The sequence below is a fragment of the Glycomyces xiaoerkulensis genome, assembly GCF_002798405.1.
In the GTDB taxonomy this organism is placed as follows: domain Bacteria; phylum Actinomycetota; class Actinomycetes; order Mycobacteriales; family Micromonosporaceae; genus Glycomyces; species Glycomyces xiaoerkulensis.
In genome coordinates this window covers 6,464-53,912 of sequence record NZ_PGGV01000024.1, presented here as the reverse complement: position 1 = coordinate 53,912, position 47,449 = coordinate 6,464, and the positions used below count along the sequence as shown (strand labels likewise).

Sequence of the window (47,449 nt, the reverse complement as noted above, 5' to 3'; positions counted from 1 at the left end):
GGACTCCTTAGAAAGGAGGTGATCCAGCCGCACCTTCCGGTACGGCTACCTTGTTACGACTTCGTCCTAATCGCCAGCCCCACCTTCGACCACTCCCCCCGCACAAAGCGGTTGGGCCGCAGGCTTCGGGTGTTGCCAACTTTCATGACGTGACGGGCGGTGTGTACAAGGCCCGGGAACGCATTCACCGCAGCGTTGCTGATCTGCGATTACTAGCGACTCCACCTTCATCGAGCCGAGTTGCAGACTCGAATCCGAACCACGACCGGCTTTACAGAGATTCGCTCCACCTCACGGTATCGCCACCCGCTGTACCGGCCAATGTAGCATGCGTGAAGCCCTGGACATAAGGGGCATGATGACTTGACCTCATCCCCACCTTCCTCCGAGTTAACCCCGGCAGTCCCCCACGAGTCCCCACCACTACGTGCTGGCAACATGGGGCAAGGGTTGCGCTCGTTGCGGGACTTAACCCAACATCTCACGACACGAGCTGACGACAGCCATGCACCACCTGTCACCCCGCCCGAAGGACACTGCGTCTCCACAGCCATCGGGGTGATGTCAAACCCAGGTAAGGTTCTTCGCGTTGCATCGAATTAATCCGCATGCTCCGCCGCTTGTGCGGGCCCCCGTCAATTCCTTTGAGTTTTAGCCTTGCGGCCGTACTCCCCAGGCGGGGCGCTTAATGCGTTAGCTACGGCACAGAGACCACAAACGTGCCCCCACACCTAGCGCCCACCGTTTACAGCATGGACTACCAGGGTATCTAATCCTGTTCGCTCCCCACGCTTTCGCTCCTCAGCGTCAGCACAAGCCCAGAGACCCGCCTTCGCCACCGGTGTTCCTCCACATATCTGCGCATTTCACCGCTACACGTAGAATTCCAGTCTCCCCTACTTGCCTCAAGCCCGCCCGTATCCACCGCACGACCACAGTTAAGCCATGGCTTTTCACGACAGACGCGACGAGCCGCCTACGAGCCCTTTACGCCCAATAAATCCGGACAACGCTCGCGCCCTACGTCTTACCGCGGCTGCTGGCACGTAGTTAGCCGGCGCTTATTCGAACACTACCGTCACCGACCGAACACGACCGGCTTCGTCGCGAACAAAAGAGGTTTACAACCCGAAAGCCGTCATCCCTCACGCGGCGTCGCTGCATCAGGCTTCCGCCCATTGTGCAAAATTCCCCACTGCTGCCTCCCGTAGGAGTCTGGGCCGTATCTCAGTCCCAATGTGACCGACCGCCCTCTCAGGCCGGCTACCCGTCACCGCCTTGGTAGGCCATCACCCCACCAACCAGCTGATAGGCCGCGAGCCCCACCCCAGCCGCCAAAGCTTTCCACCACTGAACATGCATCCAGCAGTCACATCCGGTATTAGCCGCCGTTTCCAACGGTTATCCCAGAGCCAGGGACAGGTCACCCACGTGTTACTCACCCGTTCGCCACTCGAGTACCCACCCAAAGGCAGGCCTTTCCGTTCGACTTGCATGTGTGAAGCACGCCGCCAGCGTTCGTCCTGAGCCAGGATCAAACTCTCCAACCAAAACCAAACAACACCAACCACCACCACAACCGCAGCAGCAGCCAGCATCAAAGCATGCATCGAAGCAGACCTGACCGATTCCAAAAGGAAAAGACAGTCAAACAAACCAACCAAACCACCCCCAGCACAACACCAGGAACAGCCCAGCCAGCCCGCACGCTGACCATCCAAACACCCTGTTGAGTTCTCAAACAACACGCCACAATCAGGCTGTAAACATCACGGATGTTCCAGCTCCGACCGGAGCGGCTCCAGTAACTTACCAGACCGTTTTCGGGCCGCTATCGGGCCCCGATCTGTTCGTCCGGAGTTTTGCCCTTTGGGATTTCGAACCAGAACCTTTCGGTTCGCCTGTCCGTTTCCCTTGCGGGCAAGAACTAATTTACGCCAGCCGGAACCGGGCTCTGCAAGGGGGGTGCGTGTCCGGCGCCACACCCACTCATTCCGCCCGTATTGCCAGGTCAACGCCATCTTCGCCTAGCCGCGGCGGCGTTTGCCGCTGGCTTCTTCATCCTTGGCGACCTGATCGAGCAGCTCCGCACGACGGGACTTGCGTTCGGCAAGCCGCTCGTCGGCGCCCCTCCGGTCGCTGCGGTCGAACCTCGCGTCGGTTCCTCGCGGACCTACCGTGGCGATCACCGACGGGTCAGTCGGTTCCCACTCGAACTCGTGGCCGGCGATCCGAACGACCGAACCCGGTACCGCGCCCTGCTTGGCGAGCTCGTCCTCGATGCCGAGATTGGCGAGGCGGTCGGCCAGGTAGCCGACGGCCTCCTCGTTGTCGAAGCTGGTCTGGCCCACCCAGCGCTCCGGCTTCCTGCCGGAGACGATGAACTCCACATCCCCTTCGAACGCCGGCTTGACTTTGCGGACCTCGAAGCCCGAGTCGTCGACGGCTTTCGGGCGGAGGACTGCGCGGGTCGCCTCGGGCGGTGGCTGCTCGGCGCGGTGCCGGTCGACCGCCGCGGCGAAAGCGAACGACAGCTCGCGCAGGCCCTCGCGGCTGACGGCGCTGACTTCGAAGACGGGCCAGCCGTACTTGTCCAGGTCCGGCCGGACGTACTCGGCCAGTTCCCGGCCGTCGGGGATGTCGACCTTGTTGAGCACGACGATGCGGGGCTTCTCGGCCAGGCCCCCGTACTCGGTGAGCTCGTGCTCGAGCGCGTCGATGTCGGATGCCGGGTCGCGATCGGTCTCGAGGCTGGCGCAATCGATCACGTGCGCGAGCACCGCGCACCGCTCGATGTGGCGGAGGAACTCCAGTCCCAGGCCCTTCCCCTGTGCCGCTCCCGGAATCAGGCCCGGAACGTCTGCGATCGTGTAAGTGGTCTCACCAGCCGACACCACGCCGAGATTCGGGGTCAGCGTCGTGAACGGGTAGTCGGCGATCTTGGGCCTGGCGGCCGACATCGCCGCGATCAGCGAGGACTTCCCGGCCGACGGGAAGCCGACGAGGCCGACGTCCGCGACGCTCTTGAGTTCGAGGGTGATCTCCATTTCGTCCCCCGGTTCGCCGAGCTCGGCGAAGCCGGGCACGCGGCGCTTGGAGCTCACCAGCGCGGCGTTGCCGCGCCCGCCCCGGCCGCCGCGCGCGATGGTGATCTCGGTGCCGACACCGGTCAGGTCGGTGATCTGATCGCCTTGGGCGTCATAGACGGCGGTGCCGTTCGGAACCGGGACCCGGATGGTCCCGCCAGCGGCGCCGTCGCGGTTGGAGCCTTGCCCCTGCTTGCCGTTGCCGGCTTGCAAGCGACGCTGGAAGTGGAAGTCGAGCAGCGTGTGGGCGTTCGGGTCGACTACGAGCACGACGTCGCCGCCGTGCCCTCCGTTGCCTCCGTCCGGCCCACCGAGTGGCTTGAACTTCTCCCGGTGGACCGACGCGCAGCCGTTTCCACCTTTACCGGCAATGACCTGCAGGTTCACCCGGTCAACGAAACTTGTCACCGATCAAGCGTAACGACCGTCGCGCCCCCGGAGACGTGAGCCCGCAGGACGTGCTAAAGTTTCTCCTCGTGTGAGCCACACGGGTCCATTCGACCCAGATCAGTTCAATCTTCAAGCGCCGCTAGCTCAAGTGGCAGAGCAGCTGACTCTTAATCAGCGGGTTCGGGGTTCGAGTCCCTGGCGGCGCACTTTACAGGTCCGGGAAACCGGGCCTTTTTTCATGCTCAGGGAATGAGGAGATCTTGCGCACTCGGATACTCTCGGGCGCCCGGGTCGCGATCCGGGCGCCCGGGATCGTTCACGCGTAGCCGGAGAAGAGGTCGACGACCTCTTCGGCGTAGTCGTACACCACCTCGTCGGCGGCGTCGGCATCGTGTTCTTCCGTGTAGATCCAGATGTCGACCTTGATGATGAGGACGCCCACGACGAACTCGACACCCCGCTTCTGAGAGCCCTCGGAGCCGTACACCACGTGGAATCCGGCGTCGCCGAGCTCCTCGTAGTCGCTCACCTCGTAGCTGTCGTCGTCGTCCCAGTACTCGTAGTCGCCTTCGTACCAGTCCATCGCGTAGTCGGCATCGGAGTAGCTGGTGACCTCGAGGTCCAGCTCATTGTAGCCCTCTTCGGTGTAGTAGGTGCAGCTCAGCGAGCCGGTGTCGCCGCTGGAGGAGGAGTAGCGGTAATCCTGACCGGCGTCGTGGGCGGAGCCGAAGTACTCCTCGAACGCCGAGAGGTCGAACTGGTCGCAGGTCTGCTCGTTGAAGCCGACCTCCTCGTTGCCACCACCCTCGCCGGTGGGCTCATCCTCGGTCGGCTCGGGCTCGGGTTCCTCGGAGGGTTCCTCCGCGGAGGGCTCTTCCTCTTCGGTCTGCTCGGCCTCGGAGGTCGTCTCGTCGCCGGCCTGGTCGGAACCGCCCCCGCCGGTGCGCTGGATGATCAGGAGCGTCACGGCCATGATGATGGCGAGGACGACGATCACCGCTCCCCCGACCATCCACAAGTTGGTCTGCCGCGGCGGCTGAGGCTGTCCATACGGTGGCGTAAAGGACGGCTGAGAGGGGTAGGACATGCGCTTAACTCCCAGGGATCGATCACGGTTCATCCTCACTCTAACCTCGCCTTGCCACCGGTGCGCGGCAGGCGCAACGCGACGCTGACGCCCCACGACGGACACCGGCACTACACTGGGCGGGTACCGCAACCGGTCCCCACCTCCTGATTGGTCCCCTATGGCGAACGTCTTCCACCGGCATCTCGACGAGCTCAACGGCCTCCTGGTCGACATGGCCGAGCGGGTGGGAGAGGCCATGCGGCAGGCCAGCACGGCGCTGCTGGAGGCCGACACCGTGGCCGCCGAGGCCGTCGTGGCGGCCGACCAGGACATCAACGCGCTCCAGTTCCGGATCGACGACCGGATCGTGGAGCTGATGACCCAGTACGAGCCGGTCGCAACAGATCTGCGGTTCATCCTCGGCGCGGTCCGGATCTCTGTGGACCTGGAGCGGATGGGCGACCTGGCCAAGCACGTGGCCAAGACGGTGATCATGCGCTCCCCGGTCTCGCCGATCCCCGACTCGCTGCACGAGGACTTCGCCGCGATGGGCGAGGCGGCCGACCGGATCTCGGAGAAGCTGGTGGGCATCCTCGCCGAGCACGACCGATTGCGGGCCGCGCAGATGGGGCTCGACGACGACGAGCTCGACGCGGTCCAGGACCGCATCCACCGGCAACTGCCCGAGCTGCCCTACAACCCCCAGGTGGCGGTCGACGCGGCGCTGCTGGCGCGATTCTTCGAGCGCTTCGGCGACCACGCGGTACGCATCTCGTACCAGGTGGTCTACCAGGTGACCGGCGACGTCCACCTCAACCGCCCCTGAACACGCCGAGGGCGGGGCGGTGTGGGCCGCCCCGCCCGATCGGGCGCTCCAGGCGTCTCTCAGCCGACCCGCTTCTTGTCGAAGTGGTTGCGCAGCCAGATGGCGAATCCGTTCATGGTGAGCAGCACGATGAGCATGATGACCACGCCGGCCGCGGCGAGGTCGTGGAACTCCGGCTGGGCACGGGTGGCGTACTGGTAGATCTGCACCGGCAGGACCGTGTAGCCCGAGTTGAACAGTTCGGGGTCGAATACGACGAAGGTCGTCGCGCCGACCAGCAGCAGCGGCGCGGCCTCGCCGATGGCCCGGGAGACGGCCAGGATCACGCCGGTGGTGATCCCGGGGATCGACACGGGCAGGACCTGGCGGCTGATCGTCTGCCACTTCGTGGCGCCCAGCGCCAGTGAGCCCTGGCGGATGGAGTCGGGCACCGCCCGGATGGCCTCTCTGGTGGCGAGGATGACCGTCGGCAGCACCAGCAGCGCCAATGTCAGCGAGGCGGTGAGCGGGATGAATCCGAGCCCGAACGGTCCGCGGGCGATGAACGCCAGGCCCAGGATGCCGAAGACCACGGCCGGGACCCCGGCGAGGTTCTGGATGTTGAGTTCTATGAAGCGGTTGTACCAGCGGTTCCGGTCGGCGTATTCCTCGAGGTAAATCGCGGCCCCAACGCCCAGCGGGACGATCACGACGAACACGAAGGCCATCACCATCAGGGTGCCGAGGATCGCGGGCCGGAATCCGGCGCTTTCGATGTCGAGGGTCGAGGGCGGGTTGGTGAACAGGTCCCAGCTCAGGCGCCCCTGCGCGCGGAGGAACGACCAGACCAGGAGCCAGGCGAGCCCGAGCATGGCGACGCTCAGCCCGAAGAACAGCAGGGATGCGAACAGCGTGCCGACGGTCTTGCCGCGTCCGTTGCTGAGGAGTCCGCGCTCGGTGGCCGCTGCCGCGCCGCTCGCGGCCAGGTTGGGCGATTTCATACGGTTCTGTTCCTTGGTAGGCATCTACTCGTACACCTCGCGGAATCGGCGCACCATCCGGATCGCGAGCATGTTCAGGATCAGCGTGATCGTGAACAGCAGCAGGCCGACGGCGAAGATGGTGTCGTAGGTCGTGGTGCCGGCGGCGATGTCGCCGGTGGCGGTCTGTCCGATGAAGCTGGTCATCGCGAGGACCGGTTCGGTCGGGTCGAAGGTGAACTGCGGCCTGCCGCCGCCGGCCATGAGCACGATCATGGTCTCCCCGACCGCGCGCGAGGCCGCGAGGATGATCGAGGCGACGATGCCGGAGAACGCCGCGGGCACCGCGATCTTGATCGAGACCTCGCGTTTGGTCGAGCCGAGGGCGAAGGCGCCCTGGCGGAGGCTGTCCGGGACGGCCCGCAGGGCGTCCTGCGAGACCGAGGAGACGATCGGCACCGACATCAGGCCGACGGCGAGGCCGGCTACACCGATCGAGTAGGTCCCCCACTCCAGGAAGGGCAGGAGATCGGCGACGATCGGGGTGAGCGCGTACAGCGCCCACAGGCCGATGGCGACGGTGGGGACGCCCGCGAGGATCTCGAGCACGGGCGTGACCGCCCGCCGGACCCAGTCGGGGGCGTACTCGTTGAGGTAGATGGCGACGCCGAGGCCGACCGGGATCGAGACCAGCAGCGAGTAGAAGACCACCTGGATGGTGCCGGACAGCAGCGCGAGGACGCCGTACTGGGCGTCCTGGAATCCGGCGGACCATTCGGTGCCGGTAAGGAACTCGACGATCGAGACATCCCGGAAGAAGTCCAGGGAGGGCATGATCAGCGACAGGACGATCGCGACCGTCGTGGCCACCGAGATCACTGCGCTCCCCGCGAGGATGCCGAAGATGATCTTCTCGCCGTAGCGCGGACTCGACGGCCTCAGGTTCGGCAGGCCGCCGGAGTCGGGCGGGGCCGCGAGGTCCGGGCTCGTGGTCATGGTGCTCCTTAGGTGTTCTCGATGCGGGTCCGGGCCCGGCCCACGAGCGGACCGGGCCCGGGCTGGTTCAGCCGATGGAGTCGAGCGACTCCAGGGCTTCGGCCTCCTGGTCCTCGGTCAGACCGATGAAGCCGGCGGCCTCGGCGACTTCGCCGGAGTTGCTGACGAAGTACTCGACGAAGGCCCTGACCTGCTCCTTCTCCAGGCCCTGGTCGGACGGGAAGATGTAGAGCTGGCGGCCGAGCGGGGCGTAGCTGCCGTCCTGCACGGTCTCCTCGGCCGGGGCGACGCAGCCGTCGCCGTTGTCGATCTCGATGGCCTTCACGCGGTCCTGGTTCTCCAGGTAGTAGGAGTAGCCGGAGTAGAACAGGCCGCCGGCCGATCCCTCGACGCCGAGGATGCCGGAGTTGTCGTCCTCGCCGATGTTGTTGTAGTCGGTGCGCTGGACGCCGCCTTCACCGTTGATCGCCTCGGTGAAGAAGTCGAAGGTGCCCGAGTCGGTGCCGGGGCCGTACAGGTCCAGCTCCTCGTCGAAGTCGGCGTCGAGTCCTTCGATCTCGCTCCAGTTGCTGAGCGTCGAGTCCGGGCCCCAGATCTGCTGGAGCTGCTCCACGGTGAGGCAGTCGACGGGGTTGTCCTGGTTGGCCATGACGGTCAGGGCGTCGTTGGCGACGCCGAGCTGGACGAATTCGATGCCGGCGTCGGCACAGGCCTGGGCCTCTTCGTCCTTGATGTCCCGGGAGGCCTCGGAGATGTCGGTCTCGCCGGCGCAGAACTTCTCGAAACCGCCTCCGGTGCCGGAGGTGCCGACGGTCACCTGAACGCCGGGGTTCTCGGTCATGAACAGTTCGGCCGCGGCCTCTCCGAGGGGCGCGACGGTGCTGGAGCCGTCGGCGACGACGCTGCCGGACAGCTCGCCGCCGCCGTTGCTGCCGCCGCCGTTCTCGTCGTCGTCGCTGTTGCCGCAGGCCGCCAGGCTCGCGGCCAGGAGGCCGGTGACCGCCACGGGCAGAATTCTCTTGCTTTGAACCTTGAGGTCCATTGCCGTTCTTCTCCGATCTTCGATGTTCCGGTTACAAGTTCATGGAAGCTGAGCCGAGTATTCGGTCGGCGACGCAAAGTTGAACTGGCGGTGAACGGTCGAGCGCGATTCGCAATCGGCCTGCGGCAAGCCGGATCCGGCGGCCGGCTCGGCGGACGGCCTCGCAGCTCGGCGCGGCCGGTGCGCGAGCCGGGACCGAACCGTGCGGCGGCGTTAACCGAAACGTCCGGTGACGTAGTTCTCGGTGCGCTCGTCGCTGGGGTTGCTGAAGATCCGTTGCGTGTCGTCGAACTCCACGAGCACGCCGGTGCGGATGTCACTGGTCTCGTTGACCTCGGTGGAGAAGAACGCGGTCCGGTCGGAGACGCGGGCGGCCTGCTGCATGTTGTGCGTCACGATCACGATCGTGAACTGCTTGGCGAGGTCGACCATGAGCTCTTCGATGCGGGCGGTGGCGATCGGGTCGAGCGCCGAGCACGGCTCGTCCATGAGCACCACGTCCGGCTGCATCGCGATGGTGCGTGCGATGCACAACCGCTGCTGCTGCCCGCCCGAGAGCGTCAGGGCGCTCTTGCGCAGGTCGTCCTTGACCTCCTCCCACAGGGCGGCCTTCTTCAGGGAGTCCTCGACGATGCTCTCGCGCTCGGTGCGCGAGGCGCCGTGGACCTTGGGGCCGAAGGCGACGTTGTCGAAGATCGACTTGGGGAACGGGTTGGGCTTCTGGAACACCATGCCGATGCGCCGCCGCACCTCCACCGGGTCGACGTCGGCGTCGTAGATGTTCTTACCGTGGTAGGAGACCAACCCGCCCACGCGGGCGCCGGGGATGAGGTCGTTCATGCGGTTCAGCGAGCGCAGCAGCGTCGACTTGCCGCAGCCGGAGGGGCCGATGAGGGCGGTGATCTCGTTCTTGACGACGGTGAAGCCGACGTCCTTGACCGCCCGGAAGCTCCCGTAGTGGACGTCGACGTCGCGGAGGTCGAAGACGGTCTCGCCTTCGACGGGTGACACGCGCTGCGAGTCGGCCTGAGGGACCGTGTCGAGGCGCGGCGGAACCACGGCTGGACCGGCGGCACGCCTGGTCGGGTCGCTCACGGGCTTCTCCTTTGCGAAGAGGATTCTCGGAATTCTCCGCGAATGTAAGCCCTGCGGGTAGCGAGCAGTTGGGCCTTGGGTGAACCAACGGTGAACGGAAGATGTCCGGCTCTTGATCACAGGTGGATCCGGAGTTCGGTTCCGGAGGCGCCGGACACCTGGAGGTTACCCGGAGCCGCATCGAGGGACCGGGCTCGACGCGCCGACCCCGAGGACAGCGGCCGCCGGGCGACCTCGCGGTCGCCGGGCGGCCCTTCTGTCCTCAGTAGAAGTAGACCCCGGTGCCGGGGCCGGTGGGGATATCGCGCTCGTTCTCGTCGCGGCCGGGCACCCCGGAGACGCCCGAGACCAGATTGAACGGCACGGGGCCCTGCGGGCCGGGCGCCTTGCCGAGACGGCGGCGCATGATATTCAGGTTGTGCAGTCCGGCGAGCGCGTAGGTCCGGACTTGATCGTAGTGTTTGGTCTTCTTGGCGGAATCGAGGACTTGGTGGGCACTTTCGTGGAGCTTCCGCGCCCGCTGGAGCGCCGCGGCGGCCTCCGTGTCGGTGAGTTGCGCGGGTGCGATGGCCAACTGGTTGTCGCAGAGCTGGATCCATGCTTCGGCGTCGGCCTTGGCGCGGATCTTGCGCCGCCTGTGATTCTCGATCCACGACCGCAGTCCGAGTACCGCGGCGAAGATCAGAACGATCCCGACGACTGCTCCGAACGAGGTGATGGCTACTTCGAAGGCGTCTTGCATCGTCACCCCCCGTGATCAGTGATGGAATATCTCTTATGAATATTATTCCATTCCCGCCTGACATTTATGAAACTCCCCCTGGTTTACCACCGGGGGCTGTAACCAGCATTACCGTCATTTGTCCCATTGTTCGCATTCCATACCGGTTTTTCATGCACAGATGCGCATGTTAGCATTCTTTGGGCACCGGGAACGCCACCGCGCCACGCTCGAACCGACGCCGCTGAGGAGGAGGCCGGCATGGGCCACGACCACGCACACGTCGCCGCCAGTCTCGGTGCCCGCCACCGCGGCCGACTCTGGGTCGCCCTGGCCTTGGCCGCGACCGTGATGCTCGTCGAGGCGATCGCCTCCTGGTTCACCGGCTCCCTGGCGCTGTTGTCCGACGCCGCCCACCTCGCCGGCGACACCCTCGGCATCGCGATGGCGCTGGCCGCGATCGTAGCGGTGCGCAGGAGCAACGGGAAGCCCCGGCGCACGTTCGGGCTGTACCGGCTCGAGGTCCTCGCCGCATTGGCGAACACGGTGCTGCTGTTCGGGGTCGCCGGCTTCGTGGTGGTCCAGGCGGTCCGCCGCTTCGAGGATCCTCCCGAAGTGGATTCGCTGCCGATGCTCGCCGTGGCCTGCCTGGCGCTGGCGGCGAACGTGACCTCGCTGATGCTGCTGCGTTCGGGCGCGGCCGAGTCGATCAACGTGCGCGGGGCCTATTTCGAGGTCCTCGGCGACGCGCTCAGCTCCCTGGGGGTGATCGCCGCGGCGGCGGTCATCTGGTTCACCGGCTGGTACTACGCCGACAGCCTCATCGCCGTGGCGGTGGGTCTGTTCATCCTGCCGCGCGCGGCGCGCCTGGGCCGCGACGCGCTCCGCATCCTCCTCCAGCACGCCCCCAGAGGGGTGAGCGTCGGCGAAGTCGAGGAAGCCCTGGGGGCACTCAATGGTGTGAATCAGGTTCATGATTTGCACGTCTGGACCCTGACCTCGGGAATGGACGTGGCGACGGTCCACCTCGCGCTCGATTCGGGGGCCGAGCCGGCGGCCGTCCTCGGCGACGCCCGGCGGACGCTGGCGAAACGCTTCGGCATCGCGCACGCCACGGTCCAGATCGAACCGGAGAGCCCCGACCAGGCCTGTGACATTCCGCATTGGTGAGGCTTGCGCGTGCGTTGTCCGGAAACCGATAGTGACGGATTTGTGACGCTTGCCATTCGCGCTGCTGACTATGGTAAACAGCGACCTGGGGACTCGATGAATGCTCCTTGGAAGGAGGAGATCCATGTTGACCCAGACATGGAGAAAGAGCAGTAGATCAGGTCCGAACGGTGCTTGCGTCGAGGTCAGGCTCGCAGGCGATGTCGTGGAGATCCGCGACACCAAACTCGATCGGAGCCCGATTCTGCGGGCCGGCCATGCTGACTGGCTGTCCCTGCTGCAATCCGAAGGCCGGTAAGTCTGACCACGGCGGGGCGGCCGCGGCGCGGCCGCCCCGCCGTCGTGTCCGCTGGCTAACAGCGACCGGAGGCGGCTGGCCTGCTGGTCGATGAACTCGAGGCTCCGGCCGGGCCCCAGGGCGGCCGAGCGCAGGTTCCCGAACACCTCGTGGAACGGGGCGACGTCGTCGCCCTCCTCGTACACGTCGCCGTTGTGGCCCTCGATGTAGACCACGTCGGGGTGGCGGTAGCCGGGGTCCACGTCGCCGTCGACCTCGCCGAAGCCGAGAATCGTGAACGACGAGAGCATGCCGGGATAAGCCCCGCCGTCGAATGGCAGCACCTGGAGGTGGACGTTGGGCAGCGCGGCCAGTTCGAGCAGGTTCTGCAGTTGGTCGATCATGACCTTCGGACCGCCCAGGACGCGCCGGATCGCGGCCTCGTCGATGACGTTCCAGATCTTCAGGTCGTGGCGGAGGCGCTGCTGCCGCTCCATGCGCAGGTTGATCCGCTCCTCCATGAACCGCCGGGACTGCTCCAGGGAGAAATCGAAGGTCGCGCGGGCGTACTCACGGGTCTGCAACAGGCCGTTGATGATCAGGGCGTCGTAGATGTACAGGTTGGAGGCGTCCTGCTCGAGTCCGATGTAGGTCGCGTACGGCGGGGAGATGGTGTCGGAGTAGCGTGCCCACCAGCCGCGCTTGCGCCCGTCGCGGGCCAGCCGCACCAGCTCGTCGATCTGCGCGGAATCGCCGACGCCGTAGACCTCGGCGAGCGCGGTGACGTCGCGTGGCTTGATGCCCACGCGACCGAGCTCCATCCGGTAGATTGTGGAAGTGGTCACCTCCAACGCATCGGCGGCGGCCTGCGCGTCCCTGCCCGACTTCTCACGCATCTCGCGCAGGATCTTGCCCGCCCGCCTCCTGCGGACCGTGGGACTGCCGCCTGAAGGCATCGCTTTGCCCCCCAACCTCTTCGGCAGATCGTTGTCAGCGTCGTCGTTCGATGTACCCATTTGACACCCTGATCCCTCCGGTTTGGGTCGCGACGCACCGGCCGGAGAAGGACTTCTGGCCGCTCACCGGGCGCTCCGCAAAGTTACGGCTCCGCGGGCGTCGCCGTGGTGGCGGGGGAGAAAAACCGCCACCCGATCCGGTTATACCTCTTGCATCCAAAATCTGCATGTGCAATTCTACTTGACGGAGGGGCTACCCGCCTCAGCCGACTGTACCGATTCGACACCGCGACTCGAATACCTACTGGTAGCCACCCGGAACCGCGTGACAGCTCTCTTGCGGCGCCAAGGAATCCGGGTGCCAACGACGAGAAAGGCAACCCGCGTTGCGAAGTCCGTACACACTCGACAATCCCCCGCCGGACGAGCCTCCGAACGGGGTCCTGGTGCCGAGCCTGTGGCGCGTGCAAGCACGATGGTGGAAACGACACACGCCCGCTCCCGTGCAGCACGGCTCCAAGAAGCCGGTGTGCGGCCACTGCCGGCAGGCCTGGCCCTGCCACTCCTGGGCCTGCTGGGACGGACAACTCGGTGAGGCGGTCGCGGCGCCCCACCTCTCCGACCCGATCGCCGGCCGGCACGAAGTGGTCGCCCGCGTGCCCGATCCGGCGCCGGTCGCCGCGCACCGCGCGGGCCCGGCCGCGACCGCCGCGGCCGAAAGAAGGGCCGCCTAACGCGTAGCTTCACCTCCTCCCGGTCGTTAAACCCTGCGAGAAGCAACGACTCAAGGGGAAAGCCGGCGGATGCTGAGCACGCGCAACCTCAAAGAAGGCGACGTCCTGGACGGGAGATACCGGCTCGAACGCCGGGTCGGCGGCGGCGGCATGGGCGACGTCTGGGAAAGCACCGACACCGTCCTGTGGCGCACCGTCGCCGTCAAGATCCTCCTGGCCGACCTGGTCGACGACCGCGGCTTCCGCGAACGGTTCCGACGCGAAGCGCGCGCGATCGCCGCCATGCGCGGGACCGGGATCGTCGAGGTCTACGACTACGGCGAGATCGACCACCGCGACACCCAGATCGCCTACCTGGTCATGGAATTCGTCCGCGGCCAACCGCTGTCGCGCCTGCTGGGCCTGTGGGGCAAGCTCTCCCCCGCCGACTCCCTCCGCATTATCGGCGGGGTGGCCGAGGCCCTCCAGGTGGCGCACTCCTCGGGGATCGTCCACCGCGACATCAAACCCGGCAACATCCTGGCCCGCCACGACGGCTCGGCCGTGCTGGTCGACTTCGGCATCGCCCGCGCCAACCACCACCTGACCCTCACCACCACCGGGGTGGTGCTCGGCACCGTCACCTACATGTCGCCCGAGCAGGCCGCCGGGGAGAACCTCACGCCCGCCTCCGACCTGTACTCCCTGGGCGTGGTCGCCCACCAGTGCCTGTCCGGCAGGCCGCCGTTCCGGGCCGACACGCCGCTGGGGGTGCTCTCGGCCCACCTGCGCAACAACCCGCCGCCCCTGCCGGCGTCCGTGCCGCCGGAGGTCACCGACATCGTCACCCGCGCACTCCAGAAGGAGCCCTCGGCGCGCTGGCCGAACGCGGCGGCGTTCGCCGAGGCCTGCCACCGGGTCCGCACGCAACTGTTCGGGCCGCCCTCACCGCCGCCGGCGCCCACGACCCCGCCCACCCGCGTCGACGTCGAGCCGGACACCGGGGAGTCGAGGCGCACCGGCGCCCGACCGCCCTCCCACACCGGGGAACTGGCCGCGCCGCCGCCCACCGGCTCCGCCGAACCCGCGGCCGAGGAGGACGAGCCGCCGCAGCCGCGCCGACTGTGGGCGGTCCTGGCCGGCGCCGTGGCAATGACCGTCGCGGCCGGCGCGATCGCCCTCACCGGCCCCTGGAACGAACCGACCGCCCCCGGCACCGTCCCCACCGGACGCACCGACGTGGCCGGTGTCAGGGGGCAGCAGGGCGCCGAGGCGTCGGCCGACACCGAACGCGGCGTGACCCCGGGCCGGCCCGCCGGCTCCCACAGCGCCGACACCGATGCCGAGGACGACGAGCCCGGCGAGGAGGCCACGGCGACCTCACCTTCGGAAGCAACGCCCCCCACCGGCACCGAGTCCGCCGGCACCCGGAGCTCCGACCCGAGCCCGTCGCCCACCGAGGAGCAGTCGGTGCCGGTGCCCGAGGTGACCGGGCGGACCGAGTCGAAGGCCAGGCAGCGCATCGAGGAGGCGGGCCTGGCGCCGTCGGTGGTCTATCAGGGCGAGGGCGACCACCGATGCGGTGTGGTCGGCCAGTCACCGTCGGCGGGCACGACCGTCGAGCCGGGCTCGACGGTCCAGGCGACGGTGAAGCGGGCCGACGACGAGGAGTCGTGCAAGCCCGAGTCGGACGAGACGGAGGCGCCCGGAGAGGATTGACTCCTCTCCGGGCGCCTCGGGTCCGGCACGGGGGCCGGGCTACTCGTCTCCGGCCGCCGCTCTGGCGGCCTCCAGGTTGTCGAGCGCCGCGAACAGGTCGTCCAGGGCCCGGCCGATCTCCTCGTTGGAGCCGCCGGACTGCGCCTCCTCGTAGGCCTCCTGGGCGGCGAGCACGTCCTCGATCGCCTCGGCGACCTCCGGCGGCTCCTCGACCGGCGCCTCCGTGGTCGGCTCATCCTCGGGTTCGTCCGCCGGATCCTGCTCGCCGGTGGCCTCGCCCGGGTCCTCGCCGGGCTCCTCCTCGATCTCCTCGACCGCGGTCGGCGCCCCCGAGACGTACTGGTCGACCACCGACGAGATGGCCTCTTCGAAGCCTTCGGCGTAGCCGACGTAGCCGCCGTAGCTGACCGCGACCCGTCGCAGCAGCGGCAGGGTCGTGCCCTCGCCGCCGGACTGCCGACGCAGGTACATCGGTTCCATGTAGAGGATCCCGTCACCGACCGGCAGCGCCAGCAGGTTGCCCCATTCGACCGTGGTGCCCTGCTGCTGGAACAGCCGCAGCTCCTCGGCCACCTCGGTGGTGGAGGTGATGATCTGGTGGACCTGACCCACCGACTGATCGTCGCCGCCGGCGACGTCGTAGATCACCAACTGCGGATCGCCGTTCTCGTCGTAGTAACCGGTCATCAGGCTCGCCAGCGCGTTCTCGCGGTTCCGTGGCGTGTAGGTGCTGGTGAGCTGGAAGTACGACTGCTCCTGGGTCGGATACTGCGCGAACACGTAGTAGGCCGGTTGGCTGATGCTGCTGCCCTGCGACGGGTCGTCCGGGGTCGCCCAGGCCTCGCCGCCCTCGATGAAGGTCCGGGACTCCTCGACGTGGTAGCGCTGCAGGATGTCGCGCTGCACCTTGAACAGGTCCTGCGGGTAGCGGAAGTGCTCGGCGAGCTCGGCGGGCGTCTCCTCCTTGGGGATCACCAGGTCGCCGCCGTAGATCTCGTTCCAGGCCCCGAGGATCGGGTCCTCCTGGTCGAACTCGTAGAGGTCGACCGAGCCGTCGTAGGCGTTCACGACGGCCTTCACCGAGGAGCGCATGTAGTTGACCTCGTCGGCCGCCTGGCTCGCCACGCCCTGCCCCGAGTAGGTGTCGTTGGTGGCCTCGGCCAGGTTGACCCGGTCGGAGTAGGGGAAGTTGTTCGCCGTGGTGTATCCGTCGACGATCCACACGATCTCGTCGTCGACCACCGCCGGATACGGGTCCGTCTCGACGGTCAGGAACGGCGCGACGGCCTCGACGCGGTCGCGCACGTTCCGGTTGTACATCAGTTGCGATTCCTCGTTGAGCCGGTCCGACAGCAGGAACCGCGGCTCCTGGAACTCCCAGGCGTAGAGCAGCCGCCTCGAGAGCGTGTCGACCTCGACGCCGCCGCCGCCCTGGTAGGTGGTGTAGCGGTCCGAGCCGATCTCCTCGGCCTCGGGGTCGCCGGAGTCCTCGGTGCTGACGGTGATGTCGGCCGGCCGGTCGTACTCGCGCGGGGTCTCCCCCTCGGGGACTCCGACGATCGCGTAGTCGTTGTTGAGCAGGCCGTAGTAGATCTGAGGCCACTCGACTTCGAGGAAGTCGTCGGTCGCCTCGCACTGGCCGGCCTCGGCTTCGCCCGAGCGCATGACGCCGTTCATGAAGTAGGGGCCGCCGGCGCAGTTGCGTCCGGTGGGCGCGGCGACGAAGCCCCAGCCGTGGGTGTAGACGGTGTGGCGGACGGTCCAGTCCTGCTGCTCGCCGGTGAGCTGGCTCGGGTTGAGTTCGCGCACGCCGACCACGAAGTCCTGGGTGACCTCTTCACCTTCGTCGTCGGTGTAGGTGTAGCGGTCGATGTCGAGCTTGTCGTTGAAGTCGTAGAAGCTGCGCGGCTGCTGGCGCTGGGTGAAGGTGTCCGAGACGATGAAGGGGTCGATCAGGCGCGTGTACGGGACCGTCCCGGTGTCCTCCTCGAGCTGTTCGGCGTCCGGGCTCGAGGCCACCGAATAGGTCTCCTGCTCGAGGTTGTTCATATCGAAGGCGAAGCGCGTGCCGTCCATGGTGTGCTGGGCGTACGGGCCTTCGCGCTGGGGCCGGTTGGGCTCGACCTGGAAGTTGCGGACCACGGCCGGGTAGATGCCGCCGGCGGCGATCGCGGTGACCACGACCAGGCCGAGGGCGGCGCCCGGCAGCGCCAGGGATCGGGTGAAGCCCCAGGAGAAGACCAGGATGACCACCGCGGCGATGACCGAGACCCAGATCAGGGCGTTCTTGGCGTTGATCAGGGCGGTCATCTCGGTGTAGCCGCCGCCGACGATGTTGGTGACCTCGTTCTGCTGAGTGGTGAAGTCGAACCGGTCGAAGTAGTAGGCGACGGCCTTCAGGCCCAGGAACAGCGCCACCAGCACCGACAGGTGGATGCGGGCGACGTTGGTCATGCGCTCGCCCTGGCCGGAGAACCGCAGCGCCCCGTACAGGTAGTAGGCGCCGAGGGAGGCGAGGATGCCGACGACCACGGCGGCGAAGCCGAAGCCGATCAGGAACTCCCAGAACGGCAGCCGGAACACGTAGAACCCGGCGTCGTGGCCGAGGACCGGGTCGGACCAGCCGAAGTCGCCGCCGGAGCGGAACAGCAGCCAGGTCTGCCAGCGGCCCTGGGCCGACATGCCGGCGAAGATGCCGACTACGACGGCGACGCCTGCGATCCACCAGCCGGCCTTCGGGGAGATCAGTTCGCGATAGCGTTCGAGGCCCTCCTGCTCGGCGGTGGCCGGCCAGGTATCGGGCCGGAAGCGCCAAGCCAGGTAGAGGTTGACCGCCGTCCAGGCCGCCATCGCGAAGGTGAACACGCCGAACAGGCCGATCCGCGTCCACATCATCGTCGAGAACACGGTCGTGAAATCGACCGAGTCGTACCAGAGGTAGTTGGTGCGGAGGCTGACCAGCCATCCCAGCACCGACAGCAGCACAATCGCTCCGACGATGAGGATCAGCACGTAGCGCCCTCGTCGGCTCATCCGTGGGGGCGTGGGCGTCCGGTTCGCCACTCTAAGCAACTCCTTTGTGTCTCATTTGAGCCGCTAGGACTCAGCAGGTCTGGACGTCTCCGCCGGTGGCGGCGGAATCCAGGGCCGACACTGCGTCCGCCAGGGTCTCTACCTTGACAATAGTCATGTCGTCGGGCGCTACGGAAACTGCGTCCGAACAGTTTCCGGCGGGGGTCAGGAAGACGTCGACGCCCAGTTCGGAGGCGGCGATGATCTTCTGCTGGATGCCGCCGATGCCGCCGACGTTCCCTTCGGGGCCGATCTCGCCGGTGCCGGCGACGTCCATGCCTTGGACCAGGTCCTGCTCGGTGACCCGGTCGACTATGCCGACGGCGAAGACCAGGCCGGCGGAGGGGCCGCCGATGTCGAGCGCCTCGGTGTCGATCTCGATGCCGTAGGGGTCCTCGCGGGTGACCTCCAGGTCCACACCCGAGAGCGTGACGCCCTCGACCTCGGTCTTCTCACCGTCGCGGTCGACGGTGACGGTCGTTTCGCTGTCGGCGAAATCCTCGAGGGCCTCGAGGCTCTCCACGGGGGTGCCGTCGACTTCGAGGACCACGTCGTCCTCGGCCAGGCCGGCGCCGTCGGCGGCCACGCGGATCTCGGCGGGCTGCTGGAGGAAGGCGAGGGCGGCCTGTTCGGCGTTCGACTGGGACTCGACCCACTCGGCCTCGTTCTCCTCGCTGATCTCCTCCTCGGTCTGGCCCGGGGGGTAGACCAGATCGCGCGGGATGATCGCGTGCTCATTGGACATCCAGTAGCGGAGCGCCTGGGCGAGCGTGACCGAGGACTTGACCCGGACCGTCGTCAGGCGCAGCTCGCCGGTCGTGTCGTACTCGACGTCGGCGGTGATGATCTGGTGGTCCTCGCCCTCTTCGTCGGTGGCCTCGCTGAGCACGTCCTCGGTCGGACCCGGCCCCATGACCACATAGGCGACGTCCATCGACAACGCCTGCCAGGTCAGGAGAGCCACCAGCGCCGCTCCGAGCAAGACCGTAACTCCGCGCCTCTTCATGGCCGGAAGCCTACATGGCGAAGGCCATGTGGGCTTCCGGCCATGAAGGCTGAGATACGCGGCATGGCCGGAAGGCCCGCGCAGCGGGCCCCGCCCGACGAAGGAGGGCGGAAGCCTACATGGCGAAGGCCATGTGGGCTTCCGGCCATGAGGAAGGAGCGCGGAAGCGTACATGCTCGGCGGCACTGCCCCGTGCATTCGGGCGGCGCTTTCTTTTCAGCGCTGAGCGGACGGCGAAGGGCGACGTCGACGGCCAGGCCGTGGTTTTCCGGCGAGTCTCTGACGTACGGTTGGCGCATGGGCTCCGACATTCCATTCGGCTTCGGCAACCTGGGCGGCGACCTGCCCGATCCGAACGATCCCCGGGTGCAGCAGATGATGCAGCAACTGCAGCAGATGATGGCGCAGTCGCTGTCGTCCGGCCCGGTCAACTGGCAGTTGGCCAAGCAGTTGGCGGAGTCCGAGCTTGAGGCAGAGAACACCGTCGGCCCGGCCGACCAGGCCGACGTCGCCGAGGCGATGCGTCTGGCCGACCTGTGGCTCGACGGCGCGACCGACTGGCCCTCCGGGGTCACGACCACCGACGCCTGGACCCGCAAGCAGTGGATCTCGCAGACCGAGGAATCGTGGAAGCAGCTCGCCGAGCCGCTCGCCGGCCAGATGGGCGAGGCGATGCAGACGCTCGTTCCCGAGGAGATGTCGGGGATGCTCGGCCCGATGGCCGACCTTATGAAGGGCGTCGGTTCGGCCCTGTTCGGTGCTCAAATGGGTCAGGCCCTGGCCAAGCTCGCCGGCGAGGTGCTCTCCTCGACCGAGGTCGGGCTCCCGCTGGGCAAGACCGGCGTGGCCGCGCTGCTGCCCGGTAACCTCACCGCCTACGCCCAGGGCCTGCAGTTGCCGATCGAGGAGGCGCGCCTGTTCGTGGCGCTGCGCGAGGCGGCCACGCACCGGCTCTACACCCACGCGCCGTGGCTGCGCTCGCACCTGCTGGGCGCGCTCGAGGCGTACGCCCGGGAGATCCGGATCGACGAGGCGGCCATCGAGGAGGCCATGGCCGACATCGACCCCACCGACCCCGAGGCCGCGGCCACGATGGACCTGAGCGAGGTGTTCAAACCCGAGGACACCGAGCAGCAGAAGGCGGCGCTGGCCCGGCTGGGGACCACGCTGGCGCTCATCACCGGGTGGATCAACGCGGTGGTCGCGGACGCGGCCGGGAACCGCCTGCCGACCATCGACCGCCTGCTGGAGTCGGCCCGGCGCCGGCGCGCGAGCGGCGGGCCCGCCGAGCAGACCTTCGAGGCGCTCGTCGGCCTGCAACTCGACCCGGCCAAGGTCCGCGCGGCCACGCGGCTGTGGAAGACCATGGCCGAGGCCCGCGGCATCGAGGGGCGCGAGGCGGTCTGGGCGCACCCGGACCTGATGCCGAGCGCGGCCGACCTGGAGCACCCGGAGGGGTTCGCGAGCGTCTCCGATGCGCTCGGCGACCTCGACATGTCGATGTTCGACCAGCTCGCGGTCAACGACCCGAAGCCGTCCGAGGGCGACGACGCCGAAGACGACGAAAAGTAGTCGCCGCTCAGGCGGCGGCCTCGGTGTCGGCGACGCCTTCGAGGTAGCCGCGCGCCCGCTCGGCCTTGGAGTAGCGGGCGACCAGGTCCCAGAACGGCCGGGAGTGGTCGGGGTGGACCAGATGCGCCAGTTCGTGCAGCAGTACGTAGTCGATCACCCATGAGGGCATCATGGTGAGCCGCCGCGAGAGGCGGATGGTGCCGTCGTCGGGGGTGCACGAGCCCCAGCGTCGGTGCTGGTTGTCGACCCAGCGGACGCTGACCGGGGAAGCGCACTGCGGGTGCTCGGGGTAATAGCGTTTGGCCAGCCGGACGGCCCTGGCCTTGAGGGCCGTGTCGCTCGCCCGGCCGTCGCGGGCCTGGCGGCGGCGGAGCCGTTCCAGCATGTGGTCGATCCATTCTCGCTCCTCGGACTTCGAGAAGGCGTCGGGGATCATCACGACGACGCGTCCCTGCTCTTCATAGGCCGAGACGGTGGAGCGGCGCCGGGGCGAGCGCCGGACCTCAACGGGGGGATGGACTTTGCGCGCCATGAGCGCACAATAATCCCTAGGGGTGACAATCGCATAACACGAAAGTCGCGATTATGCGGGTTAGAACCAGTAATCCCACGAAAATCCCCTCACCAGATTCCCACTATGCGGGAGTCGGTGAGGGGGCGATTCGGCCCGACCCGGGTCACGATTCCTTGCCGAGGATCCGGTTCATCTTGGTACCGCAGGTCGGGCACGTCCCCTTGGCCATCCGCCGACCCGAGTCGGAAACGACCACATGCCCTTCGAAATCGCGCTTCTGGCGGCATTTGACGCAATACCCGTTGTACGTCTCGGTTGCTTGAGCCACTGGTATCCCCCTCGCTGAATACGACCGCGCGGTGCGATCGCCCCGCCTCAGAATGCCACATATTTCACGCCTGTAAGCCCTCCCGCGCCGCTTCCCCCTACCGGGGGACCCCGAGCCCGCCCGGCTCACCCTCTCGCGGGGGGCTGAATGCGCCGTCGGCGTGAGAGCATGGGGAACGTGAGCGACAGGCATGGAAACACCCATTCCGGCGACGACCTCCCGCGGCGAGCCATCTCGCGGGGGATGAAGCTCGCCTCCCTGCCGCTGGGTCTGGCCGGTCGGGCGACCGTCGGATTCAGCAAACGCGTCACCGGCCTGGCGGACGAAATCCTGGGCGAGCAGGCGCAGCGCCGCACCGCCGAGCACCTCTTCAGCGTCCTCGGACAGCTCAAGGGCGGGGCCATGAAGCTCGGCCAGGCCCTGTCGGTCTTCGAGGCCGCGCTGCCCGAGCACCTGGCCTCGCCGTACCGGCAGGCGCTGACCAAACTCCAGAGCGCCGCCCCGCCGCTGCCGGCCTCGAGCGTGCACGGGGTGATGGAGCGCCAACTCGGGGAGGACTGGCGCGACCGGTTCGAATCGTTCGACGACCGTCCGGCCGCCGCCGCCAGCATCGGCCAGGTCCACCGGGCGGTCTGGCACGACGGACGCGAAGTGGCCGTCAAGATCCAGTACCCCGGAGCCGGCGAAGCGCTGCGCTCGGACCTGCGCCAGCTCGCACGCCTCGCGCCGATGTTCAAGGTGCTCCAGCCGAACTTCGACGTCAAGCAGCTCACCGTGGAACTGCGCGAGCGCCTGCTCGAAGAGCTCGACTACGAACTGGAGGCCGCCACGCAGCGTCAGTTCGCCGACGCCTACCGCGGCGACGAGCAGATCCGGGTGCCCGAGGTGGTCCACGCCGGCCCCGAGGTGCTGGTGACCGAGTGGATCGAGGGCACCCCGATAGCGGAGATCATCGCCGAGGGCACCCCGCAGACGCGCGACCGCGCCGGACTGCTGCTGACGACGCTGCACTTCTCGGCACCGAAACGGGCCGGACTGCTGCACGCCGACCCGCACCCGGGGAACTTCGCGCTCGGCGACGACGGACGGCTCATCGTCTACGACTTCGGCGCGACCGCGCGCATGCCCGGGGGCATGCCGCTCCAGATCGGCCGGCTCACCAGACTGACCCTCGACGGCAAGGCCGACGAGGTGCTCGCGGGTCTGCGCGCAGAGGGTTTCGTCCCGCCCGACCTCGAGATCGACGCCGAGGCGGTGCTCGACTACCTGCTGCCGATGCTCGAGCCGCTGGGGGCCGAGGAGTTCCAGTTCTCCCGGGAATGGCTGCGCAAGGAGAGCACGCGACTGACCAACCAGCACTCCGAGGCCTACAAGCTCGGCAAGCAGCTTAGCTTCCCGCCCTCGTACCTGCTGATCCACCGGGTGACGATGGGTTCGATCGGCGTGCTGTGCCAGCTCGGCGCCAGGGCGCGCTGGCGGGACATCCTTGAGGACTGGCTGCCCGGATTCGACGATCCGGGCCGAGGCGAAATCCGGCAGTGAGAAAGGGGCCGGTCCCGTACGGGACCGGCCTCTTTCGGCCAACGCATTCGGTCGGGAGGCTTCAAAGCCTGTCGCGGCGATGCCTGCGAGCCGTGGATCCGGCCCGCTCACGCCCGGCTTCCTTCCAAAGACTCCGCATCCGGATGCGTCCGACCAGCAGGTTCATCGAGCCGACGGCCCGACCGTTCTCGACCTCCGTAATCGGCGGTTCGAGCTCTTGGCAGCCGACGTCACGCTGCAGGTGGCGGCTCAGGTGGTCGACCGTCATGAGATGTTCACCCCGGCCAGCTCCAGCTCGGCGGTACGCTCCTCGAGTTCGGCCTGCGCGGCCCGCTCGGTGGCGGCGGCGTCCTTCCGGGGACGGCCGCGCGGCCGCTTCCGGGCGACGACGTCGCCCTTCTCGAAGATCTCGCCGCCCCACACGCCCCACGGTTCGTGGCGCTCGAGGGCTCCGGTGAGGCAGTCGACGCGCACCGGGCAGTCGGTGCACAGGGACTTGGCGTACTCCAGCTCGGTGGGCGACTCCGAGAACCACAGGTCGGCGTCGTACTCGCGGCAGGGCAGGTCGCTTCCCGCTTCGAAGGCCTGCTCGCGGAGCTCAGGCCCGATGAGGGTGGCGGCCATGAACTCGGTCTCCTCTCTTGACTCGTTCGGCTTCGTGCCTGGTCGCATCCGGGTTTCGTGAGGACTCAACTGTTCGCAATCCGTCTCGTCTTCGTGATTTGCCTGGTTTCGGGCTTCGCGACCTGGCCGGAGGCCAAAAAAATGGCCGCGATTCCCGGTTGCGGGAGTCGCGGCCTCGAGAGGTCCGATCGGGCTCTGGTAAGCCCCTCAGATGGTCTCGAGGTGGTCTCCCGCGGGTGGCGCCGTGACGCTTCTTGTTGAGGACGACGCCCGGCTCGGTCCGGTCGATCAGCAGGTCGACGTCGGATCCACGCCAGGTGCCCCCAAGGAAGCCGACAGCGCGCATACCGGTCGTGCTGCGGACACCCGTGCCCTTACCCGCACAAGCGGCGGCTGCGGGCACACCGGTGCCACGGACCGAGGCGGAAATGGGCGCGGTCGGCTGATAGACGGCAAGGACCGGCAGCACGGTGCTGCTGTGATCACCGGTGAGGTTCTCGCTCAGCTTCATCGTCCATTCCTCCTTTCGAAATCCGTGGTCGCCATCGGTTCGGTCTCCTTCTTCCGGGCGATGAGGCGCACACCTCATCCCGGCAATGGCAACGCTACGCGCGCCGACTCTCGGCGCGCAACGTCTTTTTTCGGGGCGCGCTGAAGAAAATTTTTGCCAATCCCTCCCGACCTCATGACTCGGCCCTCGACAGTGCCAGCGCCTCCTCCACGGTGCCGCCGTTCACCAGTGACAACACCGCCGGGCCGTACTTATCCAACTTGGATCGGCCGATGCCGTGAAGGGCGGCCAGCTCGCCGTCGGAGGCCGGGCAGCGCTCCGCGATCGCGACCAACGTCACATCCGTGAAGACGGTGAAGGCCGGTTTGCCGCCGTCCCGGGCCGCCGCGAGGCGCCACTCGCGCAGCCGCTCGAACAGTTCTTCGTCCATTGTCGACGGACAGTCGGGGCAGTGTCCCAGCTTGCGATCGCGGGCGTCGGTGAGCGGCTTGCCGCAGCCCGAGCAGTTGAGGACCTTGGAGCGAGGCTTGGACTTCCCCCTGGTCGCGGCCTGCTTCGGTTCGGGCGCCCGCGGGAAGCCGCCCAGGCCCAGCGGGGCCAGGAAGCGGCTGAGCTTCCGCTCGCGCCCACCGGGGTGGCGCGACAGGCCGTAGGACAAATGGAGCAGGCGGCGGGCGCGGGTGATGCCCACATAGAGCAGTCGCCGTTCCTCCTCGCGGGCCGCGTCGGTGCGGGCGAACATCGTGGGCAGGGTGCCGTCGGCCAGACCGACCAGGAACACCGCGTCCCACTCCAGGCCCTTGGCCGAGTGCAGGCTCGCGAGCGTGACCCCCTCCACGGCCGGCGCGTGCTGCTCGGAGGCGCGGCGGCCCAGCTCGGCGCAGAATTCGGACAGACTCGAGCCCTCGTACTGCGCGGCCAGGCCCGCCAGGGCCGCGACGGCCTCGTACTGCTCCCGCTGCGCCCCGCCGGCAGGGGCCGCGCCGGGCCGCCAACCGATCGCCTCCAGCGCCGCCGGCACGGCCTCGGCCAGCGGCAGCTCCCCGACATCGGTCTTGACCGCCGAACGCAGCGCCACCACCGCTTGGCGCACCTCGGGCCGGTCGAAGAACCGCTGGGCGCCGGTGATCACGGTCGGCACCCCGTAGGCGGCCATCGACTCCTCATAGGCCTGCGACTGGGCGTTGGTGCGGTAGAGCACCGCGATCTCCGAGGGACCGACGCCGTCGGCGATCAACTGCGAGCAGCGCCGCGCGACCATCTCGGCCTCCTCGGCCTCGTCCTGGTAGGTGTCGGCGAAGACCTCGGGGCCGTCGGGCTGCTGCCCGACCAGCTCCAGCCGCATCGCGGCCTCGCGGCCGGAGGATTCGGCGATGATCTGGTTGGCGAGGCCGACCACCTGCGGGGTCGACCGGTAGTCGCGGACCAGCCGCACCAGTGTCGCCTCCGGGTAGCGGCGGGTGAAGTCGAGCAGGAAGCGGGAGGTGGCGCCGGTGAAGGAGTAGATGGTCTGGCTGGCGTCGCCGACGACGGTGAGGTCGTCGCGCTCGCCGAGCCAGGCGTCGAGCAGCCGCCGCTGGAGCGGGGTGACGTCCTGGAACTCGTCGACGACGAAGAACCGGTACTGGCTGCGGATGCGGTCGGCGGCGCTCTCGTCCTCGGCGACCATGTCGGCGGTGTGGGCGAGGACGTCGGCGAAGTCCATCACCCCGGCCCGCCGCTTGGCCTCGACGTAGGCGGCGTAGACCTTCGCGACGTCGGCCGGGTCGGTGGGCGCCTCGCGGCCGAGCCGGGCGATGGTGTCGACGTAGTCGTCCGGCCCGATCAGGGACGAAGCGGCCCACTCGATCTCGGTCGCCAGGTCGAAGTTCTTCGCCCGGGAGGTCTTCAGGCCGGCGCGGGCGGCGGCGATGCCGATGAACTTGATCGTCGAATCGGCCAGCTCCGGGACCTGCCCGCCGAAGCGGCGGGCGCCGAAGAAGCGCAACTGGCGGAGCGCCGCCGAGTGGAAGGTCCTGGCGTTCACACCGGTGACGCCGAGCCCGCGCAGCCGGTCCCGCATCTCCCCCGCGGCGCGCGCGGTGAAGGTCACCGCGGTCACGTGCTGGCCGCGCAGGTCGCCTCGCCGCACGCGCCAAGCGATCCGGTGGGTCACGGCCCGGGTCTTGCCGGTGCCGGCGCCGGCGAGGATGCACACCGGCCCCGGCTCGGCGGTCACCGCCTCGCGCTGCTCAGGGTCGAGTTCGGTCAAGAGGGCTTCGAGGTCCTGGTCGCGCGAAGTCACCACGCCAGTGTGTCAGAGCACTGCGACAGCGCCCGGACACTCCCGCCGGGCCGGGTGTATCCGAGGCCACCGACGTGCGGCGCAACGGCGGGAATGCTCCGGACCGCGGAGGCGTTGCAACGGGTGGACAGAAGGAGGCAAGCGTGATCACCATGTTCAGCACCAGCTGGTGCGGCTACTGCAGGCGGCTCAAGATGGTCCTCGACTCCGAGGGAGTCCGCTTCGAGGAGGTCAACATCGAAGACGACCCGGAAGCCGCCGAGTGGGTCATGGGCGTCAACGGCGGGAACCGGACGGTGCCGACATTGCGATTCGATGACGGTACCGCCCTAACCAATCCCTCGCCGGCGCAGGTAAAAGCCAAGCTTGCGGCTTGACATGTGCCACATGCCGAGACTATGGTCACGTTTAGGACACAAAGCAGGTAGCATACTCTATAGTTGAGTCGTCAAACTTGCTTGGCTGCTTCGAGGGGTGGCAGCCAAGCATTCAGGCCCGGGATGGATCCGTCCCGGGCCTTTTCTCGTTCCTCGGGCGGGCCCGGTCCGGCGGCGGTCTAGGAACCGTCGAGCCACCGCTCGATCAGAAAGCGCGCCACCGAGATCCGCACCGCGCTGAATCCGGACCAGTCGCCGTCGACCCACATCCGCCGCACCTGGTCGCGGGTGAACCAGCGGGCGTCGGCGATCTCGTCGTCCTGCAACTCCAGCTCCTGGCCGGGGTCGGCGGTGGCGCGGAAGGCGAGCATGAGCGACCGCGGATACGGCCACGGCTGGCTCGAGACGTAGTCGAGCGAGCCGAGTGCCAGACCGGTCTCCTCGGCCACCTCGCGGTGGACGGCCGCCTCGGCCGACTCGCCCGGCTCGACGAACCCGGCGATGCAGGCGTAGCGGCCCTGCCGGGTCGAGGCCTGCCGGGGCGAGGAGCCCCGCGGGGTGCCGTAGCGGCGATGCTGGGCGAGCAGGACCCGGTCGGCGCCGTCGTCGATGAGCACGATCACGGCCGGGTCGGTCCGCGGGAAGACCGTGCGGCCCCTCTCGCCGGCCAGCTCCCAGCCGGCCTGCCCCGGCACCAGTTCCTCGCCGGTCGTGGGGTGGAACCGGTAGGTGCGGTGCCAATGCATCATGGCGGTCGACTGGACGGCGATCGCCAGGTCGCGCCGGTCCCAGTCGGCGCCGAGCCGGCGGGAGTGCAGACCGTCGGCGGCGTCGGCGAGGACGGCGAACACCGGCGGGTCCTCGCCGCCGAGGTAGATGCGGCGGCCCTGGGGCGCGGTGTCGGCGTCGAAGTAGTGCAGGCCCTCCTCGTCGGCGCGGAGGCGCTCGGTCTCCGGGTCGCAGACGACGACCTGCGCCCGCTCCCAGGCCTCGGCGAGCCAGTCGTCGTCGCCGCGGCGTTCGGCGCACCGGTCCAGCGCGTCGATCGCCAGGGGCGGACGCTTCATCGAACCTCGATTTCGGCGACCTCGGACAGCGATCCGGTGACGCTCCGACCGTCGGCGAGGATCACCGCGACCGTCCCGTCCGGACTCATCCGCTCGACGGCGACCCGCTTGATGTCGGCCGGGGTGACCGCGCGGAGCCGCTCGGAGTGCTCGGCCAGCCACGACAGCGGCAGCCCGCAGGCGGCCAGCGCCGAGGTGTAGTTCGCGACCCCGGCCTGGGTGGCGGTGGCGAGCTTGACCGAGCCGAGCGCGTAGCGGCGGGCCAGGTCGAGCTCGTCGTCGTCGGGCGGGTCGCCGCCCATGCCGCGCAGTTCGGCGATGACCTCCTGCAGCGCCGGGGCGGTCACCTCGGTGGCGACGTCGACGCTGGTGAGCTGCACCGACCCCGCCGGGGAGTGGTCCACCCTGGACCGCGGTGAGTAGCCGTAGCCCTTGGACTCGCGCAGGTTCATCACCAGGCGCGAGGTGAAGTAGCCGCCGTAGATGAGGTTCGCCAGGTGCTGGGCGGCGTTGTCGGGGTGGGTGCGCTCGACCGCCGGATAGGCGATGCGGATCGCGGACTGGACCGATCCGGGGCGGTCGGTCAGCAGGATCGGGCCCGGTCGGAGGTCGGGCAGCGGCTCCATGCGGCGCGGCGGCCCGGCGCCGTTCCAGCCGCCGAGGGTCTTCTCGATGTCGGCCATGGCCTGGTCGGGGTCGATGTCGCCGACGACGACCAGCCCGGCCCCGGAGGGGTGGAGGCGGGAGCGGTGGAGCTCGAGCACGGCCTCGCGGTCGACCGCGGCGACCTCGTCCGCGCTCGGCTGCTGGTGTCCGTAGGGGTGCCCGCCCCACAGGCGCGACTCGAGGGCGCGGGTCACCTGGAACTCGGGCTGCTGCTCGGCCACCGACAGGGTGTCGATGATGCGGGACTGCTCGACCGAGAGCGGGCCTTCGGGGTAGTCGGCGGCGGTGACGACCTCGCCGAGCACGCCGAGCAGCTCGGTCAGGCCGCTGGCGAGGCAGTTGCCGGACACGGCGATGCGGTCGGGGTCGGCGCCGGCGCCGAGCGATCCCCCGACGCCCTGGAGTCGCTGGGCGATCTGCGACATCGACGAGCTGTCGGTGCCCGAGAACAGGGCCGCCGACAGCATGTCGGCGACCGCCAGGTCGGTATGGGCGGCCGGGATCGAGAGCCGGACCTCCGCCAGCGGCACGCCGGGGCGGCGGACCAGGGTGACCTCCAGGCCGTTGGCCAGGACGCGCTCGACCGGGGTCGGCAGCGCGAGCGGGACTTCGGGGGCGAGGCCGGGTACGGCGTTGGTCACTGGTTTCCTCCCGGGACGACTTCGAGGACGGAGCGGCGCTGCGGTGTCATGGCCCTGGCGGCTTGCGAGACGGATTCGGCGGTCACCTCGCCGAGCATGGCGGCGAAGCGGGCGGCGAACCCGGCGTCGCCGTGGAAGATCTCCGCGGTGGCCAGTCGCCGGGAACGGCCCATGACCGAGTCGTCGCCGCGCAGCAACTGCGCGGCGACGCGGGCCTTGACGCGTGCGAGCTCGGCCTCGTCGACGCCGTCGGCGATGCGCTCGAGCTCCTCGCCGACGGTGTCCAGGACGGTGTCGACCTCGCCGGTCGGCGGCAGGAACGCCTGGATGAGCAGGGCGGTCGGGCCTCGGGAGGCGAACGGCTCGGCCATGAAGGTGGCGTGCGCGGCCACGGCGGTGGCGGAGCGGTCGCGGTGGACCAGGCGCTCGACCAGCCGCGAGGCGTCGCCGTCGGTGAGCAGCTCGCCGAGCACGACATAGGGCAGGAACCGCTCGGTCTCACCGACCGGGTCGGGCACGCGCCAGGCGGCGGCCACGGCCGGCAGGGTCGCCCGCTCGTCGACGTACGATTCGCGGCGCTCGGCGGTCAGGTCGGGCTCGGCGAACGAGGGGTGGACCGGCGCGGGCCGGTGGGGGACGTCGCCGAAGTACCGTTCGACCAGGTCGCGTGCAGAGGCGACGTCGATGTCGCCGGCGACGCTCAGCACCGCGTTCGAGGCCGGATAGAAGGCGTCGAAGAACGCCTGGGCGTCGTCGACGGTGGCGGCCTCGAGGTCGCCGAACGAGCCGTAGCCGTCGTGGGCGTTGGGGAAGGTGTCGAACATGACCGGCGGGAGCTTGAGCCAGGGGAAGCCGCCGTAGGGGCGGTTCAGGACGTTGACCCGGATCTCCTCTTTGACGACGCTGACCTGGTTCTCGAGATTCTCGGCGGTGATCGCCGGTCCGCGCATCCGATCCGCTTCGAGGAACAGCGCCAGTTCCAACCCGTTCGCCGGCAGCAGGTTGAAGTAGTCGGTGTAGTCGATGTGGGTCGAGCCGTTGAACGTCCCGCCCGCCGACTGGACGTGGCGCATGTGCTCGGCCTTGCCGACGTTGTGGGAGCCCTGGAACATCATGTGCTCGAAAAGATGCGCGAATCCGGTCCGGCCTTCGGGCTCGCTCCGCATACCCACGTCGTACACCACGGCCACCCCGACCACGGGCGCGCCCGGATCCGGAGCCAGGACCACCCGCAGCCCGTTGTCGAGCCGGAAGGTCTCGATCGCGAACGCCGGGGCCGGAATCGTCGCAACAGTCATGGGCAGACCCTATCTCAGCCGACGAGTTGGCGTTGATCACAGAAACTTGGAATCCGGCCGCCCGCCTGTTTGACTTGCCGACTGTGAACGAGCAGCCGACGAGCCACCACCGCGACGCCACCGGCGCCGCCGCCTCGCGCTGCCGAATGTGCGCACGCTGAGGGCCCACGATCCGCCGCGCCCCGAAGCGGCGCCGTCCCCCAGCGAAAGCGACGCAATCCTCCCATGCCCGCAATCAGCCTGTCCGGCGTCACCAAGCGCTTCGGCGACCTGACCGCCCTCGACGGCGTCGACCTCGAAGTCCGATCCGGAGAGATCTTCGGCGTCCTCGGCCGATCCGGCGCCGGCAAGTCCACGCTCCTGCGCACCGTCAACCTGCTCACCAGGCCCGACTCCGGCACCGTGACCGTGGACGGCGCCGAACTGACCGCCATGACCGGCCGCGACCTCCGGCGCGAGCGCGCCAGGACGGCCATGATCTTCCAGCACTTCAACCTCCTGGCGAACCGCGACGCCGTCGCCAACACGGCGCTCCCGCTGCGCTTCACGGGCGAGCCCCGCGCCCGGCGCCGGTCCCGGGCGCTCGAACTGCTCGACCTGGTCGGCCTGGCCGACAAGGCCCGCGCCTACCCCGCCCAGCTCTCCGGCGGCCAGCGCCAGCGGCTGGCGATCGCCCGGGCACTGGCCGCCGACCCGGCCGTGCTGCTGTCCGATGAGGCCACCAGCGCGCTCGACACCGAGACGACCGACGAAATCCTCGACCTGCTCGCCCGGCTCAACCGCGAAATGGACCTGACGATCCTGCTCATCACCCACGAGCTCGAGGTGATCACCAGGATCTGCGACCGCGCCGCGGTCATGCGCCACGGCGACTTCACCGAGCAGGGCCCCGTACCCGAACTGCTGGCCGACCCCGCCTCCCACCTGGGCGCCTCGGCCCGGCGCCAGGCCGCGCGCCTGCTCGGCGAGGAGGCGGTCCGATGACCGGGCAGCTCTACGAGGCCGGACTGGAGACGCTGCACATCGTCGGCGTCGCCGGAGCCTGGACCCTCCTGGGCGGCATGGTCCTCGGCGTCGTGCTCTACGTGACCTCGAAGACCGGCCCGAGGCCGCTCGCGGCCGTGAACGTCCCGCTCGGGCTGGCGGTCAACATCGGCCGCAGCGCCCCGTTCGTGATCCTGATGGTCGCGATCGTCCCGGTGACCCGGGCCCTGGTGGGGACCACGATCGGCACCGCGGCGGCGATCGTCCCGCTGGCGGTGGCCGCGATCCCGTTCTACGCGCGCCTGGTGGAGTCGTCCCTGCTGGAGGTGCGGCCGGGCCTCATCGAAGCGGCCCGGTCGATGGGCGCCTCGACACCGGCCCTGGTCTGGCGCGTGGTCCTCCCAGAGGCGACACCGGGCCTGATCCGCGGCTTCACCGTGACACTGGTGGCCGTCGTCTCCTATTCGGCGATGGCCGGGATCGTGGGCGGCGGCGGCCTGGGCGACCTGGCCTACCGCTACGGCTACCAGCGGTTCGAAACCGAGTACATGATCTGGCCGCTGGTGATCCTCGTCGTGCTCGTCCAGCTCTTCCAATTCCTCGGCGACCGGGGTGCCCGCACCCTCGACCGCCGCTGAACCGCCTATCGCAAAAGGAGAATGCAATGTTCCGTCGTGCCCTGATAACCGCCACCGCGGCTACCGCCGCGACCGTCCTGGCCGCCTGCGGCGAGGAAGGGGGCGAGGCGACCGAGACCGACGGCACGGTCACCATTGCCGCCACGCCGGTCCCCCACGCTCAGATCCTCGAGTACGTCGCCGACGACCTGGCCGACGAGGCCGGCCTCACCATCGAGATCGAGGAGTTCACCGACTACGTCCAACCGAACCTGGCCACCGACGACGGCGCGGTCGACGCCAACTTCTTCCAGCACGTGCCCTACCTCGAGCAGTTCAACGCCGAGAACGGCACCGACCTCGTGCCGGTGGCGCCGGTCCACATCGAGCCGCTGGGGCTGTACTCCGACCAGGTCGCCTCAACCGACGAGTTCTCCGAGGGCGCCCAGATCGCGATCCCGTCGGACGCCACGAACGGCGGCCGGGCGCTGGCGCTCCTGGCCGAGGCCGGGCTGATCGAGCTCGCCGAGGGCGTGGACGCCACCACCGCCGCCGAGGGCGACGTGACCGGCAACCCGCTGGACCTGGAGTTCGTCCCGGTGGAGGCGGCGCAGCTTCCGCGCACGCTCGAGGACGTCGAGGCGGCCGTGATCAACGGGAACTACGCCCTCGAAGCCGACCTGAGCCCGGCCGACGACGCCTTGGCAAGCGAATCGGCCGAGGGGAACCCGTACGCCAACTTCCTCGTCGTGAACGGGGCAGACGCCGAGAACGACGACATCCGCGCGCTCGCCGAGCTGCTCCAGTCCGACGAGGTCCGCGACCACATCGCCCGGACCTGGCCCGACGGCTCCATCGTCCCGGCAGTCTGACCAGCACCGACACCGCCGGACACCCGCTTGCACCGCCCCGGCCGCAACCCGTAAGATGGTTGCGGCCGGGCAGCGGCAACGAGCCCGGCGAAGGGGTGTGGCGCAATTTGGCAGCGCAACGGTCTCCAAAACCGTAGGTTGCAGGTTCGAGTCCTGTCACCCCTGCAAACCCACAACCAGTAGAAACAGCCTCCGACCTGCCCAAACACAGGTTGGAGGTTGTCCTTTATGGACATCCCACTGTGTCCGGCCATCCCGGCCATGACCGGGTCTGTACGGCTGGTTTTTCCAAATGCGTTCCAAAGTTTTCGGCCTCCAGCGCTCCCGAACCGCTACCAACAGGCGCATTCGTGTGACTTCTAGCACGCTCATCCTCTGATTCCGAACCCGCGCAGGTAGTCGTCGACCAGCAGCGTGGATCACTCCTCGATGCGCTCACAGTCCTCACTGCAAGTCCTGTCCTTGACCGCAACGATCACGACGGCGCGGTTGTCGTCCCGCAGCGCCGGACCTCACTGGCGAGGGAATATCTTGCAGCGCGGCCTGGATGGCGTTCTTGGTGACCGCCGCGAGCAGCCTGTCCGGGCCAGTCAGGTCCAAACCCTCCGCCCGGGCCCGCTACGCCCCGGCGATATCGACCCAGCCCTCCGGCCAAGAGCCTGCCTCGCGGAACGAACAGACAGCTCTCGGCGGTTCCCTACCTATCGAGGCAGCCGCTATGGCGACCCCCGACACCGCCGAACCCTGATGGCCACCGTCGAACCGGACGGGACACAGAGTAGCTGAGTAAATATTGACATTTATCGATAGAAAGGATATGTTAACTTTCGGGGCCTCTCACGAAAGTTTCTACCACAGGGACGCAAGGTTCAACCGCCCATGACAACACGAAAGGCGTCTCATCATGACCTCCTCGAGAACCGGCGCGCGGATCGCGCTGGTCGCGGTGGCCCTGGCGGCGGTCTTCACCGCGGGCACACTAGCGGCCACCGTCGATCCCTCGCCTTCTCCGGCACAGGCGCAAGCGACAGCCGGATGCGGCAAGGCCCCCAGCCTGACCAGCGGCACCCACACCATCCAGAGCGGGGGCACGAGTCGCAGCTTCATCCTCGACATCCCCTCCGGCTACGACAACGACCGTCCCTACCGCCTCGTCTTCGCCTTCCACTGGTGGGGCGGCACCGCTCAGGACGTGGCGACCGGTCAGACCGTGGAGACGGGCACTTACGCCTACTACGGGCTCAAGCAGCTCGCCGGTGACTCCACCATCTTCGTCGCTCCCCAAGGCCTGGACGACGCCTGGGAGAACAGCGGCGGCGAGGACATCGGGTTCGTCGACGACATGCTCGCGCTCATCGAGGGCGATCTGTGCGTCGACACCGACCAGCGTTTCTCCCTGGGATTCAGTTACGGCGGAGCCATGAGCTACTCGCTCGCGTGCTCACGGCCCGACGTGTTCCGCGCCATCGCGCCCTACGGTTCGCCCGGGTTCGTCAGCGGATGCGACGGCGGCACCGAGCCGGTCGCGGTCTACGCGGCGCACGGCACCACCGACAACTTCACCGACGGCATCTCCCAGCGCGACCAGTTCGTCGACAACAACGGCTGCACCCCGCAGACCACGCCCGAGCCCCCGTCGGGCAGTCGGACGCACGTCACCACCGAGTTCTCGGGGTGCTTGCCGGACCACCCGGTCGTGTGGGCCTCGTTCGACGAGGGCCACATTCAGGCACCGCGCGACGGTGCCGCCGGCCAAGGCGCCGACTCGTGGCTGCCGGGAGAGACGTGGGAGTTCTTCAACCGGTTCGAGTCCGACCCGCCCGACGAGACCACGCCTCCGGACGAGACGACTCCCCCGGACGAGACGACTCCCCCGGATGAGACCACGGAGCCGCCGACCGGGTCCGACTGCTCGGCCGAGGTCGAGGTCGTCAACGACTGGGGCTCCGGCTGGCAGGGCAACCTTCTCGTCACCGCCGGAAGCGACACCATCAGCGGCTGGACGCTCACCTGGACTTGGCCGGGCGGTCAGAGCATCAGCAGCCACTGGAACGCAGACGTCTCCACCTCCGGATCGACCGTGACCGCGGTCGACGTCGGTTGGAACGGCACCATCCAAGCCGGGCAGACCGCCAGCGCTTGGGGATTCATCAGCACCGGCTCGGCGGCGACGCCAGCGGTGAGCTGCACCGCGGACTGAGGTACGCCTTGGGCCGGGGACGCGAGGCGTCCTCGGCCCTCGGCCTTTCGGGGGTCACTCGAGCGGGGGGCAGGGGCCGGCCCCGCCGCGTCGTGGTCACGGCATGCGCACCAGCTCGACCATCGTGGAGGCGTAGTCCCACGGTTGGAGGTCCAGGTCGAGACCGTGCGTGGCGAGGACCGCGCCGTGGTGGATCCGGCCGGTTCGCTCGTCGCGGTAGCGGGCGTCGGATTCGAGGCCGGCGAGCTTCACGAGCGGGTCGCGGTAGCCGAGGCGGCGCGAGCGGCGCCAGGCCAGGACCACGGTCTCGTCGCCGCGGCCGTACTGCGCGCCGCGGATCTCTCCGGCTCGGATCGGACTCCTCCTGCCGAGTTGGACGGTCCCGCGGATGCGCTTGTAGTCGGCGACCAGCTCGGCGCCGCGACGGGACTCGGCCTCCGTCCACTTGAGCAGATCGCCGCCGACCGCGAGGGCGCCCGCCATCGCCGCGTGGAAGCGGAAGTCCAGCGGGACCTCCCTGCGGGTGAACGGATTCGGCGAGTCGGTGACCCATGCGCCCATCACCTTGGCCGGGTACACCTGGGCGAAGCCCTCCTGGATCTCCAGGCGGTCGACCGCGTCGGTGTTGTCCGAGGTCCACACCTGGTCGGTGCGGCGCAGGATGCCGAAGTCGACCCGGCCGCCGCCCGAGGCGCAGGACTCGATGCGCAGGTTCGGGTGGTCGGCTCTGAGCCGGTCGAGGATCCGGTACAGGTTCCTGGTGTGGTCGAACCAGAGCCGGTCGGGGTCCTCGGCGCCGGGCCACCCCGCCTCGCTGAACGGCCGGTTCATGTCCCATTTGAGGAAGTCGATCTCGTCGCCGGCCAGCAGCTCGTCGAGCCGACCGTGCATCCACTCGGCCACGTCGGTGCGGGCCAGGTTGAGCACCAGCTGGTTGCGCATCTCGCTGCGGCGCCGGTGCGGCTGGTGGTACACCCAGTCGGGCCGACTCCGGTACAGCTCCGAGTCGGGGTTGACCATCTCGGGCTCGACCCAGAGCCCGAACCGCATGCCGAGGTCGTGGACCCGCTTGATCAGTGGCCCGAGCCCGTCGGGGAAGCGGTCGGGATTCGGGTGCCAGTCGCCCAGCCCCGCCCGGTCGTGCACCCGTGAGCCGAACCAGCCGTCGTCCATCACGAACAGCTCGCAACCCATCGCCGCGGCCCGCTCGGCGAGCGCGGCCTGGTTGTCGGCCGAGATGTCGAACTCGGTGGCCTCCCAGGAGTTGTAGATGACCGGCCGGAGCTCCTCGGGATGCGGGAGGACGTACCGGAGTGCGTAGTCGTGCCAGGCCGCGGCCGAGGCGGCGAAGCCGCCCGTGGCGTACAGTCCGGCGGCCACCGGCGTCTCGAGTGTCTCCCCGGGCGCGAGCGCGACCGAGACCGGGTCGTGCCCGAAGCCTACGGAGATGGCGACGCGGTCGGTCGGCGCGCGTTCGGCGGTGAGACGCCAGGTGCCGCTCCAGGCGAGCGCGGTCGACCAGACTTCGCCGTGCGACTCGGTGGCGGTGCCGTCGTCGATGGCGGCCCACGGGTTGGCCTGGTGGCTGGTGTGTCCGCGTCGCGACCCCAGGTGGGTCTCGCCGTACGGGAGGGAGGTGCGGTTGATGCGGGTTTCGGCGCCCCATTCGCCGAACAGTTGGGTGAGCCGGTAGTCCTCGCGTTCGGGGATGACCCAGGTGGCCGAGTCGGCGCGGATCACCTCGACCGGTTCGGCGCCGCGGTTGACCAGTGACGTCGATCGCTCGATCACGTCGGTGTCCGCACGGGTGCGGTAGGTGGTGCGGACCTCGAGTCCGTAGTGGCCGTCGGTGAACACGAGCGTGAGCTCCCGGTCGGTCCGGACAACTTCGGTGAACGCGAGTTCGAGGTCCCGGGTGCCGTCGGCGAACCGGACCTGCAGGCCGTTGACGCCGTACCTGAACGCCGATGCCGGGGCCAGGTCCAGAACGGCGTCGCGCCCATCAGAGACCGACCGCCGCACCGCTCCCGGCAGCTCCCGGAGCGAGTCGGCCTGCGCCGCAGTCAAACTTCGTCCCCAGTGGATCCCCCTGAGTCCGTCGTGGGGGTCGAGGGCCACGACGTACGTGGTGTTCGGGGTGTTGAGGGCCCAGAGGCGGGATTCGAGCGCTGGCATGCGCTTTCCTTTCAAGGTGGGTGTTCGGACGGAAGCCCGCCCCGGGACGGCGGGGCGGGCTTCCTGAAGGTCGGCTACGGGTTCAGCGGTGCGACTTCGAAGCGGTCGAAGTCGGCGGCGCGTCCTTGGCGGTCGCCGATGTCGGTGTACTGGCCGGGATTGCCGATCTCGACGGTGTTGGTGCCCTCCTCGAGGTCGACGATGAGCGGGTAGGACCAGAAGTCGTTCCAGCTCCAGGTGCCGCGCATCGGCACCGTGCGGACCACTTTGCCGCCCACGGTGAATTCGGCGTAGCGGGAGATGATGTCGGTGTTGTAGGCGTGCCCTTCGGTGCGTTCGTCGTTGGCGTAGTGGACGAGCAGCAGATGCGGTCCGGCCCGGTCGGCTTCGACGGTGAGGGTCGCGGTGTCGTCCTCGCCGCCGCCGACGCCGGTGACGGTCTGGCCGTCGGTCGCCCACTCGTTGTCGGTCAGGCTCGCCGTCCCGGACAGCTCCGCTTCGGCCGCGGCGATCTCGGTGAAGCCGTCCGTGCCGCCGTCACCGGTGACGGTGAGGCCGTGCACGCTCAGGCGCTTGGAGTCGCCAGCGTCGATCGCGATGCGGTTGACGCCGTGGTGGAGGGCCAGGACCTGCTCGTCGGCGAGGTCGAGTTCGACGTCCTCGCCGTGCGGGCCGATGACGGTGAGGCCGCCCTCGCCCTTGCCCTTGGCGTCGGCATCGACGGCGACGTCGTAGTGGCCGTCGGCGGGAGCGTAGACGTCGAAGACCACCCTGCCGTCGCCCGACATCGTGACGCCTTCCTTCTTGCCGTAGTCGAATTCGACCTCGCCCTCGGTGCGGGCGAGCACGGCCGGATAGAGGTGCTCGTGGATCTCGGACGGTGTCAGGTCGATCTTGTCGAGTCCGGCCTCGCCGTATGCGGTTCCGGCCTCGGGGTCGGACTTGGCGAGCGCGATGGTGTTCGGGCCGGCCTCGAGTTCGACCTGGACGGTGACCTGGCCTCGCGCGGCCCACTGCATGGTCGAGGGGTAGGTGACGGTCGTCGCCTCGCCGCCGTTGACGGTGAGGAACTGCTCGGTCGGGGAGGCGCCCTCGGGCAGGTCGCGCCCGTAGGTGTTGCCGTAGGTGATGGTGAGACCGTAGGTTCCGGACTCGGGCACCTCGACGTCGTGTTCGACGCGGCTGTCGGCCTGGTTCAGCGAGCCGACGGACTGGCCGCCGGAGGCGGGGAAGCCGTTGCCGTTGGAGACGCCGCCCTCGCTGTAGACGGCGCCGGCGGTGATCCGGGCGTCTTCGGCCTCCCAGGTGCCGCTCCAGGGGACCTCGACCTGATCGACCTTGCCCTTGCCCGGAGTGAGAGTGATCCAGTACGAGGACATCGAGTCCAGGTTCCGGAGGTCGATCGTCGCTGCACCGTGCTTGGGACGCAGCGCGATCTGGTCGACGACCTGCGGCGGGCCCGAGGAGCCCTCGTTGGCGGTCCAGCCGATCCGGTGGACGGTGGCGGTGACCTTGTTGCCGAGGCCGAGGCCTTCGAGGTCGACGACGGCCTCACCGTCGGCGCCGCCGAGGAGGACGTGCGCCTGCTCTTTGGACTCGTCGAACGTGGCGATGCCCTGGAGGGTGTCGATCTCGTTCTCCCGGGGCGGCGTCACCTCGACTGTCTGACCGGTCATCCTCGAGTAGGCGTGGAGGAACCACCAGCCGCCGTTGGGGACGTTGGTCTGCGGCGCGTTGCCGGAGAATCCGCCGGCCGCGGTCCAGTAGGCCATGTCGGCGTAAGCGTCGGTGTCCTCGAACATCGATGCCCACTGCACCATCTGGCCGGGCACGCCGAAGTCGCGGTTGTTGCCGTACTCGTTGATGTTGATCGGCCGGGACTCGAGTCCGAGTTCGGCTTCGAGTGCGCGGTAGGTGTCGAAGTGGTCCCGGTAGTACTGGAGCGAGTTCGGGGCGAGCTCGTGCCAGGTGATGACGTCGGGCACGGTGCCGGCCTCGGCGGTGTGCTCCATGAAGTCGCGCATGAACCTGGCGTCGTAGTGGGATTCGTTGGGTCCGGCGATGGGGGTGTCGGGCGCGATCTCCTTGAGGTGCTCGTAGACCAGGTCCCAGTCGTGGAGGAATCGCTCCACAGTGCCCTCGTAGTCCTCGCCCCGGTTGTACCAGATCCAGTTGGGCTCGTTGAACGGCACGTACACCAGGCGGTCGGCGTGCTCATCGGAATCCATGAGCGGCACGATCCGGTCGATCTCGGCCAGGTAGGCCTCGATGCCGTCGTTCTGGTAGGGCCAGTCGGGGTACCAGTCCTGCAGGTTGATGTATGCCTCGCCCTCGTCGTGCCGGGCGAGGGTCTCCAGCACCGCGCTCGCGTCCCCGTTGGGGTGCTGGGTGCCGAGGGTGGGTTTGCCCGCCATCGTGGGGATCGTCAGCGGGTCGATCAGGTTGTCGCCGGGCACTCCGACGTCGGAGATGCCGTAGAGCGAGCCGATGGCCCCGTGCGTGGGCTCGCCGGTCAGGGTGCCGAAGTCCACGGTCAAGGTCGGGGCCTCCTGGGCGACGGCCGATGGTGCGGCGGTCAGGCTGCCGAGCAGACCGACCGCGGCCGCGGCCGTGAGGCCGCGCCGTAGATGGGATTTCATGGCTTTCCTTTCGGTGCGGATCGTCGGTCCGCCGGACCGGTCGTCTCTCGGACGATCAGTTCCGGGGACCGCCAGGTGGGGCGGGGTTGCCCGCCGCTTTCAAGCTTCTGCCGCAGCAGCTCGAAGGCTCCCCTTCCCACGCCTCTGAAGTCGAGGTCGACGGTGGTAAGGGGCGGCACGTGGTAGGCGGCGAGGGGGCTGTCGTCGAAGCCGATGACGCTCAGGTCGCCGGGGACGTCGCGGCCGGTCTTGTGGGCGGCGTACAGGACGCCGAAGGCGAGGTCGTCGTTGCCGCAGAGGATCGCGGTGACGTCGGGGTCGGCGACCAGCTCGAGCGCCGCCTCGTACGCCGAGCCGACCGTCCATCCCGAGTGGACCACCGGCGACGGCTCGATCCCGGCCTCCTCCAGCGCGGCGGTCCAGCCGGCCTGGCGGCTGGCCTTGGAGGGGATGGCCAGGTAGTGGACGTTCCGGTGCCCCATGTCGAGCAGGTACTTCGTCGCCCGCGCGGCGACGGTGCGGTCGTCGAGCGAGACGAGCCAGTCGGCTCCGTCCAACTCGATGCCGAGGTGCTCGCCGCCGGTGGCGACGGTGGTGTGCGTCTGGCTCTTCTGGAGCACCCGCATTGCCCGGACGGTCGTGTCGTCGTGGGCGATGACGATGGCCGGCGCGCCGTCGTGCGGGATCCGGGCCAGGATCTCGTCCTCGTCGTAGGTCTCGGCCGGATCGAGGACCGAGATCAGGACGGTGAACCCGTTGGCCCGGGCGGCGTCCTCGATGCCGCGGAGCGTCTCGGCGGTCCCGTACAGCGAGGTGTCGGTGGTGAGGACGGTGACCGACCGGACGGCGCCGCCGGCGAGGGTGCGCGCCGATCGGTTGGGCCGGTAGCCCAGCTCCGCTATCGCGGCGTTCACCCTCGCACGCGTGGCGTCCGCAACCTGGGGCGAGTCGTTGATCACCCGCGAGACGGTCTGGTGCGAGACTCCCGCCAGCTTCGCGACGTCGAAGATGCTCACTGGTCGGGATTCGGCTGCGCTCATGTCGGTCGGTCACCTTTCGATTCGTGTTCCGGCTATTGGGCGTTGGCGATCTCGACGACGGCCTCGGCCGCGGCCCGGGCGTCCTGCTGGCCGAGCCACACCTGGTTGAACTCGTCGAGTGCGGCCGTCCCGAAGGCGGCGTCGCTCATCGACAGCGGGTAGCCGACGGTGGTGCCCTCCGCCGCGGTCTGGAAACCGCTGACGTCGACGCCCTGACCGCTCCAGTATTCAGCGAACGCGTCGTTCAGCGACGACACGCCCGGCCACACTGAACCCGTCTCGGCGGCGATCCGCTGCGCGTCCTCGGATCCGAGGAACTTGACCAGCTCCCAGGCCTCGTCGGGGTGGTCGGTGCCGGCGTAGATCGCATTGGACAGGCCGTTGATGACCGAACCGGAGCCGGCGGGCCCGGCCGGATTGTCGGCCACGGCCCACGTGCCCGGCTCGAGGCCGTCGCGGTAGAAGCCGAGCATCCAGGAGCCGTCCATCACCGTGGCGGCGTTGCCGGCCACCATCTGCTCGGCGGCCTCGCCGCCGTTGGGCTGGTTGGTGACCTCGGCGGGGACCGAGACGCCCCACTCGTTGTAGAGGTCGGCGGTGAACTGGAGGGCCTCGACGCATTCGGGAGCGTCGATGGTGTACTCGCCCCACGGCTCGGACTGCAGTTCGCAGCCGTTCTGGACGGCGAAGTTCCACCAGTCGGTCTGGCCGGTCGCCGACGCCTGGGCGAGGCCGTACTGCTCCACGTTCTCGGGGTCGAAGTCCGGCGAGAGGGCGTTGTTGCCGTTCGCGTCGATGGTGAGCTTCTGGAGGAACTCGACGAAGGTGCCGCCGTCGGCGGGGTTCCATTCGAGATCGTCGACGGTGGCCGGGTCGATGCCGGCCGCTTCGAGCATGTCGGTCCGGTAGACCAGCGCGATCGAGTCCCAGTCCTTGGGCAGGCCGTACTGCTCCTCCTCGAACTGCCAGGAGTTGTAGAGGTCCTCGGGGTAGATGGACGTGTCGAGCCCGTCCTCTTCGATCCGGTCGGTTATGGGCAGCAGGACGCCGGAGTCGGCGTAGGTCGGGAAGCGGGACACGTGGTTCCAGAACACGTCGGGCGCGGACTCGCCGGCGAACTGGGTGTCCAGTCCGGGCCAGTAGTCGTCCCAGGGGTTCTGCTCCAGCTCGACGGTTGTGTCGGGGTGCTCCTCATTGAAGGCCTCGATCATCGCCTCGAGCGCGGGCCGCTGGTTGTCGTCCCAGAAGGCGTACCGGAGCGTGACCGCTCCGTCATCGTCGCCGCCGCAGGCGGCGAGCCCCAGCGGTGCCGCGACCACGACGGCGGCGAGGGCCGCCAGGCGCGTCTTGTTCATGGTGTTCGCCTTTCTCATCGAGAGGTTGGTGTATGCACTTGTTCGGTCACTTCATGCCGCTGAGGGCGATGGAGCGGACGATGTGCCGCTGGAAGGTCAGGAAGACCACCACCAGCGGCAGGAGCGCCATCGCCGAGGCCGCCAGCACCAGGTGGTACTCCTGGTTGAACTGGCTCTGCATCTGCGCGATGCCCCGGGTGATGACGCGGGTGGACTCGGAGTGGGTGATGATCAGCGGCCACAGCAGGTTGTTCCAGGTATTGACGAAGCTGATGATCGCCAGGGTGCCGAGGATCGGCTTGGCCATCGGGATCATGACCCGCCACAGGATCGTGAAGGTGCCGGCGCCGTCGATCCGGGCGGCGTGCTCGATCGACTGCGGGATGGTCTTGAAGTACTGCCGCACCAGGAACACCCCGTAGGGCATCAGGAAACCGAACACGAACGGCAGCACCAGGCCCAGGTGCGTGTCGACCAGGCCCATCTCGCGGACGATGATGAACGTCGGCACCAGCGTGACGATCTGGGGCACCATCAAAGTCGCGATGTAGGCCCAGAACAGCAGGTCGCGCCCGGGGAACTCCAACCGCGCGAAGGCATAGGCGGCGAGAGTGGAGAACACGAGCTGCCCGACGGTCACCGCCACGGCCACGATCACCGAGTTCAGCACGAAGGTGGCGAAGTTGTAGGAGCTCCACACCTCGGCGAAGTTGGTCAGGATCGGGCTCTGGGGCGGCGCCCACGGTTCGGAGGTGAGGATCTCCTGCTTGGGCTTGAACGCGGCGTTCAACGTCAGCAGGTACGGGCCCACCGAGACCAGCGCTCCGCCGATGAGCACGAGGTAGAGGAGGATCTTCTTCAACACTGCGGGCTCCTAGCTGAAGTCGTAGACGGTGCGCTTGCGGAAGAACACGACCTGCGCCAGCGTGATCAGGGCGATGATCGCGAACAGGATCACCGCGAGCATCGACGCGTATCCGGCGCTGCGCTGGGTGAACGACTCCAGGTAGATCTGGTAGTTGAGGGTGGACGTGGCCCCGTCGGGCCCGCCGGCGGTCATGACGTGGATGGTGTCGAAGACCTGGAACGAGCCGATGACGCTCGTAATGAGCACGAACAGCATCGCGGGCCGCAGCAGCGGCAGGGTGATCTGGAAGAATTGGTAGGGCTTCGAGGCGCCGTCGACGTTCGCCGCCTCGTAGAGCTGGGCCGGGATGGCCTGGAGTCCGGCGAGGAAGAACAGCATCGTGTAGCCGGTGTACTGCCAGACGTTGACCGAGGCGATCACGGGCATGGCCCACGTGGAGTCGGTCAGCCAGGCGACTCCGTCGACGCCGAGCGCTTCCAAAAAGCGGTTGAGCGCCCCGTTCATCGGGTCGAACACCCACCGCCAGATGACGCCGAGGGCGACGGGCATGGCCATCCACGGCAGCACGTAGATCACCCTGAACGCGTTGCGGGCCTTGATCTTCGAGTTGACCCCCAGCGCCAGCAGCAGCGCGAGGACGGTCTGGATCGGGATGTTGAGCAGCACGTAGTAGAAGGTGTTGCCGATCGACTGCATCGCCCGCTCGTCGCCGGCCAGTTCGCGGTAGTTGTCCAGGCCCACGAATTCGGGGGCGGACAGGAAGTTCCACTCGTAGAAGCTCAGGGCGACGACCACGACGATGGGCGTGATGAGGAAGAGCGCGAAGCCGATGATGCTCGGGGCGAGCATGGCGTAGGCCTCGAGGGCGGACCGCAGGCGCTTGCGCCGTTCCGGACGCCGTATCGAAGTTCTGTGAGCGCTCACAGCGTCGCGATGATGCTCGGTGTCTTGAAGGGTTTGCATGGTTCCCAGCTGATCGGTGGTGACTGGATCGACGGAAGCATATGTTAGCGCTCACGATCATCAGCCGTCAACCCCCGTTCGAAGAACACCTCGGATTCCTTCGAGGAGCAGCCTCTCGTCAGTGCATACCTCACCATCTGGATTTTTCATGGATCTCGCGTCTGCTCTTGACAGCGAAATTCGGCATGAACTAGCATCAGCCCCTGTTAGCGCTCACTTCTGGCAGTATCGCCCCGCACGGATACTCGCAGCCGCGTCCGGACTTAGGTATCGGTATATGTGCACAGACGGATTCATTTGTGAGCGCTAACAATCAAACTGAACGATAGGAGCCCGCACCGAAGTCGCCGCGGACACCACCGCGGCCGCGCCCCTCCCGCCCAGCGATATTCGAAAGGGAACGACTCCATGCCAACGAAACCTCATCCGACGCGCCGTCGACGGCGCGCGCTCGGCCTGCTCTCCGGCGCGATCGTCCTCAGCGCATCCACGCTCACCGCCTCGGGGATCGCCCAGGCCCAGGGCCCCGAGCCCCTGGTGGTCGACGCCGACGCCCCCATCCGACCGGTCAGCTACGTCGGCAACGGCACCCTCTACGGGCTGGCCGACGCCGACTCGCCCCCGCTCGAGCTGCTGATGCCGCTCAACCTCAACACCCTGCGGCAGCCGCCACCGAACCACGACCACATCCCCAACGGGGAGACCGAACCGGGCGTCGGCGGCATCCTCAAGATCGCCGACAACTCGATGGCCGCCGGCGCGGACCTGACCGTCGACATGGCCGACTCGCTGCCGGGCTTCCCCTACGAGTGGTTCGGCTGGGAAGACTGGCTGAACCGGGTCGACCAGATGATCGCCGACGTGCAGGCCCGACCCGACATCGACAACGTCACCGCCTGGGAGATCTGGAACGAGCCGCGCTGGACCTGGCCGGAAGAGGCCGGCGGCTTCCACGACGGCTGGAACCGCACCTACGAGCGGATCCGCGCCTCCGACGCCACCACCCCGATCATGGGCCCCAGCGTCTCGTACTGGGACGAGAACTGGATGCGGGACTTCCTCTCCTTCGCGCAGGAGTCGGGCACGGTCCCCCAGGTCATCTCCTGGCACGAGCTTTCGGGCTGGCAGGGCGTCGACCAGCACATCCGGGACTACCGGCAACTCGAGCGCGAACTGGGCATCGGGCCGCTGCCGATCTCCATCAACGAGTACGCCGCGCCGGAGGAGATCGACGAGCCCGGCACCGTCAACCACTACATCGCCCAGTTCGAACGCGAGGGCGTCCGGGACGCCGAACGCGCGTTCTGGTACGAGGCGGGGACGCTCAACGGCCTGCTGCACGAGAACCAGCCGACCGCCTCGTACTGGATGTACCAGTGGTACGCCCAGCAGTCCGGCGACATCGTGGACGTCGTCCCGACCGAATACAACGACGCTGTGGCCTCCTATGACGCGGCGGTTCAGGAAGTGAGCGTCGTCTTCGCCGGCCAGGCGGGCGACAACGCGATCCGGATCGACGGGCTGGACGAGTTCGGCTCGTCGGTGACCGGCACGTTGGAGTACGTTCCCGGCTCGGGGCGGGAGACGCCCGTCGGCGGGGCGACCCACGTCTCCACACAGGAGTACCCGATCTCCGGCGGCAGCGTCACAGTCCCGGTCGCCGACCAGGACCAGATGGGCGCCTACCGGCTCGTTCTGACCCCTGGAGGCCAGGTCAGCCACACCGGCGAACTGCGCGGAGCCGCGTCGAACCGGTGCCTCGACGTCCCGGAGTCATCGACTGAGCCGGGCACGCAGCCGGTGATCTGGGATTGCGGAGGCGGGTCCAACCAGCGGTGGACGCAGACCTCGTCCGGAGAGTTGAGCGTCTACAGTGGTTCGTCGCGGATGTGCCTGGACGCCCATGAAGGACAGACCGACGCCGGCACGCCGGTCATCGTCTGGCCCTGCAATGGACAGGACAACCAACGTTGGACCCTCAACGGCGACGGCACCGTCACCGGGGTCCAGTCAGGTCTCTGCCTCGATGTAGTCGAAGGTGCCACCGCCAACGGCTCTCCAGTCGTCCTGTGGTCGTGCCACGGGTCGGCCAACCAGCGCTGGAGCCTGACCTGATCGAGTAATTCGGTGTCGGCCGCGATCGGACGCACCCTGACCAGACCCGTCCTGCCGGCCGGCGCTCGCAGCGGCACCATCCCAGCATGACCGATCACGCCACGGCCGTCGGTCGCCACACGCAGATTGGTGTCCGAGTCACCAACCTCGGACGCCGGAAAGGTGCTCCTTCCACCTGCGGATCTACAAACTAGGGACCTGTATTTTCGCAGGTGAAGGAGCATCCTTCGTCATTGGAGTCCATCAGAGATGCTGCCGAACAGGGCTACCGGCTGCCGAAACATCTGTTCGGTCAGTCGCATACCGACTACCCAAACCGGCACGCCGGGATCACTACTGTAGATATAGGACAGATACACGTACTGGTTCTCTTCAGCGGTCAACCGGTCGGGGTGCAGGGCCATACCGAGCAGCCCGTCCTGGGCCCTTTCGGACACATCGGCACGTCCGGGATCTCCAGCACTCTGGTGGTGGCCCCGTCGGCGAGGTCGACTTGGGGCACTGGCGGTGCGCTCGCTGGTCCAGAGCCGCTCATCGGGCCCACCAGCACTTCACGGGTCACTCAATCCGGAAGGAGGACTCCTCTGTTGCTTCGTCGGGCCGGGCGTCGTCCGATTCGGCGTCGGCGCAGCCAGTGGTCGCGGCAGGTGCCAACGCTCCCGCCGTTGACAGGGCGTACTTCATCTTCGCATTCATGGGGCTCCAAAGCGCCGGTGATCCGCTCGCCGGGCCAGGCGGTGAGGAGGCCGTGTGTGGTCATGCCGGCCAGCGCCTCGATCATACCGACGAGCACCGGATTGCCGGTGTGGGCGGCGATGACACGACGGAACGCGATGTCGATCTCGATCACTCGCTGGTGCTCCTCGGGCGTCTTGTCGAAGATCCGCTCGGCAACGTCTGATCTTTCTGACTGACGCCTCTGGCACTCGTGTGAGGTCGCCCAGGCGGCGCTTTCTTCGCCTGGGCGACCTCCCCTGTGAGGGGTCTGAGTGCTAGCTCAGGTTCCAGCGTTGGTTGTCGCCGCCGTGGCAGGTCCAAAGCTGGACCAGGGCGCCGTTGTCGGTCGAGGCGCCCGATACGTCCAGGCACAACCCGGACGC

General features: G+C 68.3%; 36 protein-coding genes, 2 tRNA genes, 1 rRNA gene and 3 pseudogenes. 14 read left to right on the top strand and 28 right to left on the bottom strand.

Annotated elements, in window-relative coordinates; all coding sequences use genetic code 11:
- Window positions 1–11: 11 nt before the first annotated feature.
- Window positions 12–1,550, bottom strand: a 16S ribosomal RNA gene (locus CUT39_RS08660).
- 477 nt (window positions 1,551–2,027) lie between these two features.
- On the bottom strand, window positions 2,028–3,494 hold the full coding sequence (gene obgE, locus CUT39_RS08655; RefSeq protein WP_100445593.1) for a GTPase ObgE: 1,467 nt from the start codon (window positions 3,492–3,494) through the stop codon (window positions 2,028–2,030).
- A 115-nt stretch (window positions 3,495–3,609) separates the two neighbouring features.
- Here obgE and CUT39_RS08650 point away from each other — a divergent pair.
- Window positions 3,610–3,682 (top strand) — tRNA-Lys (locus tag CUT39_RS08650).
- A gap of 110 nt (window positions 3,683–3,792) precedes the next feature.
- On the opposite strand, the gene CUT39_RS08645 is transcribed toward CUT39_RS08650, so the two are convergent.
- A complete protein-coding gene (locus CUT39_RS08645) occupies window positions 3,793–4,488 on the bottom strand; it encodes a hypothetical protein (protein WP_157930560.1) in 696 nt (231 codons plus the stop codon).
- 235 nt (window positions 4,489–4,723) lie between these two features.
- Between CUT39_RS08645 and phoU the strand changes: the two genes are divergently transcribed.
- Entirely contained in the window at window positions 4,724–5,371 is a 648-nt protein-coding gene (gene phoU, locus CUT39_RS08640; RefSeq protein WP_100445589.1) for a phosphate signaling complex protein PhoU, read from the top strand.
- A gap of 59 nt (window positions 5,372–5,430) precedes the next feature.
- On the opposite strand, the gene pstA is transcribed toward phoU, so the two are convergent.
- The 5 genes from pstA to CUT39_RS08615 all read right to left on the bottom strand — a co-directional run bounded on the left by pstA (window position 5,431) and on the right by CUT39_RS08615 (window position 10,211).
- Window positions 5,431–6,351 (bottom strand): phosphate ABC transporter permease PstA, encoded by a 921-nt coding sequence (gene pstA / locus CUT39_RS08635; RefSeq protein WP_100445587.1) that lies wholly within the window; start codon window positions 6,349–6,351, stop codon window positions 5,431–5,433.
- A gap of 24 nt (window positions 6,352–6,375) precedes the next feature.
- Entirely contained in the window at window positions 6,376–7,326 is a 951-nt protein-coding gene (gene pstC / locus CUT39_RS08630) for a phosphate ABC transporter permease subunit PstC (protein ID WP_100445585.1), read from the bottom strand.
- A gap of 67 nt (window positions 7,327–7,393) precedes the next feature.
- Complete coding sequence (locus CUT39_RS08625) at window positions 7,394–8,332, bottom strand: PstS family phosphate ABC transporter substrate-binding protein (RefSeq protein ID WP_198586989.1); 939 nt, start codon at window positions 8,330–8,332, stop codon at window positions 7,394–7,396.
- Between the two features lie 249 nt (window positions 8,333–8,581).
- Window positions 8,582–9,463: a phosphate ABC transporter ATP-binding protein PstB gene (pstB, locus tag CUT39_RS08620; RefSeq protein WP_408611125.1), complete on the bottom strand. Its 882-nt coding sequence runs from the start codon at window positions 9,461–9,463 to the stop codon at window positions 8,582–8,584.
- A gap of 262 nt (window positions 9,464–9,725) precedes the next feature.
- The gene (locus CUT39_RS08615) at window positions 9,726–10,211 is read right to left on the bottom strand and encodes a hypothetical protein (protein WP_100445582.1); all 486 of its coding nucleotides are present in this window, start codon (window positions 10,209–10,211) and stop codon (window positions 9,726–9,728) included.
- Between the two features lie 234 nt (window positions 10,212–10,445).
- Between CUT39_RS08615 and CUT39_RS08610 the strand changes: the two genes are divergently transcribed.
- On the top strand, window positions 10,446–11,354 hold the full coding sequence (locus tag CUT39_RS08610) for a cation diffusion facilitator family transporter (protein ID WP_100445580.1): 909 nt from the start codon (window positions 10,446–10,448) through the stop codon (window positions 11,352–11,354).
- Between the two features lie 396 nt (window positions 11,355–11,750).
- Here CUT39_RS08610 and CUT39_RS21120 read toward each other — a convergent pair.
- Window positions 11,751–12,587, bottom strand: a pseudogene (locus CUT39_RS21120) (helix-turn-helix domain-containing protein); the annotation flags it as partial.
- Between the two features lie 464 nt (window positions 12,588–13,051).
- On the opposite strand from CUT39_RS21120, the gene CUT39_RS08595 reads away from it, so the two are divergent.
- Both CUT39_RS08595 and CUT39_RS08590 read left to right on the top strand, forming a co-directional pair.
- Window positions 13,052–13,321: a hypothetical protein gene (locus tag CUT39_RS08595; protein WP_157930559.1), complete on the top strand. Its 270-nt coding sequence runs from the start codon at window positions 13,052–13,054 to the stop codon at window positions 13,319–13,321.
- A gap of 69 nt (window positions 13,322–13,390) precedes the next feature.
- Entirely contained in the window at window positions 13,391–15,019 is a 1,629-nt protein-coding gene (locus CUT39_RS08590; protein ID WP_100445576.1) for a protein kinase domain-containing protein, read from the top strand.
- A gap of 39 nt (window positions 15,020–15,058) precedes the next feature.
- Here the strand turns inward: CUT39_RS08590 and CUT39_RS08585 are convergent, their stop codons facing one another.
- Entirely contained in the window at window positions 15,059–18,052 is a 2,994-nt protein-coding gene (locus CUT39_RS08585) for a UPF0182 family membrane protein (protein WP_100445574.1), read from the bottom strand.
- A 70-nt stretch (window positions 18,053–18,122) separates the two neighbouring features.
- Complete coding sequence (locus CUT39_RS08580) at window positions 18,123–19,055, bottom strand: YlbL family protein (protein WP_157930558.1); 933 nt, start codon at window positions 19,053–19,055, stop codon at window positions 18,123–18,125.
- A 339-nt stretch (window positions 19,056–19,394) separates the two neighbouring features.
- Here CUT39_RS08580 and CUT39_RS08575 point away from each other — a divergent pair, with 339 nt between their 5' ends.
- Complete coding sequence (locus CUT39_RS08575; protein WP_232805668.1) at window positions 19,395–20,669, top strand: zinc-dependent metalloprotease; 1,275 nt, start codon at window positions 19,395–19,397, stop codon at window positions 20,667–20,669.
- A 7-nt stretch (window positions 20,670–20,676) separates the two neighbouring features.
- Here the strand turns inward: CUT39_RS08575 and CUT39_RS08570 are convergent, their stop codons facing one another.
- Both CUT39_RS08570 and CUT39_RS21740 read right to left on the bottom strand, forming a co-directional pair.
- Window positions 20,677–21,201: a M48 metallopeptidase family protein gene (locus CUT39_RS08570; protein ID WP_100445570.1), complete on the bottom strand. Its 525-nt coding sequence runs from the start codon at window positions 21,199–21,201 to the stop codon at window positions 20,677–20,679.
- A 145-nt stretch (window positions 21,202–21,346) separates the two neighbouring features.
- On the bottom strand, window positions 21,347–21,511 hold the full coding sequence (locus tag CUT39_RS21740; RefSeq protein WP_232805667.1) for a DUF5679 domain-containing protein: 165 nt from the start codon (window positions 21,509–21,511) through the stop codon (window positions 21,347–21,349).
- A gap of 243 nt (window positions 21,512–21,754) precedes the next feature.
- On the opposite strand from CUT39_RS21740, the gene CUT39_RS08565 reads away from it, so the two are divergent.
- The gene (locus CUT39_RS08565; protein WP_408611126.1) at window positions 21,755–23,053 is read left to right on the top strand and encodes an ABC1 kinase family protein; all 1,299 of its coding nucleotides are present in this window, start codon (window positions 21,755–21,757) and stop codon (window positions 23,051–23,053) included.
- A 61-nt stretch (window positions 23,054–23,114) separates the two neighbouring features.
- Here CUT39_RS08565 and CUT39_RS08560 read toward each other — a convergent pair whose 3' ends face one another.
- The 3 genes from CUT39_RS08560 to CUT39_RS08550 form a co-directional block, all read right to left on the bottom strand.
- Complete coding sequence (locus CUT39_RS08560; protein ID WP_100445566.1) at window positions 23,115–23,321, bottom strand: hypothetical protein; 207 nt, start codon at window positions 23,319–23,321, stop codon at window positions 23,115–23,117.
- A complete protein-coding gene (locus tag CUT39_RS08555) occupies window positions 23,318–23,677 on the bottom strand; it encodes a WhiB family transcriptional regulator (RefSeq protein ID WP_100445605.1) in 360 nt (119 codons plus the stop codon). Before CUT39_RS08555 ends, CUT39_RS08560 begins: the two co-directional genes overlap by 4 nt.
- A 683-nt stretch (window positions 23,678–24,360) precedes the next feature.
- A complete protein-coding gene (locus tag CUT39_RS08550) occupies window positions 24,361–26,472 on the bottom strand; it encodes an ATP-dependent DNA helicase UvrD2 (RefSeq protein WP_100445603.1) in 2,112 nt (703 codons plus the stop codon).
- 152 nt (window positions 26,473–26,624) lie between these two features.
- Between CUT39_RS08550 and CUT39_RS08545 the strand changes: the two genes are divergently transcribed.
- A complete protein-coding gene (locus tag CUT39_RS08545; protein ID WP_100445601.1) occupies window positions 26,625–26,849 on the top strand; it encodes a mycoredoxin in 225 nt (74 codons plus the stop codon).
- A 179-nt stretch (window positions 26,850–27,028) separates the two neighbouring features.
- Here CUT39_RS08545 and nudC read toward each other — a convergent pair whose 3' ends face one another.
- Genes nudC through CUT39_RS08530 form a run of 3 tightly spaced genes read right to left on the bottom strand, consistent with a single transcriptional unit; the run spans window position 27,029 to window position 30,527 of the window.
- Complete coding sequence (gene nudC, locus CUT39_RS08540; RefSeq protein WP_100445564.1) at window positions 27,029–27,916, bottom strand: NAD(+) diphosphatase; 888 nt, start codon at window positions 27,914–27,916, stop codon at window positions 27,029–27,031.
- Window positions 27,913–29,223 carry a M16 family metallopeptidase gene (locus CUT39_RS08535; protein ID WP_100445562.1) on the bottom strand — a complete coding sequence of 437 codons (1,311 nt, stop codon included), beginning with the start codon at window positions 29,221–29,223 and terminating at the stop codon, window positions 27,913–27,915. The genes nudC and CUT39_RS08535 overlap by 4 nt, the downstream gene beginning before the upstream one ends.
- Entirely contained in the window at window positions 29,220–30,527 is a 1,308-nt protein-coding gene (locus CUT39_RS08530) for a M16 family metallopeptidase (protein ID WP_100445560.1), read from the bottom strand. The genes CUT39_RS08535 and CUT39_RS08530 overlap by 4 nt, the downstream gene beginning before the upstream one ends.
- Before the next feature lie 219 nt (window positions 30,528–30,746).
- On the opposite strand from CUT39_RS08530, the pseudogene CUT39_RS08525 reads away from it, so the two are divergent.
- From CUT39_RS08525 to CUT39_RS08505, 5 genes and pseudogenes are all read left to right on the top strand, one after another.
- Window positions 30,747–31,448: pseudogene (locus CUT39_RS08525) on the top strand (methionine ABC transporter ATP-binding protein); the annotation flags it as partial.
- A gap of 53 nt (window positions 31,449–31,501) precedes the next feature.
- Complete coding sequence (locus tag CUT39_RS08520) at window positions 31,502–32,143, top strand: methionine ABC transporter permease (RefSeq protein ID WP_100445556.1); 642 nt, start codon at window positions 31,502–31,504, stop codon at window positions 32,141–32,143.
- Window positions 32,144–32,169: 26 nt separating this feature from the next.
- The gene (locus CUT39_RS08515; protein ID WP_100445554.1) at window positions 32,170–32,994 is read left to right on the top strand and encodes a MetQ/NlpA family ABC transporter substrate-binding protein; all 825 of its coding nucleotides are present in this window, start codon (window positions 32,170–32,172) and stop codon (window positions 32,992–32,994) included.
- Between the two features lie 91 nt (window positions 32,995–33,085).
- Window positions 33,086–33,159 (top strand) — tRNA-Trp (locus tag CUT39_RS08510).
- A gap of 739 nt (window positions 33,160–33,898) precedes the next feature.
- Window positions 33,899–35,194, top strand: coding sequence for a cellulose binding domain-containing protein (locus CUT39_RS08505; protein ID WP_198586986.1), 1,296 nt, complete (start codon window positions 33,899–33,901; stop codon window positions 35,192–35,194).
- 96 nt (window positions 35,195–35,290) lie between these two features.
- Here the strand turns inward: CUT39_RS08505 and CUT39_RS08500 are convergent, their stop codons facing one another.
- The 6 genes from CUT39_RS08500 to CUT39_RS08475 all read right to left on the bottom strand — a co-directional run bounded on the left by CUT39_RS08500 (window position 35,291) and on the right by CUT39_RS08475 (window position 44,195).
- Window positions 35,291–37,369 carry an alpha-galactosidase gene (locus tag CUT39_RS08500; RefSeq protein ID WP_100445552.1) on the bottom strand — a complete coding sequence of 693 codons (2,079 nt, stop codon included), beginning with the start codon at window positions 37,367–37,369 and terminating at the stop codon, window positions 35,291–35,293.
- 74 nt (window positions 37,370–37,443) lie between these two features.
- Window positions 37,444–40,008 (bottom strand): carbohydrate-binding protein, encoded by a 2,565-nt coding sequence (locus CUT39_RS08495; RefSeq protein WP_100445550.1) that lies wholly within the window; start codon window positions 40,006–40,008, stop codon window positions 37,444–37,446.
- Complete coding sequence (locus CUT39_RS08490) at window positions 40,005–41,048, bottom strand: LacI family DNA-binding transcriptional regulator (protein WP_100445548.1); 1,044 nt, start codon at window positions 41,046–41,048, stop codon at window positions 40,005–40,007. The genes CUT39_RS08495 and CUT39_RS08490 overlap by 4 nt, the downstream gene beginning before the upstream one ends.
- Before the next feature lie 32 nt (window positions 41,049–41,080).
- Window positions 41,081–42,403, bottom strand: a complete 1,323-nt coding sequence (locus CUT39_RS08485) for an ABC transporter substrate-binding protein (RefSeq protein WP_157930557.1) — start codon at window positions 42,401–42,403, stop codon at window positions 41,081–41,083.
- 46 nt (window positions 42,404–42,449) lie between these two features.
- Window positions 42,450–43,268 carry a carbohydrate ABC transporter permease gene (locus CUT39_RS08480; protein ID WP_100445544.1) on the bottom strand — a complete coding sequence of 273 codons (819 nt, stop codon included), beginning with the start codon at window positions 43,266–43,268 and terminating at the stop codon, window positions 42,450–42,452.
- Between the two features lie 9 nt (window positions 43,269–43,277).
- On the bottom strand, window positions 43,278–44,195 hold the full coding sequence (locus CUT39_RS08475) for a carbohydrate ABC transporter permease (RefSeq protein WP_198586985.1): 918 nt from the start codon (window positions 44,193–44,195) through the stop codon (window positions 43,278–43,280).
- Window positions 44,196–44,642: 447 nt separating this feature from the next.
- Between CUT39_RS08475 and CUT39_RS08470 the strand changes: the two genes are divergently transcribed.
- The gene (locus CUT39_RS08470; RefSeq protein ID WP_198586984.1) at window positions 44,643–46,349 is read left to right on the top strand and encodes an RICIN domain-containing protein; all 1,707 of its coding nucleotides are present in this window, start codon (window positions 44,643–44,645) and stop codon (window positions 46,347–46,349) included.
- Between the two features lie 230 nt (window positions 46,350–46,579).
- Here the strand turns inward: CUT39_RS08470 and CUT39_RS08465 are convergent, their stop codons facing one another.
- From CUT39_RS08465 to CUT39_RS21735, 3 genes and pseudogenes are all read right to left on the bottom strand, one after another.
- Complete coding sequence (locus CUT39_RS08465; RefSeq protein WP_100445540.1) at window positions 46,580–46,786, bottom strand: hypothetical protein; 207 nt, start codon at window positions 46,784–46,786, stop codon at window positions 46,580–46,582.
- Between the two features lie 125 nt (window positions 46,787–46,911).
- Window positions 46,912–47,259: pseudogene (locus CUT39_RS08460) on the bottom strand (hypothetical protein); the annotation flags it as partial.
- An 82-nt stretch (window positions 47,260–47,341) separates the two neighbouring features.
- Window positions 47,342–47,449: RICIN domain-containing protein (locus CUT39_RS21735; RefSeq protein ID WP_157930561.1), on the bottom strand; the 108-nt coding region annotated here is incomplete at its 5' end.

Coding starts and splice junctions, on each gene's coding strand:
- CUT39_RS08585 (WP_100445574.1), bottom strand. CDS start 18,052: ATGAGCCGACGAGGGCGCTACGTGCTGATCCTCATCGTCGGAGCGATT.
- CUT39_RS08570 (WP_100445570.1), bottom strand. CDS start 21,201: ATGGCGCGCAAAGTCCATCCCCCCGTTGAGGTCCGGCGCTCGCCCCGG.
- CUT39_RS08495 (WP_100445550.1), bottom strand. CDS start 40,008: ATGAAATCCCATCTACGGCGCGGCCTCACGGCCGCGGCCGCGGTCGGT.
- pstC (WP_100445585.1), bottom strand. CDS start 7,326: ATGACCACGAGCCCGGACCTCGCGGCCCCGCCCGACTCCGGCGGCCTG.
- CUT39_RS08545 (WP_100445601.1), top strand. CDS start 26,625: ATGTTCAGCACCAGCTGGTGCGGCTACTGCAGGCGGCTCAAGATGGTC.
- CUT39_RS08575 (WP_232805668.1), top strand. CDS start 19,395: ATGGGCTCCGACATTCCATTCGGCTTCGGCAACCTGGGCGGCGACCTG.
- CUT39_RS08500 (WP_100445552.1), bottom strand. CDS start 37,369: ATGCCAGCGCTCGAATCCCGCCTCTGGGCCCTCAACACCCCGAACACC.
- CUT39_RS08590 (WP_100445576.1), top strand. CDS start 13,391: ATGCTGAGCACGCGCAACCTCAAAGAAGGCGACGTCCTGGACGGGAGA.
- CUT39_RS08485 (WP_157930557.1), bottom strand. CDS start 42,403: ATGAACAAGACGCGCCTGGCGGCCCTCGCCGCCGTCGTGGTCGCGGCA.
- CUT39_RS08565 (WP_408611126.1), top strand. CDS start 21,755: ATGAAGCTCGCCTCCCTGCCGCTGGGTCTGGCCGGTCGGGCGACCGTC.
- phoU (WP_100445589.1), top strand. CDS start 4,724: ATGGCGAACGTCTTCCACCGGCATCTCGACGAGCTCAACGGCCTCCTG.
- CUT39_RS08515 (WP_100445554.1), top strand. CDS start 32,170: ATGTTCCGTCGTGCCCTGATAACCGCCACCGCGGCTACCGCCGCGACC.
- CUT39_RS08470 (WP_198586984.1), top strand. CDS start 44,643: ATGCCAACGAAACCTCATCCGACGCGCCGTCGACGGCGCGCGCTCGGC.
- CUT39_RS08505 (WP_198586986.1), top strand. CDS start 33,899: ATGACCTCCTCGAGAACCGGCGCGCGGATCGCGCTGGTCGCGGTGGCC.
- CUT39_RS08555 (WP_100445605.1), bottom strand. CDS start 23,677: ATGGCCGCCACCCTCATCGGGCCTGAGCTCCGCGAGCAGGCCTTCGAA.
- CUT39_RS08490 (WP_100445548.1), bottom strand. CDS start 41,048: ATGAGCGCAGCCGAATCCCGACCAGTGAGCATCTTCGACGTCGCGAAG.
- CUT39_RS08610 (WP_100445580.1), top strand. CDS start 10,446: ATGGGCCACGACCACGCACACGTCGCCGCCAGTCTCGGTGCCCGCCAC.
- CUT39_RS08560 (WP_100445566.1), bottom strand. CDS start 23,321: ATGACGGTCGACCACCTGAGCCGCCACCTGCAGCGTGACGTCGGCTGC.
- CUT39_RS08645 (WP_157930560.1), bottom strand. CDS start 4,488: ATGGTCGGGGGAGCGGTGATCGTCGTCCTCGCCATCATCATGGCCGTG.
- nudC (WP_100445564.1), bottom strand. CDS start 27,916: ATGAAGCGTCCGCCCCTGGCGATCGACGCGCTGGACCGGTGCGCCGAA.
- CUT39_RS08520 (WP_100445556.1), top strand. CDS start 31,502: ATGACCGGGCAGCTCTACGAGGCCGGACTGGAGACGCTGCACATCGTC.
- pstA (WP_100445587.1), bottom strand. CDS start 6,351: ATGAAATCGCCCAACCTGGCCGCGAGCGGCGCGGCAGCGGCCACCGAG.